This window comes from Streptomyces sp. NPDC038200 (assembly GCF_055600785.1).
Window position 1 is genome coordinate 298,009 of record NZ_JBVJYH010000007.1, and the last position, 57,514, is coordinate 355,522.

A 57,514-nucleotide genomic window follows, 5' to 3' on the forward strand; every position below is an offset into this window, starting at 1 on the left:
GGGGGAGGAGTCCCCCTGCGCTACGGAACGCTGGTGCTTGGGGGAAAAGCCGTCCCCCAAAAAAAGGGGGCGGCGCCCCGCGCCCTCGGCTGGCCCACCGCCGCGTTTCCTTCGTGCTACAGGCCGACCTTGCTGCTGCAGCCCATGGTGGAGCCCATGTCGGTGGCCTGCGCTCCCGCGTTGCCCTCGCCGTTCAGCAGGTTGCCGCCCAGGCCGTTGATGAGGCCGACCTCGCCGAGGATGTCGGCGTTGGTGTCGTGCGACGTACAGTTGCTGCTCTGCTTGATGTTGAACTCGTCGCCACGCTTGCCCCAGCCGTGGTCGGCGTGGGCACTGCCGGCGCCCAGCAGCCCGACACTCCCGAGTGCGGCGACGAGGACGGCGGCGGTGCGAAGCTTGTGCATGTCATCTCCGGTGGAACGAGTGTGGACGCGACCCGTGAGAGATCGGCGTTCGTACAGTCACCAAGACTGATACGAAAATGTCCGAAAGGGTCAACGACGCGCCGAATGTGGTTAATTCTCGCCGCTTCGGCGGTCTGTTGGCGCGGCGCACGAGTCCCGGCGCATGCGAAAGGTCCCGGCGCCCTGCCCGAAGGCTGGTGCCGGGACCCTGTGTCGTCCGGCGCCCCGCGCCGACCGAGACCTTAGAGGGCGCTGTTGTTGCAGCCCATCGTCGAGCCGATGTCGGTGGCCTGGGCGCCCGGGTTGCCCTCGCCGTTCAGCCCGTTGCCCAGCAGGCCGTTGAGCAGGCCGACCTCGCCGAGGACGTCCAGGTTCAGGTCGTGCGACTTGCAGTGCGAGCTCTGCGTGATGTTGAACTTGTCGCCGCCCTTGCCGCCTTCGCCGGCGTGGGCCGTGCCGGCGACGAGTCCGATGGAGCCGATGGCGGCGACCAGGACGGCAACGTTGCGAAGCTTGCGCATGTCATCTCCGTGGAGTGGGTGGGTGCGATCTGGGGCAGATCGACTTTTTACAGTTACCGGAGACTAATACGAAATACCCCAAAACGGGCAGCGGCGCGCCGGTTTCGCGATCACGAGGCAGAAGTACCCGAAAGCCGTAATGCGGACGGACGGGCCGGTCGGACGCGTTCACCAAGGGGCCGTGTTCGCCCCGGAGTTCGGCCGTCGGGCGGCGCTACTGCGCGCTGGCGAGGGAGTTGGCCTGGCTGTTGGCCTGGGTGCAGTCGACGCCCCGGGTCTCGGAGGCGGCGAGCAGGGCCACCGGGACATTCGCGGCGAGCAGGTTCTGCGGGCTGCACTCCTGGTACGGACGGAACAGGTTGGCCTGGCCCACCGGGGCGCCCTGTCCCGACTGGGTCTGCGGGGCCTGCGGGGCCTGCGGGGCCTGCGGGGCCTGCGGGGTGATCCGAGGGCTGATCTGCGGGTTCAGCTGGGGGTTGACCTGCGGGGCGACCTCGGTCCCCCGCGCGGGGGCCGCCTGCGGGGCCGGCGAGCCGTAGGTCTGCGCGGTCGCCTGCGCGTGGGCGGCCGAGGCTGCCTGGGCGTCCGGCTGCGACGCGGGCGGCGGCGTGGACCCGTATCCGATCGGCGCCGCGGAGCTCGGGCCGGCACCGACTGCGGACAGACCACCTGCTGCTGCGACGATGAGCGCGACCTGCTGAAGCTTGCGCATGGAATCCTCGGCCCTTCATTGACCTGTGCACGGAACCTGGTTGAAATGCTGATGCGGCAGCGCAGTTGCTGCTTTTCCTGTCTGCTTAGCGCGGCTGCGATGGACCATCGCTCTTGCCCCGAGGGGAACGAAGTCGGCGCGGACTCGGATACGGCCATGGAGACTTGGTCACCCATTTGACGCAAGGGGGGCATCGGCCCGGCCGCAACACCCTTGACGGCAGCGGCAAATGGGTGACGGGCTTCAGCGCGCCGTGACCGCGTCGAGGAATCCTCGTTCCACGGGGAAAGGGCAGCGACCGTGGACCTGAAGAGGGGTGAGGGAATTCGCTGCCGGTTCCGATGCGAAGTCCGCGTGCAACTCGAGACGACCGCTGCCCAGGGCGCGGTGCGAGTGTCGCACGACCGCACGCGACCGCGCTGAATGCACTGGATCCCCATTCTCAGGTATCGAAGGGCCGAAGGGTTTCATGCGTAAGCTTCACAAGGCCGCGCTCGTCGTAGCGGCGGCCAGTGGTCTGACCGGCATCAGCGCCGGCGCCAGCCATGCCGATACTCCCGTCGGATACGGCAGCGCTCCTCCGGCGTCGGCCCCCGATCAGCCGGCTGCCCAGCCCGCGGCCCCGGCTCCGGCCTATCAGCCTGCCGCTCCGGCTCCGGCCTACCAGCCCGCGTATCAGCCCGCGGCGCCGGCTCCCGCCTACCAGCCGGTCGCCCAGGCCGCCCCGCCGCAACAGACCGGTTACGCCTCGGCCACGGCCTCCTCCCAGGGGACGGCACAGGCGGCTTCCTACCCGCAGCAGATGCAGGCCGCGCCTGTCCAGCAGATGCAGGCCGCACCCGTACAGCCGGTGCAGGCCGCGCCCGCCCAGCAGCCGCAGGTCGTACCGCAGGTCATGCCGCAGGTCATGCCGCAGGTGACCCCGCAGGTAGCCGTCCCCCAGGCCTTCGGTCCGGAGACCCCGTACCATGTCGCCCCCCAGGTGAACCCGCAGGTCAACCCCCAGGTGAACCCGCTCGTGAACCCGGTGCTGGGTTCGCCGAGCGTGCCGCAGCTGTCGCCCGTCGGCCTCGGACAGGTCGCGGCGCCCCCGCTCGGTCAACTGGGGCTGCCCCGACTCGGCTGACGGACGCACCACCGTCGTCCGCGCCCCCGCTCGATCTGTCGCAGATCTCATCCGCTCGACCAACGGAGAACCAATGCGCAAGTTCCACAAGGCAGTCCTCGTGGGTGCCCTCCTCGGCAGTGTCGGCACCCTCGGCGGCAACACCGCCTTCGCCCACGGTGAGCCGGGCCACGACCTGGACATCACGCAGGGCGTCGAGTGTCGCTCGCACGACATGAACATCGAGGTGCTCGGCAGCGTCGGCGCCCTCACCGGCCTGGCGGGCAACCTGCTGAACGGCGAGGGCAACCCGGGTGCGCAGCAGAGCCACCTCGGTTCGGACATGGGCTGCAACAACCAGGCGCTCTGACCCCGCCACCACCCGCCCCGCACCGCCCTTGCCCTCTTCTCCCCGGGAGGGCGAGGGCGGTGGTCGTATCTCGGCCCTCACCGGTCGGGGAACGCCACGGCCCCCAGGAGAGTCTTCCCTGACTCCTGGGGGCCGGATCGTGAGGTGGACACGGATATGCGGTGGATATCTGACATGTGATCAACACACTTTCCTGTGAGGCGATCACGTTCGCCGTCCCGGACGTGGGCCGGACACGGACAGGTCTGCACGGCCCCACCGGGGCTTCCTCGGTGGGGCCATGGGGCAGCGTCAGCGAGTGCGGCCCGGGCGGCAGCGGCGGTACAGGATCGCGCCCATCGCGACGAGCGCGGCGCCACCGATCGCGGCGGGAGCCGTGACGTCCGCACCGGTGCGGGCCAGCGCGGTCGCCGGGCGCGGGTGGGACCGGGAGGCCGGAGCCCTCGGGGCGCGCGGCCCGGGAGTCGCGGTGGTGTCCTCGTCGGGGCCGTTGACCGACTCGTTGCCGACGGCCGGGTTGCCCACACCGACCACGTTCACGCTGTTCCCGGAGACGTTCAGCGGCAGGTCGACCGGCAGCTGGACGTCGTTGCCCGAGAGCACACCGGGCGAGTTCGAGGTACGGCCGTGCGCGGACGCGCCGCCGCTCTTCCCCGCGCCGTGCGCCTTCGCCGTACCCCTGTTCGCGCAGGAGTTGCCGGCCGCCGGGTTGAGCAGCCCCACCACGTTCGCCGTGTTGCCGCACACGTTCACCGGCGCGTGCACCGGAACCTGGACGTTGTTGCCGGAGACGACCCCGGGCGAGCCGGCCGCCGTGCCGTGCGCGTCGGCCCCGTCGGCCGCGAAGGCTGCGGACACCGGAAGCGCCACGGCCATCGCGCCGGACGCGGCGGTGACGGCGATCATACGGTTTCGAGTAGCCCGTCTCATGGGTTCCCTGCCTTCCTGACATCTCGCGGGCACTCACCCGCACCTCATAAAACGCAGGGGAACCATCAGGGGTTATGGCGTAGCCCATTTCCACATGCAGGAAGCCGGGCCGCTCGACGATCCGGCCGGCTCCGCGTGCGGGAAACCGGGCCGCTCACGGTCCGGTCGGCTCCGGAGCGGGAGCGCCGCCCGCGCGCAGTTCGGGTGTCGTCGTGGCCACTCCCGCCACCGCCAGCACGCAGAGCCCCCCGCCGGTGATCAGCGCGGTCGCGCCGGAGGTCCAGCCGGCGAGCAGGCCGCCACGCACATTGCCGAGGCTCGGCCCCGCCTGGCCGACGATCTGCTCGGCCGCCGTGACCCGGCCGAGCAGCGCGTCCGGGGTACGGACCTGCACGAGCGTCGAGCGGGACATCACCGCCGTGGCGTCCGCCGCCCCGGCCAGCACCAGCAGGACGAGACCGAGCCAGGCGCTGGTGGAGAGGCCGAAGAGGACCAGGGCCGCGCCCCAGGTCGCGGACGCGCACAGCATCACCGCGCCCGGCCGGCCGAGCCGGGTCACCGAGCCGGACAGCCCGGCCGCCGTGATCCCGCCCACCGCCAGCGCCGACAGGAACAGTCCGAGGGTGCGCGGGTCGCCGCCGAACCGCTCGGTGTTGACCAGCGGGAACAGACTCACCGGGAACGACAGCACGGTGGCGGCGAGATCGGTGATCAGCGCGCCCCGCACCACCCGGTGCCCGGCCAGGAACCGCAGCCCGTCCAGCACCCCGTGCAGCCCCGCCCGCGACGGCTCCCCCTCGGGCGGCAGCGCGGGCAGCCCGAAGGCGCCGTAGAAGGCGAAACCGAAGCTGAGGGCGTCCAGCAGGTAGCAGACGCCGATGCCGAACCAGCCCAGCAGCACTCCGGCCAGCGCGGGGCCGAGCAGCATCATCGACTGGCCGGTGACCTGTTGCAGCGCCAGCCCGGCGGCCACCTGGTCCTTGGGCAGCAGCCGTGGCAGGAACACCCCGGCGGCCGGGGCGCCGAGCGCGCCGAAGGCCGACTGCACGGCGACGAGGAGCAGCACCACGACCACCGGCACATGCCCGGTGAAGCCCTGCACCGCGAGCAGCAGGGAGCAGGCCGCCTGGCCGACGGTGGCCACCAGGAAGACCCGCCGCCGGTCGGCGCGGTCCGCCCATGCCCCGGCGAACAGCCCGAACACCACCAGCGGCAGCGCCTGCGCGAGCCCGACCGCGCCGGTCCAGGCGGTGCTGCGGGTCATGTCCCACACCTGGTACATGACCGTCACCATGGTCATGAACCCGCCGAGCACGGACACGGTCCGCCCGATCAGCAGCCGCCGGAAGACGGGTGAGGCACGCAGCGGTCGTACGTCGACGAGTGAGCGGGCGAGGCTCATGAGCGGAAGCGGGCGCGCGGCCCCGGCTGCTGAATCACCGAGGGAGGGTAACCGCCGGTCCGGGCCCCCGCCAGCGAATTTGCCCGCCGGACCGGGCCGGGCAGCGTTCCCGGCAGCCGCCGGCCCGGTTGAGCCGCGTCTCTCGGCAGCCCCCGGCCCCGGCTGAGCCCGTTCCTCGGCAGCCCCCGGCCCCGGCTGAGCCCGTTCCTCGGCAGTCGCCCGGCCCGGCTAGGCCGCGTCCCCCAGCAGCCGCATCAGGTGGTCGCGGCCCGCGCCCAGCAGCTCCGGCAGCGGGGCGGCCCCCGCGTACCAGCGCTTCTCGTACTCCCAGCACAGCCAGCCCTCCCAGCCGTGCCGGCACAGGACGTCCACGCACTCGGTGAGCGGCAGCACCCCGGCACCGAGCGGCAGCGGGGTGGTGTCCTCGGCGGAGACGATGTCCTTGACCTGGACGTAGCCCAGGTGCGGGGCGAGGGCGGCGTAGGTGTCCGACGGCTGCTCGCCGCCCAGCCAGGTGTGCATCACGTCCCACACCGCGCCCACCTGCCGGTGCCCGACCGGGCCGAGGATCCGGATCGCGTCGGCGCCGGTGCGGTGCGAGTCGTGGGTCTCCAGCAGGATCCGGACGCCGAGCGCGGAGGCGTCCTCGGCGGCCGTGCCGAGCCGCCGGGCCGCGATCGCGTCCGACTCCTCGCGCGGCCGGTCCGGGTCGCCGCCGGGGAAGACCCGGACGAAGGGCGCGCCCAGATCGTGGGCCAGCCGGAGGAGGTCCCTGATCTCCGCCAGCACGGGTGCGTCCTCGCCCGGGGCGGCGACGCGCGCGTATCCGGCGACACACAGCAGCTCGACCCCGGCGCCCCGGAACAGGGCCGCGGTCTCGGCGCGTTCGGCGGGGGGCAGGCCGGGGTGCACCGGTTCCTCGGGGTGGGCGCGCAGCTCGACGCCGTGATATCCGTGCGCGGTAGCGAGGGCCAGGACGTCCGGGACGGACAGGCCGGGGACACCGAGAGTGGAAAACGCCAGCTTCATGGGCACGGACCCTACCCCCTGCTCGTCACTCGTCCGGGGCGCGCAGCGCGAGCCGCCGGTCCCGGCCGCCCGGATCGGCGCCGAAGGAGCGGTGGGGCTGCCCGGCGGCCCGCGGTGCCCTCGCGCACCCGGCGCGCAGGCGCACCGCCGCACCCGCGCCCGAAGTCAGCCCCGGGGAACCCCGGGGGACCACCCGCACCCGCGCCCGAAGTCAGCCCCGGGGAACCCCGGGGGACCACCCGCACCCGCGCCCGAAGTCAGCCCCGGGGAACCCCGGAGGACCCCCGCACCATCAGCTCCCCTCGCATCGAGGCGATCCCCCCGGGCGGTGGTTCCTCGCGGCCCATCGCGATGCGCCCGGCCCGCGCGCCCGCCTCCGCCAGCGGCAGCCGGACCGTCGTCAGGGAGGGCACCGCGTCGATGCTGAACGGCAGGTCGTCGAAGCCGGCCACCGAGACGTCCTCGGGGATGCGCAGCCCGGACTCCCGCAGCGCGGCGCACGCCCCCAGCGCGACCGAGTCGTTCGCGGCCACGATCGCCGTCAGGGAGGGATCGCGGCGCAGCAGCTCCAGCGTGGCCTCGTGACCGGACCGGCGGTCGTAGCGGCCGTGCACGGTCCGGCGCGGGTCGTCCTCGATGCCTGCCGCGGTGAGGGCGGCGCGGTGGCCCTCCAGGCGGTGCCGGGTGGTCGTGCGCTCCTCGGGGCCGGCGATGTAGCCGAGCCGGCGGTGGCCGAGGCCGGTCAAGTGGTCGGTGAGCGCGCGGGCGCCGCCCCGGTTGTCGAAGGTCAGCGCGATGGCCTCGGTGTCCGGCGCCGGCGGGCGCCCGCACAGCACCACCCGGGTCCCGGCGTCCGCCAGCTTCCGCAGCTTCGCCGCGACCGCCGCCGCGTGCGAGGCGTCCTCGACGGCCCCGCCGGTCAGCACGACGGCCGCGGCCCGCTGCCGCTGGAGCAGGGTGAGATACGTCAGCTCGCGCTCGGGGCTGCCGCCGGTGTTGCAGACGACCGCCAGGCGTTCCCCGCCCGCGCGTCCGCCCGGCCCTCCGATCTCGGCCTGGATCGCGCTCGCCATGATCCCGAAGAACGGGTCGGCGATGTCGTTGACGAGGATGCCGACCAGGTCGGAGGTGGCCGCGGCGAGCGCGCTGGCGGGGCCGTTGAGGACGTAGTCCAGCTCGTCCACGGCCCGCAGCACCCGCTCGCGCGTGGAGGCGGCGACCGGGTAGTTGCCGTTCAGCACGCGCGACACCGTCGCGGGGGAGACCTGGGCGCGGGCCGCCACGTCCGCCAGGGTCACCGTCATCTCGTCGTCCTCCGGTCGCGCATCTCGTCGTACGTCTTCGCAGACAGTTCGTACGCCCTCGTAGACAGCCGGGCATGCGACCTGGTTCCGACAGACCTTAAGGCCACGACCTCGAGTTGTTCGCCCCCTCGAACGACTCGAAGCGGACACGGTCTTGTACAGACCCCGCCCAGAGGCTAGCTTCTCCGGATAGAAAGCGCTTGCTGCGCGATCGGCGCTGTTACCGAACGGGGCGCGCGGCGCCCACGAAGGGGACTGACGTGACACGCAAGACGGTGCGTATCGCCATGAACGGCGTCACCGGACGCATGGGCTACCGCCAGCACCTCGTCCGGTCGATCCTCGCCCTGCGCGACCAGGGCGGCCTCGACCTCGGCGACGGCACCGTGCTCTGGCCCGAGCCGATCCTCCTCGGCCGCCGCGAGCACGCCCTGCGGGAGATCGCCGAGCGGCACGGCCTCGACCACTTCTCCACCGACGTGGACGCCGTCCTCGCCGACCCCGCCGTCGACATCTACTTCGACTCCCAGGTCACCGCCGCCCGCGAGGAGGCCCTCACCAAGGCGATCGCGGCCGGCAAGCACGTCTACACCGAGAAGCCCACCGCCACCGGCCTCGACGGCGCCCTCGCCCTCGCCCGCCTCGCCCACGACAAGGGCGTCAAGCACGGCGTCGTCCAGGACAAGATCTTCCTGCCGGGCCTGCTGAAGCTGAAGCGCCTGATCGACGGCGGCTTCTTCGGCCGCGTCCTGTCCGTCCGCGGCGAGTTCGGCTACTGGGTCTTCGAGGGCGACTGGCAGCCCGCCCAGCGCCCCTCCTGGAACTACCGCGCCGAGGACGGCGGCGGCATCGTCGTCGACATGTTCCCGCACTGGGAGTACGTGCTCCACGAGCTGTTCGGCCGGGTGACCTCCGTGCAGGCCCTGGCCACCACCCACATCCCGCAGCGCTGGGACGAACAGGGCAAGCCCTACGACGCCACCGCCGACGACGCCGCCTACGGCGTCTTCGAGCTGGAGGGCGGCGTCGTCGCGCAGATCAACTCCTCGTGGGCCGTGCGCGTCCACCGCGACGAGCTGGTGGAGTTCCAGGTCGACGGCACCGAGGGCTCCGCCGTGGCCGGCCTGCGCGGATGCCGTGCGCAGCACCGCGGCGCCACCCCCAAGCCCGTGTGGAACCCGGACGTCCCCGCCACCGAGGCCTTCCGCGACCAGTGGCAGGAGGTCCCCGACAACGACGAGTTCGACAACGGCTTCAAGGCCCAGTGGGAACTGTTCCTCAAACACGTCCACGCCGACACCCCGTACCACTGGGACCTGCTGGCCGGCGCCCGCGGTGTACAACTCGCCGAACTGGGCCTGAGGTCCTCCGCCGAGGGCCGCCGCATCGACGTACCGGAGATCTCCCTGTGACCCTCCACCTCCCCGGCGCGGACGGCACCCTGCGCCGCTACGAACCACGCGCCGAACCCCTGGCGGTCTCCCCGGGCACCCCCTTCACCTCCCGTACGGTCTTCTCCGCGGCCCACGTCGTCGCCGACCCGTACGCCGACGTCTCGCCCGACGCGCCCGCCGCCGTCGACTGGGACGCCACCCTCGCCTTCCGCCGCCACCTGTGGTCCCACGGCCTGGGCGTCGCCGAGGCGATGGACACCGCCCAGCGGGGCATGGGCCTGGAGTGGGCGGGCGCGGCCGAACTGATCCGGCGCAGCGCGGCGGAGGCCCGCGCCGTGGGCGGCCGGATCGCCTGCGGGGCCGGCACCGACCAGCTCACCCGCGGCACGCTCGCCGACATCCGCGCGGCCTACGAGGAACAGCTCGCCGTGGTCGAGGAAGCGGGCGCCCGGGCCGTCCTCATGGCGTCCAGGGCCCTGGCCGCCACCGCCGGCGGCCCCGAGGACTACCTGGAGGTCTACGGCCACCTGCTGCGCCAGGCCGCCGAACCGGTGATCCTGCACTGGCTGGGCCCGATGTTCGACCCCGCGCTGGAGGGCTACTGGGGCTCGGCCGACCTGGACGCGGCCACCGGCACCTTCCTGGAGGTCATCGCCGCGCACCCCGACAAGGTCGACGGCGTCAAGATCTCCCTGCTGGACGCGCGGCGCGAGATCGACCTGAGGCGGCGGCTCCCGCGGGGCGTCCGCTGCTACACCGGGGACGACTTCCACTACCCCGAGCTGATCGCGGGCGACGAGCAGGGCTTCAGCCACGCCCTGCTCGGCGTCTTCGACCCGCTCGGCCCGCTGGCGGCGGAGGCGGTACGGGTCCTGGACACGGGCGACGTCCAGGGCTTCCGGAAACTCCTCGACCCCACCGTGGAGCTGTCCCGCCACCTCTTCCAGCCCCCCACCCGCTTCTACAAGACGGGAGTCGTCCTCCTCGCCTGGCTCGCGGGCCACCAGTCCCACTTCACCATGGTCGGCGGCCTCCAGTCGGCCCGCTCCCTCCCGCACTTCGCCCGCGCCTACGAACTCGCCGACTCCCTCGGCCTGTTCCCCGACCCCGGACTGGCCGAGGAACGGATGAAGAACCTGCTGAGCCTGTACGGGGTGGACCGGTGAGCACGGACCTCGCGCGGTTCTCCGTCAACCAGATGACGGTCAGGCAGCTGTCGCTCCCCGAACTCGTCGACGCCTGCGGCCGGTCGGGCGTCGGCAACGTCGGCCTGTGGCGGGAACCGGTCCGGGCGTACGGCGTGGAGGCGACCGCCGAGCTGGTCCGCGACGCCGGCCTGACGGTCACCACCCTGTGCCGGGGCGGCTTCCTCACGGCGACCGACCCCGCCGAGCGGGCCGAGGCGCTGGGCGACAACCACGCGGCCGTCGACGAGGCCGCCGCGCTCGGCACGGACACCCTGGTCCTGGTCTCCGGCGGCCTCCCCGCGGGCAGCAAGGACCTGCACGGCGCCCGAGAACGCGTCGCGGACGCCCTGGCCGTCCTCGCCCCCTACGCCGCCGAACGCGGCGTCCGGCTCGCCATCGAGCCCCTGCACCCCATGTACGCCGCCGACCGCTGCGTGGTCTCCACCCTCGCCCAGGCCCTGGACCTCGCCGAACGCTTCCCCGCGCACCAGGTGGGGGTGGCCGTGGACACGTACCACGTCTGGTGGGACGATCGGGCCCCCGCCCAGATCGCCCGCGCGGGCACGGCGGGCCGTATCCACACCTTCCAGCTCGCCGACTGGACCACCCCCCTGCCCGAGGGCGTCCTCAACGGCCGTGGCCAGCTCGGGGACGGCGCGATCGACATGCGGGAGTGGACGGGGTACGTGGCGGCGGCCGGCTACAACGGACCCATCGAGGTGGAGCTGTTCAACGAGCGGCTGTGGGCCCGGGACGGACGGGAGGTGCTGGCGGAGACGGCGGAGCGTTTCGTGGAGCACGTGGTCCGTCAGGGGGAGATCCGGGAAGCGGGTGCAACCATTCCGCCGCCTCCGGTGTCGTAACTGTCGTCGGAACCACGGGGGACCCCGGGGGGGATTCGGGTTCCGGCAGGGGAGGGGAGAACCGAGGGGGCGTCCCCGGCCGTCGGGCCGGGGACGCCCCCTCGAAACGTCACGGCACCCCACGGCGCCCGGGCCCCGTCGTCGGACCCCCGGCAGCCGGGCGGGCGGCGGGAGTCCGAGGACCGGACCTAGAAGAACACCCCGCAGCGCAGCAGGACGTTCGCGTACGGGCGGGCCTCGCCGGTGCGGACGATCAGCCGGGCGTCCGCCGACAGTTCCTTCAGCCGCTCGTGCGGGACCACGGCCAGCTCCGGGAAGCGGCCCTCCAGCAGGGCCGCCGCCGCCGGGTTGGCCGCCCGTGTCTCCGCCGCCGCCGTGGCGCCCTCCACCACCAGCTCGGCCAGCAGACCGTCCAGCACCTCCGCGAACGACGGGACACCGGCCCGGAACGCGAGGTCCACCACGCGCGGCCCCGTCGGGATCGGCATGCCCGCGTCGCAGACCAGCACCCCGTCCCCGTGCCCCAGCTCCGCCAGCGCGCCGGCCAGATGACGGTTGAGGATCCCCGCCTTCTTCACCGCGACTCCCCTCGCCCGCCGGCCTCGGCCGGGGCCTCCGGCACCGGGCCGGAGGACCGGGAGCCGCCTCCCGGCACCGCACCGCACAGGGCGTCGACCTCTGTGGCCGTCGGGTACGACTCCTGCGCGCCCCGCTTCGTCACGGCCGCCGCGCCGACCCCGGCCGCGTAGGCCGCCGCCTCGGCGAGCGTGGCCCCCGCGCCCAGCCGCCAGGCCAGCGCGGCGGTGAACGCGTCCCCCGCGCCCGTGGTGTCCACCGCGTCCACCGTCACCGACGGCACCCGGGCCACACCCGAGCCGTCACACACCAGCGCCCCCTCCGCGCCCAGCGTCACCACCACCGAGCGCGGGCCCCTGGCCAGCAGCAGCCGCGCCCAGTCCGCGGGATCCCCGCTCACACAGGCGTCCCCGAGGATCACCCGGGCCTCGTGCTCGTTCACGATCAGCGGATCACAGGCCGCCAGCACCTCCGCGGGCAGCTCGCGCGGCGGAGAGGGGTTCAGCACGAAACGGCCGTCCGGCGCCAGGTTCCGCACCACCTCCACGACCGTCTCCAGCGGGATCTCCAGCTGCGCCGACACCACGCGGGCGGCATGGAAGAGGCTCGTGGCCGCCCGGACGTCCGCGGGCAGCAGACGGAAGTTGGCGCCCGGCGACACCACGATGCTGTTGTCGCCGGACGGGTCGACGGTGATCAGCGCGACGCCCGTCGGGGCGCCGCCCACCAGCACACCCACCGTGTCGACCCCGGCCGCGCGCAGGGAGTCGAGCAGCAGCCGGCCGTGACCGTCGTCGCCGACCCGCGCCAGCAGCGCCGTCGCGGCACCGAGCCGGGCGGCGGCGACCGCCTGGTTGGCGCCCTTGCCGCCCGGGTGCACGGCCAGGTCGCCGCCGAGCACCGTCTCGCCGGCGGCCGGCCGCCGCTCGACGCCGATCACCAGGTCGGCGTTGGCCGATCCCACGACCAGGAGGTCGTAGTCGTACATCAGTTGACTCCCCTGAGAGAGGACGCCGGGCGGGCCGCCCCGGAAACGCTCCGGAAGGCCGCCCGCCCGCTTCGTCCGTGTCAGCCGCTGAAGCCGGCCACGTTGTCCTTCGTGACCACCTTCACCGGCACCTTCACCGTCGGCTCCACCTTCTCGCCCTTGACCGCCCTGAGAGCGTTGTCCACGGCGATCCGGCCCAACTGCGTGGGCTGCTGGGCGACCGACGCGTACAGCGTGCCGTCCTTGACCGCGGTCAGCCCGTCCGGGGTGCCGTCGAAGCCGACGACCTGCACGGACCTGCCGGCCTTCGAACCCAGCGCCTTGATCGCGCCGAGGGCCATCTCGTCGTTGGCGGCGATGACGCCCTGCACGTCGGGGTGGGCCTGGAGCAGGTTCGACATCACGTCGAGGCCCTTGGTGCGGTCGAAGTCGGCGGGCTGCTGGGCCAGCACCTGGATGCCCGGGTAGGCCTTGAGACCCCGGGCGAACCCGGCCGCCCGCTCCCGGGCCGCCGACGTACCCGCCTGGCCCTGCAGAATGATGATCTTCCCCTTGCCGCCCAGCTTCTCGGCGACGGTCTTCGCGGCCAGCTCGCCGCCGGCGACGTTGTCGGAGGCCACCAGGGCGTCCACGGACGCCTTGTTGACGCCCCGGTCGACGGCGATGACCGGGATCCTCGCCTTGTCGGCGGCCTTGACGGAGTTGCTCGCCGCGTCCGAGTCCACCGGGTTGACGATGATCGCCCCGAGGCCGGAACTGGTGAAGTTCTGCAGCTGGTTCGCCTGCTGGGAGGCGTCGTTCTGGGCGTCGGTGACGGTCAGGTCCAAGCCCAGCTTCTCCGCCTCGGCCTGGGCGCCCTTGCGGATCTGCACGAAGAAGGGGTTGTTGAGCGTGGACAGCGACAGCCCCATCCTCGGGTTCGCGGACGCCGGGGAGCCGCTGTGCAGGAAGGAGGTGGCGCCGACGACGGCCACGGTGACCACGGCCGCGAGGGCGTACGTCACCGCCTGCCTGCCCTTGGCACCCCCGCCGCCGGTGGTCACCGGGGTCGCCCCGGCCTTGCGGCGCACGGTGTCCAGCAGCACCGCCAGCGCGATCACGACACCGATGACGACCTGCTGCCAGAAGGCGGACACGTTCAGCAGGTTGAGGCCGTTCCTGAGCACCGCCAGGATGAGCGCGCCGATCAGGGTGCCGGACGCCTTGCCGGTGCCGCCCGCCAGCGAGGCGCCGCCGATGACGACGGCGGCGATCGCGTCCAGCTCGTAGCCGTCGGCGGCCTGCGGCTGCGCCGAGGACAGCCGGGAGGCCAGCACGATGCCCGCGACGGCGGCGAACAGACCGGACAGGGCGTAGATGGCGAGCTTCTGCTTCCGTACCCGCAGACCGGACAGCCGCGCGGCCTCCTCGTTGCCGCCGATCGCGTACATGGACCGGCCGATGTACGTCCGCCCGAGCACGAACGCGGCGATCAGCCCCATCACCACCATGACCAGCACCGGCACCGGCAGCCAGCCGCCGAGGGTGTCCCCGAGGTGGGAGACCGAGTCGGGGAAGGCGATGGGGGAGCCCTGCGAGATCACCAGGGCGAGACCGCGGCCCACCGACAGCATGGCCAGCGTCGCGATGAACGGCGGCAGCTTGCCGTAGGCGATGAGGAAACCGTTCACCAGTCCGGCCGCGATGCCGGTGGCCACGGCGATGACGACCGCCAGGGCGACCGGCACCCCGTGCTGTGTGGCGCTCCACGCCAGCATGGTCGCCGACAGCGCGGCCACCGAGCCCACGGACAGGTCGATGCCCGCCGAGACGATCACGAAGGTCACACCGAAGGCGAGGATCGCCGTCACGGCCGCCTGGACACCGATGTTGAGCAGGTTGTCCGTGGTCAGGAAGTCCCCGGACAGCGCCGACAGGGCGATGACGAGGACGATCAGCGCGGTGAGGGCGCCGTTGTCGAGGAGCAGCCGGCGCAAGGCCCCGGGGGCGCCACTCGCGCCCGTCGTGCTCTTGAGCGTGTCAGTGGCCACGGGGGGCCTCCTTCTCGGTGGTGGGGGTGCTGACGGCCAGGGACATCACCGCGTCCTGCGTGGCCTCGCCCGCGGACAGTTCACCGGCGATCCGGCCCTGGGCCATGACCAGAACCCGGTCGCTCATGCCGAGCACCTCCGGCAGATCGCTGGAGATCATCAGCACGGCGGCCCCGGCGGCGGTCAGTTCGTTGATCAGCTGGTAGATCTCGACCTTGGCGCCGACGTCGATACCGCGCGTCGGCTCGTCCAGGATCAGGACCTTGGTGTCGGCCAGCAGCCACTTGCCGATGACGACCTTCTGCTGGTTGCCGCCGGACAGGGTCCGCACGTGCTGCCCGAGGCCCGCCATGCGCACCCCCAGCTGCCCCGCCATCCGCTCGGCCGCCGCGTGCTGCGCCTTGCGGTCCACGACACCGGCCCGGGTCGCCGACCGCAGCGTCACCAGCCCGAGGTTCTCCGCCACGGAGGCGTCCAGCACCAGCCCCTGGCCCTTGCGGTCCTCGGGGACGAGCCCGATCCCGGCCGCCATGGCGGCGTTCACGTCGTGCCGCCTGAGCCGGTCACCGGAGACCCGCACGGCCCCGTCGTCGTAGGGGTCCGCGCCGAACACGGCCCGCACGACCTCGGTCCGCCCGGCCCCCACGAGCCCCGCGATCCCGACGACCTCACCGGCGTGCACGTCGAAGCTGACGTCGTGGAAGACGCCGTCACGGGTGAGCCCTTCCACGGACAGCAGCGCGGCGCCCTTCTCGGGCCGTTCCCGCGGGTACTGCTGCTCGATGGACCGCCCCACCATGAGCCGCACGAGTTCGTCCTCGGGCGTGGTGGCGGGCACCTGACCGACGCTGCGGCCGTCCCGGATGACGGTGACCCGGTCCCCCAGGGCGGCGATCTCCTCCAGATGGTGGGTGATGAAGACGACGCCCACGCCGTCCGCGCGCAGCGACCGCACGATGGCGAAGAGCTTCTCCACCTCCTCCGAGGTGAGCACGGCGGTCGGCTCGTCCATGATGAGCACGCGCGCGTCCAGGCTGAGCGCCTTGGCGATCTCGACCATCTGGAGCCGTGCGATGCCGAGTTCCCGCACCCGCGCGCGGGGCGACACGTGTACGCCCACCCGCGCGAGCAGGACCTCCGCGTCGGCCTCCATCCGCTTCCGGTCGATCATCCCGAAGCGCCGCGGCTGCCGTCCCAGGAAGATGTTCTCCGCGACCGTCAGATCGGGTACCAGGTTGAACTCCTGGTAGATGGTGGCGATCCCGAGCCGCTCGGCGTCCTGGGCGCCGTGGATGCGCACCTCGCGACCGCCGGCCAGGATGCGCCCGGCGTCGGGCGTGTAGGCACCGGAGAGCATCTTGATGAGCGTGCTCTTGCCGGCGCCGTTCTCACCGAGCAGCACGTGGACCTCGCCCCGGCGCAGATCGAAGTCGACGCCGTCGAGCGCGACCACGCCGGGGAAGGTCTTGCGTATGCCCTCGATGCGCAGCAACTCGTCCGGGTTGCTCACGACGTGCTCCTTTGCACTGGGGAGAGGGACGGTGTGGGGGTGGCGGGCTCGCCGCACGAGCGGCGCACGACGAGCCGGGCGGGCAGGGTGACGGAGGTGGGGGTCCGGCCCTCGATCCGGTCGACCAGCGCGCGCACGGCGGCCCGCCCCAGCTCACCGGTCGGCTGGGCGATCGCGGTGACCGGCGGGTCCGTGTGCACGAACCAGGGGATGTCGTCGAACGCGGCGAGTGCGAGATCGTCGGGCACGCGCAGCCCGCGCGCGCGTACGGCGTCGAGGGCGCCGAGCGCCATCAGGTTGTCGGCGGCGAAGACGACCTCGGGCGGCTCCGGCAGATCCAGGAACCCCTCGGTGACCCGCCGCCCGCTCTCCGCCTGGAAGTCGCCCTGGCCTATGTAGGCGTCGGGCAGCGGGAGGCCGTACTCGGCCAGCGCGGCCCGGAAGGCCTCGACGCGCTCGCTGCCGGTGGTGGTGGCCGCGGGCCCGGCGATGATCGCGAGCCGGCGGTGCCCCAGCCCGTACAGGTGCGCCACGAGATCCCGTACGGCCGCCCGCCCGTCGGCCCGCACGACGGGCACGTCCACGGCCGGGATCCACCGGTCGACGAACACCATGGGGGTGCCCGCGCGCACGGCGTCCAGCATGAGAGGCGAGCCGCCGTCGGTGGGCGACACGAGCAGCCCGTCGATCCGCCGGTCCAGCAGGTTCCGCACGTGGTGGTCCTGGAGGTCCGGCCGCTCGTCGGCGTTACCGATGATCACGCTGTAGCCGAGCGCCCGTGCCTCCTCCTCGACGGAGCGGGCCAGCTCGGTGAAGTAGGGATTCAGCACATCGCTGATGACCAGGCCGAGGGTGTGGGTCTGGTCGGTCCGCAGGGACCGGGCGACGGCGTTCGGCCGGTACCCGAGGTCGGCCACGGCGGCCAGCACGCGCGTGCGTGCGTCGGCGCTGACGGACGGGTGCTCGTTCAGCACCCGCGACACGGTGGCCACGGACACCCCGGCCGCCGCGGCGACGTCCTTGATGCTCGCCATTGCCGGCTCCACCTCCTCGTGGAACTCGTGGAATCGATTACACGACTCGCTGCAGAAAGGATTGGAATCGATTACACGGACTTCGGCAAGCCCCTGACCGCATCCCGAAACCGGATCGTGACCGGCGACGAAAGGATCTAGGCTGCCTCTCGCGGCGCGGGTGGCATGCTCGCGCCAATCAACGGGAGGAGTACCAGAGATGCGCGCACGCCGGATCCTCGGAGCGTCCATGGCCGCCGCCGCCCTGGCCGGAACCACGCTCGTCGCGAGCACCCCCGCCGTCGCCGCGACCGACGCGGCAGCGGCGAGCTGCACGGCCAAGGCGCTGGAGACGGTGATCATCCGCGACCGGACGAGCACCGGCGGCACGGCCCTCGCCCAGCTGAACAAGGGCGAGACCGCGTCCTCGCCGTGCGAGATGTACTACGGCGGTTCGTACACCGCGTGCGGCATCACCAGCACGCGGTGGGTCAAGGTCACCAAGAGCGGCGTGACCGGGTACGTGGTGGGCACCTGCGTGCTCCAGCCGGCCTGACCCACCCCGACGGCCGGGCGGCGGCACCGGTCACGACGGCCGGCGCCCCGCCCGATCTGATCCGCCCGATCTGATCCGCCCGATCTGATCCGCCCGATCCGGCACGTGGATCCGGCCCGGCGCGGACCCCGGGGCCGGAGGTGGGGGGCAGGGACACGGCACTCCATCTCCAGGCCCGAGCCGGCTGCCGGGGCCTGTACGACCCGCCCCCCATGGCCGCGAGTCCCTCACGATCTCCGTCCGGCCCAGCACGGCACACCGTAAGGGGAACCACTGACATCACGGCCGGAGGCGGCGGCAGCGGCCGTGAGGTGAGGTCCGGTCGAGCAGGGGTACCGGCCGGCCGGGAGCCGAGGTCACGAGGACAGGGCGGCCCGCTCGGATTCGGCCAGCAGTACGCAGAACTCGTTGCCTTCCGGGTCGGCGAGAACCACCCAGCCCCAGCCGTCGGACGTGCGGCGGTCGGCGACCAGGGAGGCGCCCAGCCCCAGCAGCCGCTCGACCTCCGCATCCCTCGAGGTGTCCGGCCGCAGGCACAGATGGAGCCTGTTCTTGCCCGACTTGGGCTCCGGTACCTGGTTGAAGTGCAGGGCCGGCCCGCCGGGCAGCATGATCTCGGTCTCCTCGCTCCCCGGCTCGTCCTCGGGATCCAGCGGTTGCCCCGTCACCGCGCTCCAGAACCCCGCCAGTCGGTAGGCGTCCGCGCAGTCGATGGCCACGTTCGTCAACACTGAGAGCATGCGGGCGATCCTGTCCGAGCACCGTCCCGCCCGCCACCGGAATTCGGCGGCGGGCGGAGGCCGGGAGTGGCGGTGCCGCACGGGCTCGTGGAGGAATGGCAGATCCCCCGGCGATCCGCTGCCGACGCAGGGGGACGTGGAACGGATCCGCGGATCGCGGATCCGTCGGTCGCCGATCCGATCCGGTGCCGGTCCCGTCGGCCCGGGTGGCGTCAGGATCGCCCTCACCCCTGGGTCGGCGAGGTGCGGCCCAGCGGCAGGAGGTACTGGATCGGCTCGTCGAGGTCGTCCAGGCCCAGGAGTTCGTGGGCCAGGTCGTCGTGGAGGCCGCCCAGGGGGAGGGTCGACAGGCCGAACGCCGAGGCGGTGAGCAGGAGCGTCTGCGTGAGGTGCCCGGCCTCCAGCAGGCCCAGCCGCAGCGCCCGCAGTCCGTAGCGGCGGCGCAGCAGACCGAGGTCGAGGTGGACCGCCAGCACCGCGGGCACCTCGTCGACGCCCACCGCGTCCGGGTCGTCCGCCGGCCGGGAGAGGTACGAGGACAGTGCCTTCAGCTCGGCGACGGTCGGCGCCGGGCCGATCGGCAGCAGCGCGCGGCGCTCCGGCACGCAGTGGTACGTGCCCGCGGCCAGCCCCGCGACGTCCAGCGCCACCAGACGAACACGCACGCTGTAGAGGGCGCCGGCGCTCGGGTACGGGCGGTGCCGGAGGGTGCGTACGGTGCCGTCGGCGAGCGGCTGCCGCGTCGCGTGGCTCTCGGCGTACGCGGACCACAGCACCCCGCCCAGGGTCCCCGCGTCCAGCGGCCCGTACAGCGGCCCGCGCACGGAGCTGCGCCGCCGCAGCGCCTCGGTGAGCGACAGGTCCGGCAAGGGGGCCGCGGGCAGGGGGAGTTCGGCGGCCAGTCGCGTGGCCGCGGGGGCCGGTGGCGGGGGCAGGTCGCGCAGTGCGGTGTCCTCGGGCCGCCCGACCTGGAACTTGCTGCGCTCCAGATACCGGTAGTCGGCCGCGCGGTGCCCGGCGGGGAAGAACCCCGGGTCGTCCTCGGTCTCCAGCAGCGTGCGGGCCGCGAGGCGGCAGACGGCCCGCTCCTCGTCGGGGGTGACCCCGATCCGGTTGAACAGCATGTGCAGCTGGGAGGCCCACACCCAGGGCACCCGGCGAGCGGCCTGCTCCGCGGGTACGGCCTCGCGCAGGCGGGCGTCCGCCGCGCCGACCCGGTGTGCCCACTCCGTCAGCCAGGGCGCGGCGGTGCCCGCGTCGAGGGCCGCGCGCAGGGTTCGGGCGCGCCGGACCAGCCCCGGCCGCTGGAGGGCGAACACCGAGTTCACGCGGGAGTGGACGGCGGCCCCGGGCAGCGGCTCCACCTCGGTGATCCAGCGCCAGGAGGCGGCGTGCCGGCGCAGCCAGCCCGCGGCCCGGAGTTCGTCGAGGCCGAGCGCGTGGGCGGTGGCGTGGGCGAGGTCGAGGGCGAGCGGGAGCCGGGCGGCGCGCTCCGGGGTGGCGCGCAGGGCCTCGACGGCCGCGCGGGTGGAGTGGGCGAACACCTCCTCGGCGAGGGGCAGTGCGGCGGGGCCGCCGTACCGCTCGGTCTCGGGCACGTACGGCACCTCGCGCACCTCGCCGTGCCGGGACGGCCAGGGGCCGGTGAACTCGGCGGGCCGCGCGGACGCCACATCCGCCAGCTGGGCCGCCAGTTCCGCTGTCGCGTCGGCGGGCAGCGGGCCCCGGAAGCGGATCCGCAGGTGGGGGCCGCCCTCGCCGTAGCGGATGAAGAACCAGGCGGCGTCCGGGGCGTCGGTCAGGCCGTCCATCAGCGGGGCGAGCGAGTCGGTGACGAAGGCGTCCGTCCCCGCGCCGCCGGTGTGCAGGTGGAGGTGGAGGCTGTGCCAGAGGTGTCCGGGGTGTCCGGAGCCCTCGGGCAGGGTCCCGGAGGCGGCCGGGCGGGGGCGGGGGCGGGCGGTCGTCATCGCGTCCTCACGGGAAGGGGTGGGGGTCGAGGGGCAGTTCGTCGCGGCGCTGGGGACGGGCGGTGCGACCCAGCCGGTGGGGCACCTCCAGCAGCCGGTCCAGTCCCGCGGTACGGCGGTTGACGTGCCCGAAGGTCATCGGGAGCGTGCCCGGGACGATCACCTTGGCGCAGTGCAGCCCCAGCCGGTCCCGTACACCCGGCTCGTCCTGTGTGACCGCGACGACCTCCAGGCCCTCGGCGGCCAGCCGCTCCACGGTCCGCTCCAGCAGCGGCGTCAGGTCGGCCACGGGCTCGGGCGCCCCCGGCCACCGCTCGTGCCAGGGGGCCTCCGCGGTGTCCGTGCAGAGGAACTCCAGCCGGGGCTGCGCCTCCGGCAGGGTGTTGAGGCCGACGTGGTCGTCCAGGTCCAGCACCAGCTCGGGGCGGTCCAGCATCGGGCGCAGCCGCTCCGGGTCCCGGAGGCCGCCCGGGGCCGAACGGCGGGCGGCCTCCTGGACATTGGTGACCACCTCGGCCACCGCCGAGCGGATCGCCACCCGGGGGTCGTGGTGGGCGCCGGCGGCCAGGAAGGCGCGGGGCGCGTCGGGATGCGCGCCCTCGTAACGGCAGAGCGAGATCACCGCCGGGACGCCCAGGTCGTTGGTGGCGTCCAGCAGGGTCAGGCGGTAGCGCAGCAGCGCGGCACGGTCGGCCAGGGCGGCGACCTCGGGGTCGTCGTCGGGGACGGCGACCCGGGGCAGCGGGGTGCGCGCGTACCAGGCCATCAGGAAGGCGTCGCGCTCGGCGACCTCGAACAGGCCGTACAGCGCGGCCTCCTGGGGGCTGTTGCCCAGCCCGCAGCCGTTCGAGGACTCGTACACCACCCGCGGCCGGTCCGGTCCCGACACGTCCCAGTACGCCACGTGCTCGGGTACCGCCAGCGCGCGGCGCTCGGTGAGGGACCAGCCGTACACCCAGTCGAGGACGAGGTCCGGGGAGTACGGGACGGTCCGGCGGGCGGGGTGGCCGTCCAGCTCCGGATCCGGCAGACCGAGCCGGACGGGGTCGAGCACGGCGAGCCCGCCCGCGGCGACGAGGTCGGCGTACGAGGCGCGGAGCACGGTACGGCGGCCGGTGGGCCGCATCCCGGCGAACCGCTCCACGCTCTCGAAGAGGGCGACGCGTTCGCTGGACCGGAAGTCGCCGGCCCGGCCGTAACCGCCGTCGTCGAGGGAACGGCCGTCCGTCACCCAGGCGGTGGTCAGCGCGAACGCGGAGTCCTCGGTACGGAAGAGCCGGCGCACCGGCCCGAACCGTTCGTCGTACAGCTCGGCCCGCAACTGCGCGGGCGTGGTGCGGCCGTTGGGGCCGCGCAGCACCGACGGGTCGGGCAGCGGCCGGGGCTCGGCCGGCAACCGGGCACCGTCGGCCGAGTCGTCCGGCAACGGCCGGCAGACCGGGCAGCCACCGACCGGCCGGATGCGGTGGGTGGACCAGGTGTACCGGTCGCCCTGGAGAATGTGGACGACGGCCCGGTCGTCGTCGGCGGGGGCCGGGGCGAGGACCGGGAGGGGGGCGGGGACGGGGCGATGGCGGCCGGGGGTGGGGGGCTTCGGTTCGTGCGGGTCGGGGGTGGGGGGCTTCGCGTGCGGATCGGGGATGGGTGGCTTCGGTTCGTGCGGGCCGGTCGTCAGCAGGTCCGCTGCGAGCCGGAGCGCCGCCTCGGTCAGCGGCGGGGTTCCGGTGCCGCCGAGCGCCAGCCGGGGGCTCTGCCACGGCACCCGGCCGCCCGCGGTGGCCAGCCGCTGGTACTCCGCGCAGCCGACGCAGGCCCGCGCCCCCGGGTGGAGTACGGGCCCGATCACGGTCAGTGCCCCGTCCTCGCGTACCGGCACGAACCGCACCGGATGGGCCAGGGCGTGCCGACTGAGCCGCTCGGCCAGTCCGAGGTCCCACGCGGTCAGCCGTACGACGGCGGCGCCCTCGACGGTCGCGAGCGCCGCGGCCGGATCGAGCACGGGCACGGGCACGGGGCCGGAGACGGGTGCGGGGCCGGAGACGGTTAGGGGTACGGGGCCGGAGGGGCCCGAGCCGGTGACGGGCACGGGGGCGGAGACGGAAGGGGTGTGTGGGTCGGCGGTGTTCATCGGGGGCCTCCCGGTCCCGTGAGGACCGTGAATCCGGATGCGCGCAGGGCGTCGGCGAGCGGGTGGTGGCCGGTGCTCCGCCAGGGCGTGGGGCGCAGGCCGGTCAGTCGGTGCAGGGCTGCGCGCAGGGCCGGTTCCCGTGCGGCGATCCCGGCCAGCCAGGTGTCGGTCCAGCCCTCGTCCGCCCAGCCGACCGGTTCGACACCGGCCGCGGCGAGCGGGGCCGCGGCGCCGCTGAGCGTGGTGTGCCGCGCCCGGTCCGGCGCGTGCTCCGCCGCCATCGCGCGGGTGACCGCGTCAAGCGTGGCGAGGGCCACGGCGTCGGCCACGGTGGCCTCGACGGCGTGGCTCACCGTGGCCGGGGCGCCGCCGGTGGAGAGCGCGGTCGCCCGGACCCGGACGACGGCTGAATGAACGGCACCTGAGGCGAGTCGGCCTACCGACAGATCGGCCGACCGGCCCATGCGCTCGGTCAGCACCGTCCACCAGTGGCGGGCCTGGGGGTGCGTGCGCCGGACGTCGTCCTCGCCGCCCCCGGCTGGGGCAGCGGCAGCGACCGGATCCGCTCCCGACGCGGAGGAGACGGGTTCCGGAGCGATACGGGCGAGGACGGCTCGGCGCAGTGCCCGGCTGTGGGCATGGTCGGGGCTCGCTCCGACGACCGGGATCGACGGACCGTCGGCGAGGGCGAGTTCGGCGGCGCGGCAGGCCGCTTCCAGCCGGGCCAGGTCCGCCCGCACCGCGCCGGCGACCAGCAGGCCCGCCGGGGTCCGGCAGGAGGCGAGCGACGCGGGGAGCTGCGGCAGATCCCCGGGCAGCGGCGCGTCGAGCACCCCGAGCCGCGGGTCACCCAGGGCCGTGACCCGCCGCAGGGCTTCCGCGAGGTCCGGCGCGGGTGGTGCGTCCGGGCCCCGGCGGGCGGCGCGCGGGGCGGCGACCCACGGGTGGTACGTCGCCCGGGGCGGCTCGGCCCGGGCGATCAGCACGGCAGGATGCCCGGCCGTGGCCGTGGCCGTGCCGGAGGCGTCCTCCTGGGCGGCGGGGTCGGGCAGCCCGGCGACGGCCGCGAGCAGCCGCCCGGCCGCGGCTCCGGCGAGCAGCGCGACATGGGTGAGGGACGGTGTCGTGGCAACGGCAGCAGGGTGGGACGGCGCCCCGGCACCGGCAACCGCCGTACCGGGCGCCGCCGACCGCGACCGCGCGGTGCCGGGACCCCCAGGTGCCCATGACGGTGTGCCGGAGCCGGAGCCGGAGCCGGAGCCGGAGCCGGAGTCGGAGCCGAGGCGGGTGCGGGTTTCGGTACCGGTGCCGAGGTGGGTGTGGGTTCCGGTGTCGAGACGGGTGGCGGTGCTGGTGTCGAGATCTGTGCCGGTATCGATATCGGTGTCGAGGTCGGTGGCGGTGTCGAGGCGGGCGGCGATGGCGGTGGCGTCGGTGCGGGCGCCGTCCGGGGGACCGGGCTCGGTGACGAAGCCGCCGTCGGCGTCGCAGGACACGGCCAGCGCCACGGCTCCGGTCGGCGCGTCGGCCGTGACCACGGCGTGCCCGGCGGGCAGCCGGTCGTCGGTGGTGACCCGCGGGCTCGCTCCCGCGTGGTGCAGCGCCTGTACGAGGCTTGCGGCGAGCGGACCGCCGGGATCCCGTGTGGCGACGACCGGTCGCGCGGCCCGGATCGCTTCGACCGCCTCCGCCGGGTGGGCGGCCGACGAACCCGGCCAGGGCGGGAGTTCGGCGCCGTCCGGATGCTCGACCACCAGGTCGTGCTCACGCAGCCGTGCCGTGAGCGTCTCCAGCGCGGCTTCCACCCGTGGGCCGCCCCGCTCACCCACGTCGGCCCGCCCCGGGACATCGGTCCCCTGCTCGGCATCGGTCCGCGCCCCCGTGCCGCCCTGTCCGTCACGGTCCGCCCGCGTCCCGGTGCGGGCCCGCGTGTCACCGTCCTCCCGCACCCCGGTACCGGTATCGGTATCGGCCTCGCCGTCTCCTCGTGCCGCGCGGTCGGGAGTGAGCCGGGCCGAGAGCAGCTGCCACAGGGCCGGCAGTGCACGGCTGCCCTCCAGCGTGACGCCGGCGCTGCGGCCGCGCAGATGCAGACCCATACGCAGCGGCGTGACGGCTACGCCGGGCCGCAGCCGGAGCCGCGACTCGGGCAGTGACTCGGGCCGCTCCTCCGGCTGTGATTCGGCTCGCCCCTCCGGCCGCGCCGCGGGCGCGACGGGGCTTTCGGATGCCGGCGGGCTGGGCTCCCCGCCCGGTGAAGGCTCCGGGGGCGTGTCCGACGCGGTGGTGTCCGACGCGGTGGTGTCCGACGTGGTGGTGTCGGGCGTGGTGGTGGCGGACGCGGTGGTCATGACGAGCCCTCCACCGCCGCGATCACCTCGTCGATGCGCCCCTGCCACGTGTGCCCGGTGAGTTCCGGCACCGTGCGCACGACCAGGTGCGCGGCGAGGTACCGCTCCACCGGCCGTACGTCGCAGATCGCGAACAGCCGGTAGAGCGCGTTCGTACAGGCCCGGTAGATCAGGTAGTCGGGCCGGCTCCACATCGTCCCGTGCGGGTCCGAGCGGCGCAGCCGGCGGTGGAACTCGCTGTAGCGGGTGCGAAGGTCCTGGTTCCAGCGCTCGGCCACCGTCCGGTCGCCGAGCACCGCCGCCCGGTCCCGGTATTCGAGGGGGTCCCCGGCGAAGTCCGCGCCCGCCGCTGACCGCTCCTCCGCGATGCGCCACGCCTCGGCGGACCAGTCGGCCCAGGCGCGTTCCCAGCCGGCCGCCCCGCCGTCCGTGATCCGTCCCACCAGGGCGGTGACGGCGGGCCCGGTGGCCTGCCAGCGGCGTTCGAAGGCCGCCCGCAGCCTGCCGTCCGGGTCCTCGTACACCAGGAAGTCCTCAAGGTGCGAGACGAACGAGTAGTGGCCGCCGATCAGCCCCTCCGGGTGCGCCGCGGCGTGCGCGGCCAGCGCCGTGACCGCGAGCCGCACGCGGGCGGCGGACGCGTCCCCGTGCCGGCCCAGGAACGCGCACCCGGTGTCGAGCGCCGGCAGGCCCAGCGCCAGCAGGTCGTCGCGGAGCCGGACCCCGTCGGGCCCGATCAGGGCGCGCAGGGACGACTGGTCCACCGGCTCGACACGGACCGTGCCGTCCGGTACGAGCGGGCCGTACGGCGGGGGGATCAGCTCGGCGCGGCCGGCCGCCTCGGCCCGGGCGAGGAGTTCCTCCTCGGTGGCGCGGTCGGCGCAGGGGTGGCCGACGGCCCAGGTCCGCAGGGCGGCGGCGGTGTGCTCGGCCGCCGCGGCCGCCCGGTCGGGTGCGCCGCGCAGCCGGAGCCGCACGTGCGGGCCGTACCGCCAGTGGCGTTCGACGTGCGCGGTCAGGCCGTCGGCGGCGGCCTGCCGGGCCAGCGGCAGCACCGCCTCGCGCAGCAGCGGGGCCTTGTCCTCGCGGTAGTCGTACAGGACGACGTCGAGGGCCGCGACCGAGCCGGGCGCGGCCGGGTCCAGGGGTACGGGTGCGGGGCCGGCCGGGGCGTTCATCGGGTGCCTCCTCGGCGGGGTACGGGCGGGGCGGCGGGCGGGGGCGCGTTCCGGTCCGTCGTACGGTGGCGCGCCGGGCGGTACGTCTCGACGACGGACTCGACGGCATGGGCGGGCCGGTCCCGGCCGCCGAAAGCGGGCAGGGCCTCCTCCAGCACGACGCCCTGGGGATGGCGTGCCAGCCAGCTGCCCAGGCAGCGCAGGTGCAGGGCGTTGCCCAGGTCGAGCGCCTGCGGCTTGGGCGCCCGCAGCCGCGCGACGAAGTCGTCGACCGCGCGTCCGGCCGGGGGCCGCGGAACGGGGTGCAGGAAGAGTTGCTCCGGGAGGTCGAGCAGGGCCCGCCAGCGGGCCACCGCGGCGGCCGGCACCTCCCCTTCCGCCGCGGCGAGGTCGGCGCGCAGCGTGTCGAGCACGCCCCGACCGAGGTGCCAGCGGCGCCGGGCCAGGACCAGGTGGCGGTGGCGCAGCCGCGGCGTACGGAGGACGTGGCCGCCCGGCGCCGCCATGGTGTGCCGGGGCAGCAGGGGGCGGAAGTCCACCACGCCCGCGGGATGGTCGGAGAGGAACGGCCCGAGCCGCCCCGGCAGCATGATCGGGGCGAGGAAGCCCAGGTAGAGCACGTCCAAGGGCTCGCCGGTCGCCCGTACGCGGAACCGCAGCCCGTCGCCGTCCGTGTCGTGGACGAGATCGAGGTCGGCCTCGGCGAGAGCGGTGCGGCCGCGGTCGGGCCCGATCTCCTCGGCGAGCAGCAGCGGGTGGAGGTTGGCGTTGAACCCGCCCACCGGCCGGACCTGCGCCGCCCGCGCGCCCGCGCCGAGGCCGCGCCGGACGCGCTCGCCGACGGCGGCCGAGGCGCTCGCGGGCAGGGCGTCGAGGAAGCGGCTGGTGAACCGGCCCCAGCCGCCGTAGACGTGGTTGACGCACAACAGCGCTTCCTCGTGGGCGCGTTGGGCGAAGCAGGAGTAGCTGAGCGGTCGGGCGGCCGTCCAGGCGGGCAGGCGGTCGGCGAGGGCGCGGACGGGACCGGCCGGCAGGACGACCTCGGGGGCCGGGTCTCCGGCCGGACCCGCCGCCTCCCGGGCCAGTGCGGTGAACTCCTCCCGCAGACGCGCGAGTCCGACCAGTCCCGCCGGCAGTTCGGGGTCGTCGGACCGGAGGCCCACGAGGCGGCCGGACTCCTCCCAGGCGGCGGCGGTGTCGGCACCGAAGTCCCACGGGTCGCGGCAGACGCCGCCCACCCCGTACCGGGCGACGAAGCGGTCCCGGGCCACCCGGCTCATCACGTGCCCCAGGTCGAACAGCTCCGCCAGAGCGGTGAGTTCGGTGAGCGCGACGTGGTCGGCGGGGGCCGAGGGATCGTATCCGGCGAGGGCGAACGGGTCGCATCCGGCCGGAGTGAACGGCCCGTGTCCGGCGGGGGCGAACGGGTCGTGTTCGGCCGGGGTGAACGGCCCGTGTCCGGCCGGGGTGAACGGCTCGTGTCCGGTGGGGGTGAACGGGGCGTGTCCGGTGGGCGGGTCCTCCCGCGGCGGTGCCGTGGGCCGTGCGCCCGCGCCCGCGCCCGTGCCCGGTGCGGACGGCGGGCGGCGCGGGGACAGGGGTACGGGAGCGACGGCGTCCTCGGTGAGGGCCGTCAGCGGGGCCGCGTCCGGCGGGACGGCTCGGCCGGTGTCGGCGAGCAGCCCGTGCCAGCGGTCGGCCAGCTCGGCGAGCAGGGCGGGGCGCTCGGCGGCGGGAGTGTCCGCGAAGCGCCGTGTGTCGTGGGCGAGTCGGGTGATCCGGTCCGCCAGGGCGGTGTCCGCGGGCCACTGGCGCAGCCAGTCGGCGAGCGCGCGCAGCGGGGCGGGGTGCTGCGGATCGACGGGCTCCGCGGGGACGAGGAGTCCGGAGTCGGCGAGCCGGTCCACGAAGCCCGTGACGGCGGGGTCGTCCGGTGCCCGGCGCAGGTCGGCGGCGAGCCGGGCGGTCAGCGCGCCGAGGACGAGCGGGCCGTCGGCGAGGGCGGCGGCCAGCCTGTCCAGTGCCGGGCGGGCGGCCACCTCGACCTCGTCCTCGCGGGTGACCAGGTACCGGCCGCCGGCGAACAGCGGCTCCGCACGCGCGAAGCGGGCCCGCCCGTCGGCCACCGCCGCGGTGCTCGTCATGCGGTGGGGGAGGGTGCGGCGGCGGCGCGGCTCGTCGAGCAGGGCCGCGGTGAGCGCGGCGACGAGGGTGCGGTTCTCCGCGACGACGGAGACCGGCGAAGCGGCGGACTCGGCCTCGGCCTCGGAACCGGACTCGGCCCCGCCCCCGGAACCGGACTCGGCCCCGTACCGGGACTCGTACCCGGCCCCGGACCCGTGCTGGGACCCATTCCCAGCCCCGGCCTCCGCCGCGGAGGCGCCCGTGACCGTCGGGTCGGCGGTCGGCTCGGTCGCCCATCCGACCGCGGTGAACCACGACAGCGGACTGGTCTTCGTGCTGGCCCGCAGGGCGTGCCGCAGGACCGAAGCCTCCTCCTTGCGCGCCCGCCGCCCGGTCTCGCCCCGCCCGGCCCTGTCGACCGCTCGCAGCAGATCGGCACTGGTCAGGGCGATGGCCCGGGTGAAGGCGGGGGAGCGGCAGAGGCCGGCCAGCGCCGCGCGCTCGGCGGTCAGGGCGGGCGGGACGGCGGAGCCCAGTTCGTCGAGCAGCCGGGCGCGCAGTTCGCGCAGGGCGAGCCAGTCGGCGAGCCGCGGAACCCGGTCGGGCAGGGTGCCGAGCCGGCCGAGGAGGGCGGGGCGGGGCTCGCGGCCGTTGTGCAGGGCACGGCGGAGCGGGAGGACCACCCCTCGGTGGAACTCCTCGTCGTGGCCGGCGCGCGCGGCGAAGAGGTCGTCGGACAGGGCGGCCCGCAGGGCGGCGTCCCGGGCGGCCAGTTCGGTGAGCCGGGTGAGCAGGGACCGCAGTTCGGCGGCGGGGGCGGTCTCGGCCGGGTACGGGAGCACGGTCGTACGGACGAGGGCGTACGGCGCGGTCCGGTCGTACGAGCCCGCCGGGTCACCGTGGGCCGCCGGGTCGCCGTGGCCCGCCGGGTCGGCATGGCCGGGCGAGTCGGCATGGCCCGCCGGGTCGGCATGGCCGGGCGGCGGCACGCGCACCGGGGCTGCCTGCGGGGCTGCCTGCGGGGCGGGGTACGGCATGACGGGGCTCCCGGCGTACGACTCGGAGGGCGGGCGGGATCGGCAGAGCGGCTGGAACGCGAACACGGCGACGACACGGACCGGGCGGGTGGAGACCACCGAACCGGGCGGGTGGAGACCACCGAACCGGGTGGAGACCACCGGACCTCACGGCGACCGGGCCCCCTCGGGCAGTAGGGGCCGTCGGGCCTGTCGGGGACGTAGGGGCCGTAGGGCCCGTCCGGACGTCGGCCGCTGCCGGGTGGGGCGCCGGGTCGTGCGGCCGGCCGGGGCCGGGCAGGACCGGACGAGCCGGCCGGCCGCACGGGCGCCGTGCCCACCGGCCTCGCGGGAGGCGAGGCCGAGGACCGGCTAGTAGGGCAGTTCGGGCAGCCTGGGCTGGGCGCACGAGGAGGAGCCGCACGAGCACGAGCTCACTCCGCCGGAAGCACCCGTCTCGGGCAGCGCGACGGTGTCCCGCAGGGCGGTGACGGTCAGCTCGCCGAGGTCGAGGTCCTCGACGGCGAGGAGGTCCTCGCTGTGGTCGGGCATGTGGAGCCTCTCAGGTTCGATGGACGGTGCCCGGAACGGGCCGGGGATCAGAGGGTGGGCGTGTCCACCGTCGGCTGCGCACAGGACGACGAGCCCTGGCAGGAGCAGGAGCCCCAGGAGGCGCCGTTCTCGGGCAGCGCGGCGGTGTCGCGCAGCGAGGTCACGGTCAGGTCGCTGAGGTCCAGGTCCGCGTCCAGGGCGAGGTCCTGGAGGTCCAGGGCGTCCTGCTGGTTCGGCGTACGGGACATGACGAACTCCCTTCGGAGAAGGTGGAGATCGGGACGCGCCGATGGGATGGCGGCGCGGAACATGCCGAAAAGAAGGGCATGTAAGGAAAACCGCCCGAAGCTGGAGAAAGCGCCCGAACGGTCATTCGTCGTGCAGCAGCGAGTCTGGATCCCGGGGGAGTCCGGCAGCAAGGCCGATCCTGAGATTGGCCTGTTGTCTTCATCCCATTTCGGTGTGTCTTGTCAGGCCGCGGCGCGCTGGTGTGGCGGTGATTGGACCGGAACTCGGTGAAGAAGGCGTGGAGTCGTGTGTCCCTTGTGAGGGGGATCTTCCCCGACTGTCCACAGGTTGAGTCAGGGCTCTGTCAAGAGGAGGTCAGGCCTCCGTCGGCCGGGTGCCGGCGCCGCCGGGCGCTCTCGCGCGGGCCCGCCCCGCGGAGGTGACATACCTTGCGCTCGCCAGGGGTGCACAATCGGTCAACTTTCCCACCGGGAAGGACCGGAGCCGTCCGCGTCGGCCGGGTGGCCGCTCCCGTGCGCCCCGGAGCCGGAACACCGCTGTCAGACCCCACCGGTACCGTCGGATCATGGACCGACAGGCGGGGACGCAGACCGGCGAACGGCGGCTTGCCGTGCTCGAAGGCGTGCTGGAGCGGATCACGTACGCCAACGAGGAGAACGGATACACGGTCGCCCGGGTGGACACCGGCAGAGGCGCCGGCGATCTGCTCACCGTGGTCGGCGCGCTGCTCGGTGCCCAGGTGGGGGAGTCCCTGCGGATGGAGGGACGCTGGGGGTCGCATCCGCAGTACGGCAAGCAGTTCCACGTCGAGAACTACACGACGCTCCTGCCGGCCACCGTCCAGGGCATCCGGCGCTATCTGGGATCCGGGCTGGTCAAGGGCATCGGGCCGGTCTTCGCCGACCGCATCACCCAGCACTTCGGGCTGGACACCCTGCGGATCATCGAGGAGGAGCCGAAGCGGCTGGTCGAGGTGCCGGGACTCGGGCCGAAGCGGACCAGGAAGATCGCGGACGCCTGGGAGGAGCAGAAGGCGATCAAGGAGGTCATGCTCTTCCTCCAGACCGTCGAGGTGTCGACCTCGATCGCCGTGCGGATCTACAAGAAGTACGGGGACGAGTCCATCTCCGTGGTGAAGGAGCAGCCGTACCGGCTCGCCGCCGACGTCTGGGGCATCGGCTTCCTCACCGCCGACAAGATCGCCCAGTCCGTCGGCATCCCGCACGACAGCCCCGCGCGCGTGAAGGCCGGACTGCAGTACGCGCTGTCGCAGTCCGCCGACCAGGGGCACTGCTACCTGCCGGAGGAGCGGCTGATCGCCGACGCCGTCAAGCTCCTCCAGGTCGACACGGGGCTGGTCATCGAGTGCCTCGCCGAACTGGGCGGAGTGCCGGAGGAAGGGGCCGATCCGGGGGTCGTACGGGAGAAGGTGCCGGGGCCCGAGGGGGACACGGAGCCCGTCAGTGCCGTCTACCTCGTCCCCTTCCACCGCGCCGAACTGTCCCTGTCCGGCCAGCTGCTGCGGCTCCTGCGGACCGGAGAGGACCGGATGCCGGGGTTCCGGGACGTCGACTGGGGCAAGGCGCTCGGCTGGCTGAAGGCCCGTACCGGCGCCGACCTCGCGCCCGGCCAGGAGGCCGCCGTCAAGCTTGCGCTGACCGAGAAGGTCGCCGTGCTCACCGGCGGGCCGGGCTGCGGCAAGTCGTTCACGGTCCGCTCGATCGTGGAGCTGGCCCGGGCCCGGCGCGCCAAGGTGCTGCTCGCCGCCCCGACCGGGCGGGCCGCCAAGCGGCTGTCGGAGCTGACCGGCGCCGAGGCGTCCACCGTGCACCGGCTGCTGGAGCTGAAGCCCGGCGGGGACGCGGCCTACGACCGGGACCGGCCGCTCGACGCCGACCTGGTGGTGGTGGACGAGGCATCCATGCTGGACCTGCTGCTCGCGAACAAACTGGTGAAGGCCGTACCCCCGGGCGCGCACCTGCTGTTCGTCGGGGACGTGGACCAGCTGCCCAGCGTCGGCGCCGGGGAGGTCCTCCGCGATCTCCTCGCCGACGGCGGTCCCATCCCGGCCGTCCGGCTCACCCAGGTCTTCCGGCAGGCCCAGCAGTCCGGTGTCGTCACCAACGCGCACCGCATCAACGCGGGGCAGCATCCGCTCACCGACGGGCTGAAGGACTTCTTCCTCTTCGTCGAGGACGACACCGAGGCCGCCGGCCGGCTCACCGTCGACGTGGCCGCCCGGCGCATCCCGGCCAAGTTCGGGCTGGACCCGCGCCGGGACGTGCAGGTGCTCGCGCCGATGCACCGGGGACCGGCCGGCGCGGGTGCGCTCAACGGGCTGCTCCAGCAGGCCATCACGCCGGGACGGCCCGATCTGCCGGAGAAGCGGTTCGGGGGGCGGGTCTTCCGGGTCGGCGACAAGGTCACCCAGATTCGCAACAATTACGAGAAAGGGAAGAACGGTGTCTTCAACGGCACCGTGGGCGTCGTCACCTCGCTCGACCCGGTCGACCAGCGCCTGACGGTGCTGACGGACGAGGACGAGGAGGTTCCGTACGAATTCGACGAACTGGACGAACTGGCCCATGCGTACGCGGTGACCATCCATCGCTCGCAGGGAAGCGAGTATCCCGCCGTGGTGATTCCCGTCACCACGGGAGCATGGATGATGCTCCAGCGGAATCTGCTGTACACGGCGGTCACCCGGGCTCGACAGCTGGTCGTCCTGGTCGGTTCGCGCAAGGCGATCGGGCAGGCGGTGCGCACCGTCTCTGCAGGACGGCGCTGTACGGCCCTGGATTTCCGGCTCGGAACGCAAAATGATCGATCAAATGAGTCATGAAGGTCACAGAGGCTTCCAGTCGCCCCCTCCGAGGGGGCAGGATGAGCAGGTTGGCGGCACTGAGTGCCGCCAATAGGCCCAATGGTCGACCCCGAGTGCACTCTCCTGAGCCAAATGGGGGATGGTAGAGACAGTCAGGGCACCTCGAAGATGAGGCACTACGTCGGTGAGGGAAGACGTGAGCGACAACTCTGTAGTACTGCGGTACGGCGACGGCGAGTACACCTACCCGGTGGTCGACAGCACCGTCGGCGACAAGGGCTTCGACATCGGGAAGCTTCGCGCCCAGACCGGTCTGGTGACTCTGGACAGCGGTTACGGCAACACGGCCGCCTACAAATCCGCGGTCACCTACCTCGACGGCGAGGCGGGCATCCTCCGCTACCGCGGCTACCCCATCGAGCAGCTGGCCGAGCGCTCCACCTTCCTCGAGGTGGCGTACCTGCTGATCAACGGCGAACTGCCCACCGTCGACCAGCTGACGACGTTCCAGAACGACATCACGCGGCACACGCTGCTGCACGAGGACGTCAAGAACTTCTACAAGGGCTTCCCGCGCGACGCCCACCCGATGGCCATGCTGTCGTCGGTGGTCTCTGCGCTGTCGACCTTCTACCAGGACAGCCACAACCCGTTCGACGAGCGCCAGCGCGACCTCTCGACGATCCGCCTGCTCGCCAAGCTTCCGACGATCGCGGCGTACGCGTACAAGAAGTCGATCGGTCACCCCTTCGTCTACCCGCGCAACGACCTCGGCTACGTCGAGAACTTCCTGCGCATGACCTTCTCGGTCCCGGCACAGGAGTTCGAGCTGGACCCGGTCGTGGTCTCCGCGCTCGACAAGCTGCTGATCCTGCACGCCGACCACGAGCAGAACTGCTCGACCTCCACGGTCCGCCTGGTCGGCTCCTCGCAGGCGAACATGTTCGCCTCGATCTCGGCCGGCATCAGCGCGCTGTGGGGTCCGCTGCACGGTGGCGCCAACCAGTCCGTGCTGGAGATGCTGGAAGGCATCCAGGCCAACGGTGGCGACGTCGACTCCTTCATCCGCAAGGTGAAGAACAAGGAGGACGGCGTCCGCCTGATGGGCTTCGGCCACCGGGTCTACAAGAGCTTCGACCCGCGCGCCAAGATCATCAAGGCTGCCGCGCACGACGTCCTCTCCGCGCTCGGCAAGTCCGACGAGCTGCTGGACATCGCGCTGAAGCTGGAGGAGCACGCGCTCTCCGACGACTACTTCGTCTCGCGCAACCTCTACCCGAACGTCGACTTCTACACCGGTCTGATCTACCGGGCCATGGGCTTCCCGACCGAGATGTTCACGGTCCTGTTCGCCCTCGGCCGTCTGCCGGGCTGGATCGCCCAGTGGACCGAGATGATCAAGGAGCCGGGCTCCCGCATCGGCCGTCCGCGCCAGATCTACACCGGTGTGGTCGAGCGCGACTTCGTGCCGGTCGAGGAGCGCTGAGCCGGTGAGTGACGGGGCCTGCCCGGTGGGCGGGCCCTGAATCGGCGGCGAACCGAGCCACGGACAAGCGGAAGGCGCCCTGAGACGCCGGTCCCCCCACGGGCCGACGACCAGGGCGCCTTCCCATGTCCCGGTGCGGATTCCCCCCACGGGATCCGGCCGGGCGCTCGGAGAGGACAGCGCCTGAAATCGCTGTCTGTGAGCAGAACGAGCAAAACTCGCCCTGCTCCAGTGATGCGGTGCGATCTGCCGGGACAACGCACGCTGGGAGGGCCGCTCAAAGCTTCCCGGTGTACGTGCCCCGGCAACGCATCTCTGAGGAAGTCCCCCAAGACATCCTCAGATGCCAGTCAGCGCCCCCCAAGACGCTGTTCTGACATTGCCAACTTAGACCTTCGAACCCCTTCGATGGTTACGTTCGCATCACTGTGATCTGCGTCTCTTGCATATGTCCCTTAGGTGCGCAAGAGCCCCGATATGGCAATCAGGACCCAAGCGTAAGGATGATGCGCGAGCCTTGTGAAGAGCTTATGTGAGGCTCGCGCCGGACTCCAGGGGGACCGGGACATCGGTGCGGTCAATTGCGGCCGGGGTCACCGGAAGCTCCGCAGCCGCAGGCTGTTGGTCACCACGAACACCGAGGAGAAGGCCATCGCCGCCCCCGCGATCATCGGGTTGAGGAGACCGGCGGCGGCCAGCGGCAGCGCGGCGACGTTGTAGCCGAAGGCCCACACCAGATTGCCCTTGATGGTGGCGAGCGTCCTGCGGGACAGCCGGATCGCGTCCGCGGCCACGCGCAGGTCCCCGCGCACCAGCGTCAGGTCGCCGGCCTCGATCGCCGCGTCCGTGCCGGTGCCCATGGCCAGGCCCAGGTCGGCGGTGGCGAGCGCGGCGGCGTCGTTCACGCCGTCGCCGACCATGGCCACGGACCGCCCCTCGGCCTGCAGCCGTCGTACGACGTCCACCTTGTCCTCGGGCAGCACCTCGGCGAACACGTCCCCGGGGTCGATGCCGACCGTCTTCGCGACCGCCTCGGCGACCGTGCGGTTGTCCCCGGTGAGCAGCAGCGGCGTGAGTCCCAGCGCGCGCAGTTCGCGGACCGCCTCGGCGCTGGTGTCCTTGACCGCGTCGGCGACGGCGAGGACCCCGCGGGCCCGCCCCTCCCAGCCGGCCACGACGGCCGTACGGCCCTGCTGCTCGGCCTCGCGGGCCGCGCGGGCCAACTCCTGCGGCAGCTCGTCGTAGAGGCGCCCCACGGCCACCTCAAGGCCGTTCACGCGTCCGCGGACGCCGCGCCCGGGGACGTTCTCGAAGTGCTCGACCGCGGGCAGCGTTCCGGCCCGTTCCTCGGCGCCGACGGCGATCGCGCGGGCCACGGGGTGCTCGGAGGCGTGCTCCAGGGCGCCCGCGAGCCGCAGCAGCTCCTTCTCGTCCTCGCCGTCGGCGACGTACACCGCCTGCAGGCTCATCCGGCCGGTGGTGACCGTGCCGGTCTTGTCCAGGACGACCGTGTCCACGCGGCGGGTGGACTCCAGCACCTCGGGGCCCTTGATCAGGATGCCGAGCTGGGCGCCGCGCCCGGTCCCGACCATCAGCGCGGTCGGCGTGGCGAGGCCCAGCGCGCAGGGGCAGGCGATGATCAGCACGGCGACGGCGGCCGTGAACGCGGCGGCCGTGTCGCCGGTGACGCCGAGCCGGACGCCGAAGGTGCCGAGCGCGATGAGGAGGACCACGGGCACGAACACCGCGGAGACCCGGTCGGCGAGCCGCTGCACCTCGGCCTTGCCGTTCTGCGCGTCCTCCACGAGCCTCGCCATCCGGGCGAGCCGGGTGTCCGCGCCGACCCGGCCGGCCTCCACGAGCAGCCGGCCGCCCGCGTTGACCGTGGCGCCGGTGACCCGGTCGCCGGGGCCGACGTCCACCGGCACCGACTCGCCGGTCAGCATCGACGTGTCCACCGCGGAGACGCCCTCCACGACCGTGCCGTCGGTGGCGATCTTCTCGCCGGGCCGGACGACGAAACGGTCGCCGACGGCCAGGGACGACACCGGCACCCGCACCTCGCGGCCGTCCCGTACGACCGCCACGTCCTTGGCGCCCAGCTCCATCAGGGCCCTCAGGGCGGCGCCCGCGCGGCGCTTGGAGCGGGCCTCCAGGTAACGGCCGAGCAGGATCAGCGCGACGACCCCGGCGGCGACCTCCAGGTAGATGGTGGAGGCGCCGTCCATGCGGGAGACGGTGAGGCGGAACTCGTCGCGCATGCCGGGCATGCCCGCGTGGCCGAGGAACAGCGCCCACAGCGACCAGCCGAACGCGGCCAGCGTGCCGACCGAGACGAGGGTGTCCATGGTGGCGGCGCCGTGCCGGAGGTTGGTCCAGGCGGCCCGGTGGAAGGGGGCGCCGCCCCAGACGACGACCGGCGCGGCGAGGGTGAGCGAGAGCCACTGCCAGTTGTCGAACTGGAGCGCCGGGATCATCGCGAGCAGGACGACGGGGGCGGCGAGCAGCGCGGAGACGAGCAGGCGGTGCCGCAGGGCGCCCAGCTCGGGATCCCGTGCGGTCGTCTCCGCCGCGGGCTCGGGCGCGGGTTCCGGCGGCGGGGGTTCCGCGGCGGTGTAGCCCGTCCTCTCCACGGTGGCGATCAGGTCGGCGACCCGGACGCCGTCGGCGTAGGCGACCTTGGCCTTCTCGGTGGCGAAGTTGACGGTGGCGCTGACGCCCGCCATCCGGTTGAGCTTCTTCTCCACCCGGGCGGCGCAGGAGGCGCAGGTCATGCCGCCGATGAGCAGCTCGACCTCGGCGCCGGCGGGGGCCGTGCCCCCCGGCTGGGCAGTGGTGCTGGTCATGTCCGGACTCCAGACATCGGACCGGGCCGTACGGATCCAGTATCAGCTGGTCGGCACGGCCCGGTCGGGGGAAGGAAGGGACGTGCTCAGGCCTTGCCGGCCAGCTCGAAGCCGGCCTCGTCGACGGCGGCGCGCACGGCCTCGTCGTCCAGCGGGGCCTCGGACACGACGGTCACCTCGCCGGTCGACGCGACGGCCTTCACCGAGCTGACGCCCGGGATCCGGGAGATCTCGCCGGAGACGGAGCCTTCGCAGTGGCCACAGCTCATGCCGGTCACCTGGTAGACGGTGGTGACGGAGCCCGGGGTGTCGGTCTGGGCGGTCATGTCGTTACTCCTCGTGGAGGCGTGTGGGACCGGTGGGATCCGCGACGGGGTCCCACGCTTCCTCCACTGTACCCCTAGGGGGTATGGCGTCCCGGTGCGGGCCCGGCGCTTCGGGCGGCGTGGTGCGGGCCGTCTCAGGCGCGGCCGGGCCGGTCGCCCACCAGGGGCTCCAGGTAGCGGATCAGGACGTCCTTGGTCTCCTGGGTGTACGCCGCGCGCTCGGCCCCCTCGTGGGTCAGCACCAGCTCCAGGCCGGCCTTGTAGACGCCGAGGCAGACGCGGGCCGTACGGCTGACATCGGCCGGCGCGGCGTCGGGCATGAGCGAGCCGAGCAGTGCCTCGATGCGGCCGATCACGGTCGTGTGGAGCTGGTCGTGCGCCTCGGCCATCCGGCCCGGGACGTCGGGGCCGTGCAGGAGCGCGAAGAACACCGGGTGGTCGGTGTTGAAGGCCATGAACCGGTCGACGGCCGAGCCGATGGCCTCCTCCAGCGGGGTGGCCGGATCGACGGGCACCAGGGCCTCGCCGTACGCCTCCCGCATCTCGTGCATCAGCCGCTCGCCCAGCTCGATCGCGATCGCTTCCTTGTTCGGGAAGAACTGGTAGAGCGTGCCGGGCGAGACGCCGGCCTCGCGGGCGATGGCGTTGGTGCTGGCGGCGGTGTAGCCGGTGGTGCAGAAGACCTGGGCGGCGGCTGCGAGCAGCTGCGCGATGCGGCGTTCGCCGCGGGCCTGGCGGCGGCGCGGCTGCTGCTCCTTCTCCGTGGTGTCGGACACGCGTGATCCCCAGTTCTCAGGACACGATTGACAAACGCGAGCGTTCGCTCGCATTCTGATGAAACGCGAGCGATCTCTCGTGTTTGTCAGTCTATGGCAATGGCTCATCCATGCTGCCGTGCTCGCGCGCGGTCGCGCTGGTCAGGGTGAAGGGGACACCGCACGATGGCCGAAGTCGACACACCCATGCGCTCGGGGGAGCGGCGCGCGGAGGAGGGGCCGCGGCGGTCGCCGGCGCCCCGGCCGGGCCGCTGGACCCGGTTCGTGACCGCCCGTCCGCGGCTGTCCCTCCTGGTGGCCCTGGTGCTCACCGCGCTCGCCGTGCTGGCCGGCGGCGGGGTCGCGGACCGTCTCGGCAGCGGTGGCTGGGAGGACCCGGCCGCCGAGTCGACGTACGCGACCAAGGCGCTGGAGCGCGAGTTCCCCGCCTCCCAGCCGAACCTGCTGCTCCTGGTCGACGCGGGCCGCGCCTCGGTCGACGACCCGGCGGTGGCCGCAAAGGCCCGCGCCCTGGCCGGGCGGCTGGCGGGGGAGCGGGGCGTGACCGGCGTCGGCTCCTACTGGCAGGCCGACCCCGCCGCCGCCCCCGCCCTGCGTGCCGAGGACGGGCACGAGGCCCTGATCGCCGCCCGCGTCACCGGCGACGAGAGCGCGATGGGCCGGACCCTGGACCGCATATCCCCCCACTACCAGGGCACGCACGGCCCGGTCCGGGTGAGGATCGGCGGCATCGTCGCGGTGCGGCACGAGATGCAGACCATCATCAAGGAGGACCTCACCCGCGCCGAGCTGATCGCCCTGCCGATCACCCTGGTGCTGCTGGTCATGGTCTTCGGCAGCGCGGTGGCGGCCCTGCTCCCGCTGGGCATCGGCGTCGTCGCCATCCTCGGCACGAACGCGGTGCTGCGCGGCCTGACCACCTTCACCGACGTCTCGGTCTTCGCGCTGAACCTCACCACGGCCCTCGGCCTGGGCCTGGCCATCGACTACGCCTTGTTCATCGTCCGCCGCTACCGCGAGGAGCTGTCCGCCGGCGCCGAGCCGCTGACCGCCGTGGGCACGACCCTGCGCACGGCGGGCCGCACGGTGCTCTTCTCCGCCCTGACGGTCGCGGTCTCCCTGGCCGCCATGTTGGTCTTCCCGCAGTACTTCCTGCGGTCCTTCGCCTACGCCGGCATCGCCGTGGTCCTCCTCGCGGCGGCAGCCGCCCTGATCCTGCTCCCGGCCGCACTGGTCCTGCTCGGCCACCGGGTCAACTCCCTGGACCTGCGCCGCCTCGTGCGCCGCGGCCGCGAGCCGAAGCCGGCCGAGGGCACGGCCTGGGCGCGTGCGGCCGGGCTGGTGATGCGCCGCGCCCCGCTCTTCGCCCTCGGCACCACCGCCCTGCTGGTGCTGCTCGGACTGCCCTTCCTGGGAGTGACGTTCGGTACGGCCGACGACCGGCAGCTGCCCTCCACCGCCGCGTCCCATGTGGTGCAGCAGCACATCCGCGAAGGCTTCCCCGGCAGCCCCGGCGGCGGCCTGGAGGTCCTCGCCGAGGGCGGAGCCACCGAGTCCCAGTACGCCGCCTACAAGCAGCGGGTGGCCGAACTGCCCGGAGTGGCCCGCGTCGACGGTCCCCTGGTCAAGGGCGACACCGCCTACTTCACGGTCCAGCCGAGGGGCGAGGCCGTGGACGGCCCCGCCCAGCGGCTGGTCGGCGACCTGCGCTCACTGCGGGCCGGCTTCGACACGAAGGTGACCGGCACGGCCGCCGTCCTCGTGGACACCAAGCACGCCATAGCGGAACGCCTGCCCTGGGCGGCCGTGTTCATCGCCGTGGTCACGCTCCTGCTGGTCTTCCTGCTCACCGGCAGCGTGCTGATACCCCTCCAGGCCGTGGTGCTCAACGCGCTCAGTCTGACGGCGATGTTCGGCGCGGTCGTCTGGGTCTTCCAGGACGGCCACCTGTCGGGCCCGCTCGGCTTCACCAGCCCCGGCTCCATCGAGACCACCCTGCCCGTCCTGATGTTCTGCGTGGCCTTCGGCCTGTCCATGGACTACGGCGTGTTCCTGCTCTCCCGCATCAAGGAGGAGTACGACCGCACGGGCGACCACGACGAGGCGGTGCGGCACGGACTCCAGCGCACGGGCGGGCTGATCACCGCGGCGGCGGTCATCCTCGCCGTGGTGATGGTCGCCATCGGCACCTCCCGGGTGACCAACACCAAGATGCTGGGCCTCGGCATCGCGCTCGCGGTGCTGATGGACGCGATGGTGGTCCGCAGCCTCCTGGTCCCGGCCATCATGCGCCTCACCGGCCGCGCCACCTGGTGGGCCCCGGCACCCCTGCGGCGCCTCCACCGGCGGTTCGGTCTGAGCGAGGGCGGGCCCGGTACGCCCCATGAGGCCGCGGGCCGCGGCGCGGTCGGGCACGACGAGCCGGTGCCGGCGGCGCGGCCGGGCGACGGCCGGAGCGTCTAGCCTTCGCGCAGGTCCCCGAGAGGAGTGCGCATGCGTGCCGTGGTGTTCGCGGAGTACGGGAAGCCGGCCGAGGTGAGGGAGGTGCCCGACCCGGAGCCCGCCGAGCACGGCGTGGTCGTCCGCGTCCAGGCCACCGGTCTCTGCCGCAGCGACTGGCACGGCTGGATGGGCCACGACCCCGACATCACGCTGCCGCACGTGCCGGGGCACGAACTCGCCGGCGTGGTCGCGTCGGTGGGGTCCCGGGTGACCGGGTGGCGGCCCGGCGACCGGGTCACCGTGCCCTTCGTCTGCGCCTGCGGCAGCTGCCCGTCCTGCGCGGCCGGCGACCAGCAGGTGTGCGAACGGCAGACCCAGCCCGGCTTCCACCACTGGGGCTCCTTCGCCGAGTACGTCGCGCTCGACCACGCCGACGTCAATCTCGTCGCGCTCCCGGACGACATGACGTACGCCACCGCCGCCGCCCTCGGCTGCCGCTTCGCCACCGCCTTCCGTGCCGTGGTGCAGCAGGGCCGGGTGGCGCCCGGTGAGTGGGTCGCGGTGCACGGCTGCGGCGGGGTCGGCCTGTCGGCGGTGATGATCGCGGCGGCCTCGGGGGCCCGGGTGGTCGCGGTCGACGTCTCACCCCGAGCGCTCGACCTCGCGCGCGGGTTCGGTGCGGTGCACACGGTGGACGCGGCCCGGGTGACCGACACCGCGGAGGCCGTCGTCGCCCTGACCGGCGGCGGCGCCCACCTCTCGCTGGACGCCCTCGGATCCCCCGTCACCTGTGCGGGCTCGGTCGGCTCCCTGCGCCGCCGCGGCCGGCACGTCCAGGTCGGTCTGCTGCCCTCGGCCGACGGCACCACCCCGGTGCCGATGGCCCGCGTGATCGCCCTGGAGCTGGAACTCCTGGGCAGTCACGGCATGGCCGCCCACGCCTACCCCGGCATGCTCGAACTGGTCCGCTCCGGCGTGCTGCGTCCCGACCTCCTGGTCACCCGGACGATCCCGCTCGACGCGGCCCCGGCGGCACTCGCGGCGATGGACGCGGCCCCGGCGGCGGGCGTGACGGTCGTCGAACCCTGGAGCTGACGGGGTCCGGCAGCCCCCCGTGCCCCGCCGCGTGCGGCGGACGGGGCACGGCACGGACGCGAGGGGAAGGACGGGAAGGGCCGGGGTCAGTCGTCTCCTCGGGCACGGTTGCGGGGGCGGGAGGCGACCCAGGCGCGGACGGTTTCGGCGTACCAGTAGGGCTTGCCGCCCTCGACGTGGTCGGGGGGAGGCAGCAGCCCGTGCTTGCGATAGGACCGTACGGTGTCCGGCTGCACCCGGATGTGCGCCGCGATCTCCTTGTAGGACCAGAGCCGTCGGTCGGTCATGAGTTGCACCTCCCTGCGCGCACCGCGGAGGCGACCGGAACGGCCGCCGGGGGGACCGGGCGCTGCGCTGGCGATCACCAAGCCTGTGCCCGGTGAACGACGCAGAGTGACCAATGGTGGGGGCCTGTCGTCCGGGTGTGACCGAGAGGCCGCGTACACGCGACACGTGTGACACGAGCGAGGCTTTTGTGACGGATCGGTCACAGGGGGCAACCATGTGAGGGGCGGTTCCCGTGGCCTCCGGATGGCGGCGCGCCCGGACCGCGCGGTCGGCGGCGCGTACCGGCGGGAGTCCGGCGTCCGAGCGGGCCGCGCCCCGCCTCCACGGGAACTGGTCCGAATGTCTGGACAAAACATTGACAGGGTTCGGCGTGCGGGACTAGAAAGCCGGGGAGAGCCATGACGAAGGGAAGCCGATGGCCTACGACCTGATCACCATGGGGCGGATCGGAGTGGACCTCTACCCGCTGCAGACCGGTGTCCCGCTGGCCCGGGTGTCGTCGTTCGGCAAGTTCCTCGGCGGGTCGGCGACGAACGTCGCGGTCGCCGCGGCCCGGCTCGGCCGGCACACCGCCGTGATCACCCGCACCGGCGACGACCCGTTCGGCGCCTATCTGCACGAGGCGCTGCGCGGCTTCGGCGTCGACGACCGCTGGGTCACCCCCGTCCCCGGGCTGCCGACCCCGGTCACCTTCTGCGAGGTCTTCCCGCCGGACGACTTCCCGCTCTACTTCTACCGGCAGCCCAAGGCCCCCGACCTGGAGATCCACGCCCACGAGCTGGACCTCGACGCCATCCGCCGGGCCCGCGTCTTCTGGGTCACCGGCACCGGCCTGAGCGAGGAGCCGAGCCGCACGGCGACCCTCGCGGCCCTCGCCCGGCGGGACAGGGCGGGGACCACGGTCTTCGACCTGGACTGGCGCCCCATGTTCTGGAGCGATCCGGACCGGGCCCGCCCCTTCTACGCCGAGGCCCTGCGCCACACCACGGTCGCCGTCGGCAACCTGGACGAGGTCGAGGTCGCCACCGGGGTGCGCGAGCCGCATGCCGCCGCCCGCGCCCTGCTGGACGCCGGGGTCGAGCTGGCCGTCGTCAAGCAGGGCCCCAAGGGAGTCCTCGCCGTCCACCGCGACGGTGAGTCCGTCGAAGTCCCGCCGCTGCCCGTCACCGTCCTCAACGGGCTGGGCGCCGGGGACGCCTTCGGCGGCTCCCTCTGCCACGGCCTGCTGGCCGGCTGGGACCTGGAGACGGTCATGCGGCACGCCAACGCGGCCGGCGCCATCGTCGCCTCCCGCCTGGAGTGCTCCTCCGCGATGCCGACCCCGGCCGAGGTGGCCGCCGCGCTCGACGCCGGAGCGGTGCTGTGAGGGCCGGCCGCGTCGCCGGGACGCACCCGCACGGCGGCGACGGCACCCGGCGGTCCCGCGTGGACACCGCCGAGCTGGTCCGGATCCGCACCCACCACCCCGAGGCGATCGCCGAGGCCGCCACCCGCCGGGCCCGCAGACCCCTGCTCAAGGAGAACGGCCGGCTGATGATCGTCGCCGCCGACCACCCGGCCCGCGGCGCGCTCGGCGTCGGCGACCGCAAACTCGCCATGGCCAACCGCGCCGACCTGCTCGAACGCCTCTGTCTCGCGCTGTCCCGGCCCGGCGTCGACGGCGTCCTCGCCACCGCCGACATCCTGGACGACCTGCTCCTCCTCGGCGCCCTGGACCACAAGGTCGTCATGGGGTCGATGAACCGCGGCGGCCTCCAGGGCGCGAGCTTCGAACTGGACGACCGGTTCACCGGCCACCGCCCCGAGGACATCGAGCGGCTCGGCTTCGACGCGGGCAAACTGCTGCTGCGCGTCGACTACACCGACCCGGGCTCCCTCACCACCCTGGAGTCCACCGCACGCGCCATCGACGCCATGGCCGCGCGCAGACTGCCGGTGTTCGTGGAGCCGTTCATCAGCCTCCGCACCCCCGAGGGCAGGCTGACGAACGACCTGTCCGCCGAAGCGGTCATCCGGTCCATCGCCATCGCCTCCGGCCTCGGCGGCTCCTCCGCCTACACCTGGCTGAAGGTGCCGGTCACCGAGAACCCCGACGACATGGCCCGGGTCATGGAGACCTCCACGCTCCCCGCCGTGCTGCTCGGCGGGGACATCGGTGACTCGCCCGGGGACCAGGAGGCCGCCTACGAGAAGTGGCGCGGCGCGCTCCGACTCCCCACCGTGCGCGGCCTGGTGGTCGGCCGCTCGCTGCTGTACCCGGCGGACGGCGATGTGGCCGCCGCCGTGGACACCGCCGTAGGACTGCTGTGAGGGCCGCATGACCAGCACCGATCTGCATCTTCCCAAGGGCACCACCGCGAACCCCCAGTACGCCGTCGACATCGATCCCAAGTTGGCCGGCTGGACACACAGCAGCCTGCGTGTCGTCGAGTTGGCGCCCGGTGGCAGCCATACGTTCACCACGGGCGACAGTGAATGGATCGTGCTTCCGCTGGAAGGCGGATGTACCGTACAAATTGAGGGAAACGAGTTCCAACTCCTGGGCCGGGAGAGCGTGTTCGCGGACGTCTCGGACTTCGCGTACGCCCCCCGGGATTCCCGGGTCCAGATCGCCTCCGGCGCGGGAGGCCGCTTCGCCCTGGCAGGAGCGAAGTGCGAGCGACGACTCCCCGCCCGCTACGGCCCCGCGCCGGAGGTTCCCGTCGAGGTGCGCGGCAGCGGTACCTGCGCCCGCCGGGTGCGCAACTTCGCCTCGGCCGACTCCTTCGACTGCGACACGCTGATCGCCGTCGAGGTGATCACCCCGGGCGGCAACTGGTCCTCGTACCCGCCGCACAAGCACGACGAGCACCGGCCGGGCGAGGAGTCCGAGCTGGAGGAGATCTACTACTTCGAGATCGCGGGTTCCGGCGGGCTCGGCTACCAGCGGGTGTTCCCCTCGCGCGAGGGCGGTGCCGACGTGCTCGCCGAGGTCCGCTCCGGCGACGCCGTCCTCGTCCCGGACGGCTGGCACGGACCGTCCATCGCCCAGCCCGGGCATGACATGTACTACCTGAACGTCATGGCGGGCCCCGGCGAGACCCGGGAGTGGCGGATCTGCTTCCACCCCGACCACACCGCGACCACAGGGGGATACCGATGACGATCCGGCTGACCGTCGCCCAGGCGCTCGTCCGCTTCCTCGCCGCGCAGTACACCGAGCGGGACGGCGAGCGGCAGCGGCTGATCGGCGCCACCTGGGGCATCTTCGGGCACGGCAACGTCGCCGGGATCGGCCAGGCGCTGATCGAGTACCAGGACGTGATGCCGTATCACCAGGGCCGCAACGAGCAGTCCATGGTGCACGCGGCGGTCGGCTACGCCCGCCAGGCGAACCGCCTGTCCACGCACGCGGTGACGACGTCGATCGGGCCCGGCGCGACCAACCTCGTCACCGGCGCCGCCCTGGCCACCATCAACCACCTCCCGGTCCTCCTCCTCCCCGGCGACGTCTTCGCCACCCGCCCCGCCGACCCGGTCCTCCAGCAGCTGGAGGTGCCGTACGCGGGAGATGCGTCGGTCAACGACACCCTGCGTCCGGTGTCGAAGTACTTCGACCGGATCACCCGGCCGGAGGCCCTGATGCCGAGCGCGCTCCAGGCCGTGCGGGTCCTCACCGACCCGGTGGAGACCGGCGCGGTCACGCTCGCCCTGCCGCAGGACGTCCAGGCGGAGGCGTTCGAGTGGCCGGAGGAGTTCTTCGCCGAGCGGGTGTGGACCGTGCGGCGGCCGGGCGCGGACCCGACCGAGCTGGCCGAGGCGGTCCGTGCGGTCCGTGCGGCGCGCCGGCCCCTGGTCATCGCCGGCGGCGGTGTCCACCACAGCCGCGCCGAGGCGGCGCTCGCGGAGTTCGCCGCGGCGACCCGCATCCCCGTCGCCTCCACCCAGGCCGGCAAGGGCTCGCTCCGCCACGACCACCCGCAGGACGTCGGCGGGGTCGGCCACACCGGCACCGCGACAGCCGACGGGCTGGCCCGCACCGCGGACCTGGTGATCGGCGTCGGCACCCGCTACACCGACTTCACCACCGCCTCCGGCACCCTCTTCGAGAACCCGGACGTCCGCTTCCTGAACCTCACCATCGCGCCCTTCGACGGCCACAAGCTCGCCGGGCTCCCGCTGATCGCGGACGCCCGCAGCGGACTCGGCGAGCTGACCGAGGCCCTGGTCATGCACGGGCACACCGTCGCCGACGGGTACGTCACCGAGTACACCGAGGACAAGGAGCGCTGGGAGCAGCGCGTCGACGCCTGCTTCGAGGCCGGGGACCCCGCTGCGCGGCCGACCCAGCCGCAGGTCATCGGGGCTCTGGACGCCCTGGTGGACGAGTCGGACATCATCGTCAACGCGGCCGGCTCGCTCCCCGGCGACCTGCACAAGCTGTGGCGGGCGCGGTCGTACGACCAGTACCACCTGGAGTACGGCTACTCCTGCATGGGCTACGAGATCCCGGCCGCCCTCGGTGTGAAGCTCGCCGCGCCCGAGCGGCCCGTGTGGGCGCTGGTCGGTGACGGCACCTATCTGATGATGCCGACGGAGATCGTGACCGCCGTGCAGGAGGGCATCGCGATCAAGGTCCTGCTGGTGCAGAACCACGGGTACGCGTCCATCGGCGGGCTCTCGGAGTCGGTGGGCGGCGAGCGGTTCGGCACGGCCTACCGGTTCCCGACGGCGGAGGGCACGTACACGGGTGCCCCGCTGCCCGTCGACCTCGCCGCCAACGCGGCCAGCCTGGGCATGCGGGTGCTGCGCGCGAAGAGCGTGGGCGACCTGCGCGCGGCGCTCGCCGAGGCGCGGGCCGCCGACACTCCCACATGTGTCTACGTGGAGACCGAAACGTCCGACACTGTGTCGGGCGCGCCTCCGGCGCAGGCCTGGTGGGATGTTCCTGTGGCCGAGACCGCGACCCGACCGTCGGCGGTCAAGGCACGTGAGCTGTACGAACGGCACGTCTCGACCCGACGCCGCCATCTGTAAGAAGGAGTCTCTGGGCATGACGAAGATCGTCAACCACTGGATCGGCGGCAAGACCGCCGAAGGCGCGTCGGGCACGTACGGGCCGGTCACGGACCCGGCGACCGGCGCGGTCACCACGAAGGTCGCGTTCGCGTCGGTCGAGGAGGTGGACGCGGCCGTCGCGGCGGCCAAGGACGCCTTCGCCACCTGGGGGCAGTCCTCGCTGGCCCAGCGGACCTCGATCCTGTTCAAGTTCCGTGCGCTGCTCGACGCCAACCGGGACGCCATCGCGGAGCTGATCACCGCCGAGCACGGCAAGGTGCACTCCGACGCGCTCGGCGAGGTCGCGCGCGGCCTGGAGATCGTGGACCTCGCCTGCGGTATCAACGTGCAGCTCAAGGGCGAGCTGTCCACGCAGGTCGCCCACCGGGTCGACGTGGCCGCGATCCGCCAGCCGCTCGGTGTCGTCGCCGGCATCACGCCGTTCAACTTCCCGGCGATGGTCCCGATGTGGATGTTCCCGATCGCCATCGCGACCGGCAACACCTTCGTGCTGAAGCCGTCCGAGAAGGACCCGTCGGCCGCGGTCAAGATCGCCGAGCTGCTGTCCGAGGCCGGTCTGCCCGACGGCGTCTTCAACGTCGTCCACGGCGACAAGGTGGCCGTCGACCGCCTGCTGGAGCACCCGGACGTCAAGGCGGTCTCCTTCGTCGGCTCGACCCCGATCGCCCGCTACATCCACACCACCGCCTCCGCCAACGGCAAGCGCGTCCAGGCCCTGGGCGGCGCCAAGAACCACATGCTGGTCCTGCCGGACGCCGACCTGGACGCGGCGGCCGACGCGGCCGTCTCCGCCGCCTACGGCTCCGCGGGCGAGCGCTGCATGGCCATCTCGGCCGTCGTGGCCGTGGGCGCCATCGGGGACACGCTGGTGGAGAAGATCCGCGAGCGTGCCGAGAAGATCAAGATCGGTCCGGGCAACGACCCGACGTCCGAGATGGGTCCGCTGATCACCGCCGCCCACCGCGACAAGGTGGCCGGCTACGTCTCCGGTGCCGCCGCGGAGGGCGCCGAGGTCGTGCTCGACGGCACCGGCTACACGGTCGAGGGCTTCGAGGACGGCCACTGGATCGGCATCTCGCTCCTGGACAAGGTGCCGACCAGCGCGAAGGCGTACCAGGACGAGATCTTCGGCCCGGTGCTGTGCGTGCTGCGCGTCGACACCTACGAGGAGGGCGTGGCGCTCATCAACGCCTCGCCGTTCGGCAACGGCACCGCGATCTTCACCCGGGACGGCGGCGCGGCCCGCCGCTTCCAGCTGGAGATCGAGGCCGGCATGGTCGGTGTGAACGTGCCGATCCCGGTGCCGGTGGGCTACCACTCCTTCGGTGGCTGGAAGGACTCGCTCTTCGGCGACCACCACATCTACGGCAACGACGGCACGCACTTCTACACCCGCGGCAAGGTCGTCACCACCCGCTGGCCCGACCCGGCGGACGCCCCGGCGGGCGTGGACCTGGGCTTCCCGCGCAACCACTGACAGCCGGACGGCACGGTGCCCCGTCCTCCCGCGATGGGAGGACGGGGTACCGGTGCGTTCAGCCCTGCTGCTTCTGCTGCTTCTTGATCACTTCGGTGAGGTCGGCGGTCCGCGAGGCGGGCGGGGCCTCGACGGCGACCGTCTTGCCGAACTTCTCGAAGTCCATGCTGATGGTCATGACGCCGAGCTTCTCCTTGAGCCGCACCGGCAGGTCGTCGGGACCGACCCACACGTCCATGACGATGGCCTTCGTACCGGTGGCCTCGCCCATGGGGCTGCCCTCGCCGTAGACGTCCTTGAACTTGCCCATGTGCGCGCTGTCGATCACGCCGCGGTAGTGCGTGGTGCGCCGTCCGTTCACGGTCTGCGTGCCGAGGTCCTGGACGTCCTTGGCGTACTTCAGGCTCTTCATGGAGGCGGAGGGGCTGCCGTTGTCCCCGCTGAGGGCCTGGGCGCCCTTCTTCCCGAACACCGCCGAACCGTCGACCTTGATCCAGTCCTTGCCCTGGTACGGGCCGGAGGTGAAGGGGTCGACGTCGTAGTAGTAGACGCCGTCCACGAACAGGACGTGCGTCGTGGGGGAGTGGCTGACGGCCTGCATGTTCGCGGCCTTGGTGTCCATCTCCACGTCGAAGGCGTATCCGTCGCCCCAGGAGTACGTGCCCGTCATGGCGATGGGGCCGCTGGTGCCGGTGTCGGTCGTCATCCGCACCTCGGCCGACCCCACTGCCTGCGTCCGGTCCGTCGCCCGGGCCAGTGCCGCCATCGCCGTGGTGTTGGCCTTGTCGACCGCCTTGACGGCCGTCTTGGCGCTCTCGGTGCCGCAGCCGGAAGCCGCGACCAGCGCCGCCGTCGTGAACGCCACCCAGGCGGCGGTGTGCCGCATCGTCATGTCCCCACCCCAAAGCTGTGTGCCTGCTGTGCGGGCGCACTCTATCGGCCACCACTGACATGAACGCGACTGGATTACCCGTCCGGATAGCGGACGGCTGACATTTTTTTGAAACACGGGCTGCGGTTCCCGTTCAGTGTGGACGAAACGGGTGGCGAAGGGGTTACGGGGAGATGACCTTCGAAAGCAAGGTCACACTCGGGATGGGCTTGACGGATGCCTCTATAGGGCGTCACGGCCTGGGAAAGTGATGTGCCACGTGCGCTCCCGCAGGTACGGATTCCGAAGGTAATCGGCCATTGACGCGGTGGTTTTCGTCGGGGTTCTATGCAGCGCCGGGAGCGGACGAGACGAACGTACGACGATCCGCCGGAGGCGATAGCGCTCCCGACCCCCACCCTCAGTCGCACGAGTCGATCGGAACCGCCGTATGACCGACACGCTCCAGAAGTCCGTGGCCGACACCGCAGCGGCCCCCGCGCCGGGGCTGAAGAGGTCCATCGGTGTCGTCGGCGGCACCCTGCTGACGCTGTCGTGCGTCACGCCCGCCTCCACGCTCTTCGTGGTCGTCCCCGACCTGTTCGGTTCCCTCGGCACCGCCACCGCCCTGACGATCGCCATCGGCTCCCTCCTCTGTATCGCCGTCGCGTTCTGCTACTCCGAGCTGGGCACCCTCATCCCCAGCGCGGGCGGCGAGTACGCCATGGTGTCGACGATGGCCGGGCGGCTCGCGGGCTGGCTCGTCTTCGTACTCTCCCTGCTGGTCGTGATGATCGTCCCGCCGGTGATCGCGATGGGCACGGCGGACTACCTCGCCCCCATCGTCCACCTCGACCCCTCCATGACCGGCGCCGGCGTCATGCTCCTCGCCACCCTCGCCGGCCTGCTCGACCTGCGCGCCAACGCCTGGATCACCGGCATCTTCCTGGTCCTGGAGGTCGTCGCCGCAGGCGTCGTCGCCCTGCTCGGCTTCTCGCACAGCCACCGCGGCGTGGGCAGCCTGGTCTCCCTGCAGGTGGCCGGGGAACACGGCCACACGGACACCGTGACGGCCATACTGGTCGTCTCCGGGCTCGCGATCGCCCTCTTCGTCACCCAGGGCTTCTCGACCGCCGTCTACCTCTCCGAGGAACTGGAGAACCCGCGCCGCAACGTCGCCCGCACGGTCCTCGCCACCCTCGCCATCTCCACCGTGGTCATCCTGGTGCCGGTCACCGCCATCACCATGGGCGCCTCCGACCTCGAGGAGCTGACCGGCGGCGACATCAGCTCCATGGTCACCGCCTGGTCCAACTCCGCGGTCGGCACCTTCGTCAGCCTCTGCGTGGCCCTCGCGATCATCAACGCGGGCATCGTCATGGTCATCCAGAACTCCCGCGTCCTGTTCGCCTCCGCCCGCGACAAGGCATGGCCCGGCCCGGTCAACACCGTCTTCGCCAAGCTCGGCCGCTTCGGCTCCCCCTGGGTGGCCACCCTCGCGGTCGGCGTCCCCGGCGCGGTGCTCTGCTTCGTCAACCTGGACACCCTGTACGGCGTCACCGGCGTCTCGGTGACCGCCATGTACCTGCTGGTCGCGGTCGCCGCCCTGCTCGCCCGCCGCGGCTCCCACAAGCACGTCCCGGCCTGGCGAATGCCGCTGTGGCCCGCGATGCCGGTCCTGCTCATCGCCGTCCTGGCGTACATCCTGACCCAGCAGGAGACGAGCTACCTGCTGTGGACCGGCGGCATCACCGCCGTCGCCACCCTCTACTGGGCCCTGTACCTGCGCCCCCGCCGCGACACCCGCTGGCTGGTGTCGATCCCGGAGGACGCGCAGCTCCCGGAGCACCCGGTGGCCGACCCGGCCCAGGGCATCCCGGCGCAGGGCATGCCGGTGCACGGCATCCCGGCCCAGGGCGGCCCGGCCCCCGCCCCGGTCGCCGGCGAGGCCCAGGCGTGATCCGCCGGGGGTGAACTCCCCCGTCACCCCCGGCCCCCGTTCACCCCCGCCGCTCCGGGGACACCGTCGGCGCATCAGGAACGTGTGTCCACGGCACCCGCGGGGGCATGCGGAAGGTTGTGCCGGGTCAGCACTCGTCGGCGAGGGGGCCGGCTTGCGCAGCCGGCCGGCCCGGTGGTCCTCGTGGGCGAGTGCGAGGTTGTCCTGGGCCGATAGGCGCCGTGGGCGGTGTGTCGACGAGGGCGGGAGGCTCCGATCTTGTTCGAGGGCTTTGAGACCAGGCGGGTTCAGGTCGATGACGCATCGATCCGCGTTCGCTTCGGCGGGGAAGGGCCGCCGGTGGTGCTGCTGCACGGCCACCCCCGGACATCCGCGACCTGGCATCGCGTCGCCCCGCTCCTCGTCCGGCAGGGTTTCACCGTGGTCTGTCCCGACCTCCGGGGGTACGGCCGGTCCACCGGCCCGGCGCCTACCGCGGACCACGCCGGGTACTCCAAGCGGGCCGTCGCCGGTGACGTCGTCGAGGTGATGCGCTCCCTCGGCCATGCCCGGTTCGCGCTCGCCGGGCACGACCGCGGAGGCAGCGTCGCGCTGCGTCTCGCACTCGATCACCCCGACGCGGTCTCGCGGGTGGCACTGATCGACTGTCTGCCCCTCACCGAGCACCTGTCCCGCATCACGGTCGACTTCGCCACGCAGTGGTGGCACTGGTTCTTCTTCGCCCAGCCGGATGTTCCCGAGCGGGTCATCAATGTCGATCCGGACGGCTGGTACCACGGTGATCCCCGGAGCATGGGGCAGGAGAACTACGACGAGTGGCGCGCGGCCACGCGAAACCCCGACGTGGTGCGGGCGATGCTGGAGGACTACCGGGCCGGCCTCACCATCGACCGGCGGCACGAGGAGGACGACCGCGCCGCCGGGACACAGATCCAGTGCCCGGCACTGATCCTGTGGTCGCTCCGGGACGACCTCCAGGACCTGTACGGGGACCCGGTGAAGATCTGGCGGCAGTGGGCACCGGACGTACGCGGCCACGGCATCGACTCCGGGCACCACGTGGCCGAAGAGGCTCCACAAGCGCTCGCGTCCTCCCTTGCGGGCTTCTTCGCCGGACGGCCTGAGTAAGAGACCTCCGGGCCGCCTCCCGCAGAACGACGCGGGGGACGCGCGGCGGCGCCGCGTACCGCGCTCGGTGTACGCCGGGCCCGGCCCGTACTCCCCGAGGAGGGGCGGCCGTTCAGCCCGGGGTCTGCAGCGGTTGTCGGCGGCGGCCCGTACCGTTGACGCATGGATCTTCGACCTCTACGGCCGCGGGCGTGGGCGCGCGGGCCGCGCCGGCTGGCCGCCGTCGTGGCCGCCGTCGCGGTGCTCGCCGGCGCCGGGACGTGGACGGCGGCCGTCGCCTCCGACGACACCCGGCCCGTGCGCGCCGGCGAGCGGGTCCTGACGGTCGACGGGGTGCGCCTGGACACCTCGTACTTCGCCCCGGACGACGGCGCCCGCCACCCCGCCGTGCTGCTCGCGCACGGCTTCGGCGGCAGCAAGGACGACATGCGCGCCCAGGCCGAGGACCTCGCCCGGGACGGATACGCGGTCCTGACCTGGTCCGCGCGCGGCTTCGGCCGGTCCACCGGGAAGATCGGCCTCAACGCCCCCGAGGGTGAGGTCGCCGACGTCTCCCGGCTCATCGACTGGCTGGCCGAGCAGCCCGAGGTGCGGCTCGACAAGCCCGGCGACCCGCGCGTGGGCGTGGCCGGCGGGTCCTACGGCGGCGCGGTCTCCCTGCTCGCCGCCGGACACGACCGCCGGGTCGACGCCATCGCCCCGGCGATCACCTACTGGAACCTCGCGGACGCCCTCTTCCCGAACGGCGTGTTCAAGAAACTGTGGGCCGGCGTCTTCGTCAACACCGGCGGCGGCTGCCCAGCGTTCCAGCCCGCCCTGTGCCGGATGTACGACCGGGTCGCCGAGTCCGGCACCCCGGACGAGACCGCACGGAAGCTGCTGGAGGAACGCTCGCCGTCCGCCGTCGGCGACCGCATCAAGGTCCCCACCCTGCTGGTGCAGGGACAGACCGACTCGCTGTTCACCCTCGACCAGGCCGACGCCGCCGCGCGGGCGATCCGCGCGGGCGGCGCCCCGGTCGCCGTGGACTGGGTCGCCGGCGGGCACGACGGGGGCGACATGGAGACGGAGCGCGTCCAGGCACGCGTGCGCGCCTGGTTCGACCGCTACCTGAAGGGCGACAAGGACACCGACACCGGCCCGGCCTTCCGGATCACCCGCACCGGGGGCATCGACTCCACCGACGGCACCGCCCAACTGCGCGGCGCGAGCGCCGCCGCCTACCCGGGCCTGCACGACCACCGGCGCACCGTCGCCCTCACCGGCGGCACCCAGCGCGTCGCCAACCCGGCCGGCGCCAGCCCGCCCGGGGTCTCCGCGCTGCCCGGCCTCGGCGGCTCCGGCGGCCTCGCCCAGCTGTCCGCGCTCGGCGTCGGCGTCTCCCTGGACTTCCCCGGCCAGTACGCGAAGTTCGACTCCGCGCCGCTCACCAGCGACCTGCGGATCACCGGCGCCCCGACCGCCACCGTGCACCTCACCTCCACCCGGGACGACGCCGTCCTGTTCGGCAAGGTCTACGACGTCGGCCCCGACGGCACCCGGCAGGTCCTGCCCGCCCGGCTGGTCGCGCCCTTCCGGGTGACCGGCGCCGGGGCGGGCAAGGACGTCACCGTCACCCTCCCGGCGATCGACCACGAGGTACGGAAGGGCCACCGGCTCCGTCTGGTCCTCGCCTCCACCGACCTCGGCTACGCCTCACCGGCCGCCCCGGCCGGCTACACCGTCTCCCTGAAGGGAGACCTGAGCGTGCCGACGGCCCCCGCGGTCATCACCGCCGCCGCGCCCCTGCCCGCCTGGGTGTGGTGGCTGCCCGCGGCCGGCGCGGTCACCGCCCTCGCCCTGCTGCTCACCGCCCGCCGCCGGACGTCCGCCCCCGCACCCGACCCGGAGCTGGCCGACGTCCCCCTCGTGATCAGGGACCTGAGCAAGCGGTACGCGAAGTCCACCGACCGGTACGCCGTGCGCGAGCTGTCCTTCCGCGTCGAGAAGGGGCAGGTCCTCGGCCTGCTCGGACCGAACGGCGCGGGCAAGACCACCACGCTGCGCATGCTGATGGGCCTGATCCGGCCGGACGACGGCGAGATCCGCGTCTTCGGCCACGCGATCCGGCCCGGCGCCCCGGTGCTCTCCCGGGTCGGCGCGTTCGTGGAGGGCGCGGGCTTCCTGCCCCACCTGTCCGGCCGCGAGAACCTGGAGCTGTACTGGCGGGCCACCGGCCGCCCGCCCGAGGACGCCCGCCTGGACGAGGCGCTGGAGATCGCCGGCCTCGGTGACGCCCTCGCCCGCGCGGTGCGCACCTACTCCCAGGGCATGCGCCAGCGCCTGGCCATCGCCCAGGCCATGCTCGGCCTGCCCGACCTGCTCATCCTGGACGAGCCCACCAACGGCCTGGACCCGCCCCAGATCCGCGAGATGCGCGAGGTGATGATCCGCTACGCGGCCGGCGGCCGCACGGTGATCGTCTCCAGCCATCTCCTCGCCGAGGTGGAGCAGTCCTGCACCCACCTGGTGGTGATGGACCGCGGCCGGCTCGTACAGGCCGGCCCGGTCCGGGAGATCGTCGGCTCCGGCGACACCCTGCTGGTCGGCACCGGCACACCCGTGGAGGAGCCGGTGGTGGAGAAGGTGGACGCGCTGCCCGGCGTCGCCTCCGCCCTGCGCACCGACGACGGGCTGCTGATCCGGCTCGAACCCGGCGGCACGGCCGAACGCCTGGTCGTGGAGCTGGTGCGGCTGGAGGTGCCGGTCGCCTCCGTCGGCCCCCACCGCCGGCTGGAAGACGCCTTCCTCACCCTGATCGGAGGTTCCGCATGAGCACGCTCACCGAGGTCGCCTCCGGCTATCAGGCGGGGCGCACCCTGCCGCTGCGCGTCGAGCTGGTCCGCCAGCTCAAGCGGCGCCGCACGCTGGTCATGGGCGCGATCCTGGCCGTGCTCCCGTTCGTGCTGCTGATCGCCTTCGCGGTCGGCGGCGAGCCGGGCGGCCGGAACAACCAGGTCACCCTGATGGACACGGCCACCGCCTCCGGCGCCAACTTCGCCGCCGTGAACCTCTTCGTGTCGGCCGGTTTCCTGCTGGTGATCCCGGTCGCCCTGTTCTGCGGGGACACGGTCGCCTCGGAGGCCGGCTGGTCCTCGCTGCGCTATCTGCTCGCCGCGCCCGTGCCCCGGGCCCGGCTGCTGTGGTCCAAGCTCGTCGTGGCGCTCGGGCTGAGCCTCGCCGCCATGGTGCTGCTGCCGCTGGTGGCGCTCGCCGCCGGCACGGCCGCCTACGGCTGGGGCCCGCTGGAGATCCCCACCGGCGGCGCGCTGGACACCGGTACGGCGGCCCAGCGGCTCCTGGTGGCGGTGGCGTACATCTTCGTGTCCCAACTGGTCACCGCGGGGCTGGCGTTCTGGCTGTCCACCAGGACGGACGCCCCGCTCGGCGCGGTCGGCGGCGCGGTCGGCCTGACCATCGTCGGCAACGTCCTGGACGCCGTCACCGCCCTCGGGCACTGGCGGGACTTCCTCCCCGCGCACTGGCAGTTCGCCTGGGCCGACGCCGTCCAGCCGCAACCCGAGTGGTCCGGCATGATCCAGGGCACCGCGCTCTCCCTCGCCTACGCCCTGGTGCTGTTCGCCCTCGCCTTCCGGGGTTTCGCCCGCAAGGACGTCGTGTCCTAGCCCGAGCCCCGCGCGACCCATTGACGTTTCCTTACTTCCGAGTAAGTTGACCGGGCGGCACGGGCCGTGGGCCGTACCCCGCCACCGGGAGCCGTCATGGGCGTACGCAGGGATCTGAAACGGGCACGGCAGCGCACCGATCTCGCGGACCGCGCCGCGGTGGAGATCGTCCGGGATGCCACGGGCGCCGTCCGCGAGGTGCGGGCCGCGCCCCTGGCGCCCCCGCTCACCGCCGGCTCCCTCGCCGACCTGCCGTTCACGCACGCGGTCGAGACCCCGGACGCGGTGCTGCTGCGCCGGCGTGAGCAGGGCGCCTGGCGGCCGGTCACGGCAGCGGTCTTCGCCGCCGAGGTGGCCGCCGTCGCCAAGGGGCTGATCGCCGCGGGACTCGAACCGGGCGGCCGGGTCGCCGTGATGTCCCGCACGCGCTACGAGTGGACCGTCCTGGACTTCGCCGTCTGGGCGGCCGGCGGCCAGTCCGTACCGGTCTATCCGACCTCCTCCGCCCAACAGGTGGAGTGGATCGTCCGCGACTCCGGCGCCCGGTTCGTCGTCACCGAGACCGCCGCGCACGCGGCCACGGTCATCACCGGCACCGCCGGGCACGCGCGCCCTCCGCGGCTCTGGCAGCTGGACGCGAACGCCCTCGCCGACCTCGCCACCCTCGGCCGCGACCTCGCCGACGACGCACTCGCCGAGCGGCGCGGAGCGCTGACCCCCGACACCATCGCCACCCTCTGCTACACCTCCGGCACCACCGGCCGCCCCAAGGGCTGCGTCCTCACCCACGCCAACCTGCACGCCGAGGCCGCCAACACCGTCGAGCTGCTGCACCCCGTCTTCCAGGCCGTCACCGGCCGGGTCGCGTCCACCCTGCTCTTCCTGCCGCTCGCCCACATCCTCGGCCGCACCCTGCAGCTCGCCTGTCTGCTGGCCCGCATCGAGACCGGCCACTTCCCGAGCGTCAGGCCCGACGAGCTGCGGCCCGCGCTGCGGGAGTTCCGGCCCACCTTCCTGGTGGGGGTGCCGTACCTCTTCGAGAAGATCCACGACACCGGTCGGGCCACCGCCGA

At 73.3% G+C, this 57,514-nt stretch carries 45 protein-coding genes (1 of these 45 cut by a window edge); 20 read left to right on the plus strand and 25 right to left on the minus strand.

The features are described from left to right. Window positions 1-116 precede the first annotated feature (116 nt). The 3 genes from ACZ7KF_RS17905 to ACZ7KF_RS17915 form a co-directional block, all read right to left on the minus strand. Entirely contained in the window at window positions 117-404 is a 288-nt protein-coding gene (locus ACZ7KF_RS17905) for a hypothetical protein (protein ID WP_471075214.1), read from the minus strand. Between the two features lie 242 nt (window positions 405-646). Then, complete coding sequence (locus ACZ7KF_RS17910; protein ID WP_471075216.1) at window positions 647-925, minus strand: hypothetical protein; 279 nt, start codon at window positions 923-925, stop codon at window positions 647-649. 214 nt (window positions 926-1,139) lie between these two features. Continuing rightward, entirely contained in the window at window positions 1,140-1,637 is a 498-nt protein-coding gene (locus tag ACZ7KF_RS17915; protein WP_471075219.1) for a hypothetical protein, read from the minus strand. A gap of 469 nt (window positions 1,638-2,106) precedes the next feature. Between ACZ7KF_RS17915 and ACZ7KF_RS17920 the strand changes: the two genes are divergently transcribed. Then, a complete protein-coding gene (locus ACZ7KF_RS17920) occupies window positions 2,107-2,763 on the plus strand; it encodes a hypothetical protein (protein ID WP_471075222.1) in 657 nt (218 codons plus the stop codon). A gap of 73 nt (window positions 2,764-2,836) precedes the next feature. Next, on the plus strand, window positions 2,837-3,112 hold the full coding sequence (locus ACZ7KF_RS17925; RefSeq protein WP_471075226.1) for a hypothetical protein: 276 nt from the start codon (window positions 2,837-2,839) through the stop codon (window positions 3,110-3,112). 291 nt (window positions 3,113-3,403) lie between these two features. Here the strand turns inward: ACZ7KF_RS17925 and ACZ7KF_RS17930 are convergent, their stop codons facing one another. The 4 genes from ACZ7KF_RS17930 to ACZ7KF_RS17945 form a co-directional block, all read right to left on the minus strand. Beyond that, the gene (locus ACZ7KF_RS17930; RefSeq protein ID WP_471075228.1) at window positions 3,404-4,018 is read right to left on the minus strand and encodes a chaplin; all 615 of its coding nucleotides are present in this window, start codon (window positions 4,016-4,018) and stop codon (window positions 3,404-3,406) included. 178 nt (window positions 4,019-4,196) lie between these two features. Continuing rightward, window positions 4,197-5,444: an MFS transporter gene (locus ACZ7KF_RS17935; protein ID WP_471075231.1), complete on the minus strand. Its 1,248-nt coding sequence runs from the start codon at window positions 5,442-5,444 to the stop codon at window positions 4,197-4,199. Between the two features lie 228 nt (window positions 5,445-5,672). Further along, entirely contained in the window at window positions 5,673-6,473 is an 801-nt protein-coding gene (locus tag ACZ7KF_RS17940; RefSeq protein WP_471075234.1) for a sugar phosphate isomerase/epimerase family protein, read from the minus strand. Window positions 6,474-6,730: 257 nt separating this feature from the next. Next, window positions 6,731-7,777, minus strand: a complete 1,047-nt coding sequence (locus ACZ7KF_RS17945) for a LacI family DNA-binding transcriptional regulator (RefSeq protein ID WP_471075237.1) — start codon at window positions 7,775-7,777, stop codon at window positions 6,731-6,733. Window positions 7,778-8,037: 260 nt separating this feature from the next. On the opposite strand from ACZ7KF_RS17945, the gene ACZ7KF_RS17950 reads away from it, so the two are divergent. From ACZ7KF_RS17950 to ACZ7KF_RS17960, 3 genes are read left to right on the plus strand one after another with little or no spacing between them, the layout of a single operon-like run. Further along, window positions 8,038-9,189 carry a Gfo/Idh/MocA family protein gene (locus ACZ7KF_RS17950; RefSeq protein WP_471075240.1) on the plus strand — a complete coding sequence of 384 codons (1,152 nt, stop codon included), beginning with the start codon at window positions 8,038-8,040 and terminating at the stop codon, window positions 9,187-9,189. Further along, window positions 9,186-10,337, plus strand: coding sequence for a dihydrodipicolinate synthase family protein (locus tag ACZ7KF_RS17955; RefSeq protein WP_471075243.1), 1,152 nt, complete (start codon window positions 9,186-9,188; stop codon window positions 10,335-10,337). The genes ACZ7KF_RS17950 and ACZ7KF_RS17955 overlap by 4 nt, the downstream gene beginning before the upstream one ends. Beyond that, window positions 10,334-11,221 carry a sugar phosphate isomerase/epimerase family protein gene (locus tag ACZ7KF_RS17960; RefSeq protein WP_471075246.1) on the plus strand — a complete coding sequence of 296 codons (888 nt, stop codon included), beginning with the start codon at window positions 10,334-10,336 and terminating at the stop codon, window positions 11,219-11,221. The genes ACZ7KF_RS17955 and ACZ7KF_RS17960 overlap by 4 nt, the downstream gene beginning before the upstream one ends. A 188-nt stretch (window positions 11,222-11,409) precedes the next feature. On the opposite strand, the gene rbsD is transcribed toward ACZ7KF_RS17960, so the two are convergent. The 5 genes from rbsD to ACZ7KF_RS17985 form a co-directional block, all read right to left on the minus strand. Further along, window positions 11,410-11,799: a D-ribose pyranase gene (rbsD, locus tag ACZ7KF_RS17965; RefSeq protein WP_471075249.1), complete on the minus strand. Its 390-nt coding sequence runs from the start codon at window positions 11,797-11,799 to the stop codon at window positions 11,410-11,412. After that, window positions 11,796-12,785, minus strand: a complete 990-nt coding sequence (locus tag ACZ7KF_RS17970; RefSeq protein ID WP_471075253.1) for a ribokinase — start codon at window positions 12,783-12,785, stop codon at window positions 11,796-11,798. The genes rbsD and ACZ7KF_RS17970 overlap by 4 nt, the downstream gene beginning before the upstream one ends. A gap of 80 nt (window positions 12,786-12,865) precedes the next feature. Continuing rightward, window positions 12,866-14,815 carry an ABC transporter permease/substrate-binding protein gene (locus ACZ7KF_RS17975; RefSeq protein ID WP_471075256.1) on the minus strand — a complete coding sequence of 650 codons (1,950 nt, stop codon included), beginning with the start codon at window positions 14,813-14,815 and terminating at the stop codon, window positions 12,866-12,868. Continuing rightward, window positions 14,805-16,325 carry a sugar ABC transporter ATP-binding protein gene (locus ACZ7KF_RS17980; protein ID WP_471075259.1) on the minus strand — a complete coding sequence of 507 codons (1,521 nt, stop codon included), beginning with the start codon at window positions 16,323-16,325 and terminating at the stop codon, window positions 14,805-14,807. The genes ACZ7KF_RS17975 and ACZ7KF_RS17980 overlap by 11 nt, the downstream gene beginning before the upstream one ends. Then, window positions 16,322-17,359, minus strand: a complete 1,038-nt coding sequence (locus tag ACZ7KF_RS17985) for a LacI family DNA-binding transcriptional regulator (RefSeq protein WP_471075262.1) — start codon at window positions 17,357-17,359, stop codon at window positions 16,322-16,324. The genes ACZ7KF_RS17980 and ACZ7KF_RS17985 overlap by 4 nt, the downstream gene beginning before the upstream one ends. A gap of 199 nt (window positions 17,360-17,558) precedes the next feature. Between ACZ7KF_RS17985 and ACZ7KF_RS17990 the strand changes: the two genes are divergently transcribed. After that, window positions 17,559-17,894, plus strand: coding sequence for a hypothetical protein (locus tag ACZ7KF_RS17990; RefSeq protein WP_471075265.1), 336 nt, complete (start codon window positions 17,559-17,561; stop codon window positions 17,892-17,894). 356 nt (window positions 17,895-18,250) lie between these two features. Here the strand turns inward: ACZ7KF_RS17990 and ACZ7KF_RS17995 are convergent, their stop codons facing one another. The 8 genes from ACZ7KF_RS17995 to ACZ7KF_RS18030 form a co-directional block, all read right to left on the minus strand. Further along, window positions 18,251-18,634: a VOC family protein gene (locus ACZ7KF_RS17995; RefSeq protein ID WP_471075267.1), complete on the minus strand. Its 384-nt coding sequence runs from the start codon at window positions 18,632-18,634 to the stop codon at window positions 18,251-18,253. Window positions 18,635-18,858: 224 nt separating this feature from the next. Then, complete coding sequence (locus tag ACZ7KF_RS18000) at window positions 18,859-20,601, minus strand: thiopeptide-type bacteriocin biosynthesis protein (RefSeq protein ID WP_471075270.1); 1,743 nt, start codon at window positions 20,599-20,601, stop codon at window positions 18,859-18,861. 7 nt (window positions 20,602-20,608) lie between these two features. Continuing rightward, complete coding sequence (locus ACZ7KF_RS18005) at window positions 20,609-22,729, minus strand: TOMM precursor leader peptide-binding protein (RefSeq protein WP_471075273.1); 2,121 nt, start codon at window positions 22,727-22,729, stop codon at window positions 20,609-20,611. Beyond that, window positions 22,726-25,080 (minus strand): DNA polymerase III subunit gamma/tau domain-containing protein, encoded by a 2,355-nt coding sequence (locus ACZ7KF_RS18010; protein ID WP_471075275.1) that lies wholly within the window; start codon window positions 25,078-25,080, stop codon window positions 22,726-22,728. The genes ACZ7KF_RS18005 and ACZ7KF_RS18010 overlap by 4 nt, the downstream gene beginning before the upstream one ends. Next, window positions 25,077-26,258, minus strand: coding sequence for a hypothetical protein (locus ACZ7KF_RS18015; RefSeq protein WP_471075278.1), 1,182 nt, complete (start codon window positions 26,256-26,258; stop codon window positions 25,077-25,079). Before ACZ7KF_RS18015 ends, ACZ7KF_RS18010 begins: the two co-directional genes overlap by 4 nt. Then, on the minus strand, window positions 26,255-29,419 hold the full coding sequence (locus tag ACZ7KF_RS18020) for a lantibiotic dehydratase (RefSeq protein ID WP_471075281.1): 3,165 nt from the start codon (window positions 29,417-29,419) through the stop codon (window positions 26,255-26,257). The genes ACZ7KF_RS18015 and ACZ7KF_RS18020 overlap by 4 nt, the downstream gene beginning before the upstream one ends. Before the next feature lie 351 nt (window positions 29,420-29,770). Then, complete coding sequence (locus ACZ7KF_RS18025) at window positions 29,771-29,950, minus strand: thiazolylpeptide-type bacteriocin (protein ID WP_471075285.1); 180 nt, start codon at window positions 29,948-29,950, stop codon at window positions 29,771-29,773. Between the two features lie 47 nt (window positions 29,951-29,997). Further along, a complete protein-coding gene (locus ACZ7KF_RS18030; RefSeq protein WP_471075288.1) occupies window positions 29,998-30,198 on the minus strand; it encodes a thiazolylpeptide-type bacteriocin in 201 nt (66 codons plus the stop codon). 566 nt (window positions 30,199-30,764) lie between these two features. Here ACZ7KF_RS18030 and recD2 point away from each other — a divergent pair. Both recD2 and ACZ7KF_RS18040 read left to right on the plus strand, forming a co-directional pair. Continuing rightward, window positions 30,765-33,041 carry an SF1B family DNA helicase RecD2 gene (gene recD2, locus ACZ7KF_RS18035; protein WP_471075291.1) on the plus strand — a complete coding sequence of 759 codons (2,277 nt, stop codon included), beginning with the start codon at window positions 30,765-30,767 and terminating at the stop codon, window positions 33,039-33,041. 178 nt (window positions 33,042-33,219) lie between these two features. After that, window positions 33,220-34,509: a citrate synthase gene (locus tag ACZ7KF_RS18040; RefSeq protein WP_471075294.1), complete on the plus strand. Its 1,290-nt coding sequence runs from the start codon at window positions 33,220-33,222 to the stop codon at window positions 34,507-34,509. A 593-nt stretch (window positions 34,510-35,102) separates the two neighbouring features. Here ACZ7KF_RS18040 and ACZ7KF_RS18045 read toward each other — a convergent pair. The 3 genes from ACZ7KF_RS18045 to ACZ7KF_RS18055 all read right to left on the minus strand — a co-directional run bounded on the left by ACZ7KF_RS18045 (window position 35,103) and on the right by ACZ7KF_RS18055 (window position 38,457). After that, window positions 35,103-37,355 (minus strand): heavy metal translocating P-type ATPase, encoded by a 2,253-nt coding sequence (locus tag ACZ7KF_RS18045; protein ID WP_471075297.1) that lies wholly within the window; start codon window positions 37,353-37,355, stop codon window positions 35,103-35,105. 86 nt (window positions 37,356-37,441) lie between these two features. After that, the gene (locus ACZ7KF_RS18050; protein WP_225828673.1) at window positions 37,442-37,681 is read right to left on the minus strand and encodes a heavy-metal-associated domain-containing protein; all 240 of its coding nucleotides are present in this window, start codon (window positions 37,679-37,681) and stop codon (window positions 37,442-37,444) included. A 134-nt stretch (window positions 37,682-37,815) separates the two neighbouring features. Next, window positions 37,816-38,457 (minus strand): TetR/AcrR family transcriptional regulator, encoded by a 642-nt coding sequence (locus ACZ7KF_RS18055; RefSeq protein WP_471075300.1) that lies wholly within the window; start codon window positions 38,455-38,457, stop codon window positions 37,816-37,818. Between the two features lie 186 nt (window positions 38,458-38,643). Between ACZ7KF_RS18055 and ACZ7KF_RS18060 the strand changes: the two genes are divergently transcribed. Continuing rightward, entirely contained in the window at window positions 38,644-40,920 is a 2,277-nt protein-coding gene (locus tag ACZ7KF_RS18060; RefSeq protein WP_471075468.1) for an MMPL family transporter, read from the plus strand. Window positions 40,921-40,950: 30 nt separating this feature from the next. Then, window positions 40,951-41,994: a zinc-dependent alcohol dehydrogenase family protein gene (locus ACZ7KF_RS18065; RefSeq protein ID WP_471075303.1), complete on the plus strand. Its 1,044-nt coding sequence runs from the start codon at window positions 40,951-40,953 to the stop codon at window positions 41,992-41,994. Window positions 41,995-42,080: 86 nt separating this feature from the next. Here ACZ7KF_RS18065 and ACZ7KF_RS18070 read toward each other — a convergent pair whose 3' ends face one another. Continuing rightward, window positions 42,081-42,281, minus strand: a complete 201-nt coding sequence (locus ACZ7KF_RS18070; protein ID WP_471075306.1) for a helix-turn-helix transcriptional regulator — start codon at window positions 42,279-42,281, stop codon at window positions 42,081-42,083. A 416-nt stretch (window positions 42,282-42,697) separates the two neighbouring features. Between ACZ7KF_RS18070 and iolC the strand changes: the two genes are divergently transcribed. From iolC to mmsA, 5 genes are read left to right on the plus strand one after another with little or no spacing between them, the layout of a single operon-like run. Beyond that, the gene (gene iolC, locus ACZ7KF_RS18075; protein ID WP_471075308.1) at window positions 42,698-43,648 is read left to right on the plus strand and encodes a 5-dehydro-2-deoxygluconokinase; all 951 of its coding nucleotides are present in this window, start codon (window positions 42,698-42,700) and stop codon (window positions 43,646-43,648) included. A gap of 59 nt (window positions 43,649-43,707) precedes the next feature. Beyond that, entirely contained in the window at window positions 43,708-44,592 is an 885-nt protein-coding gene (locus ACZ7KF_RS18080) for a Cgl0159 family (beta/alpha)8-fold protein (protein WP_471075471.1), read from the plus strand. Window positions 44,593-44,599: 7 nt separating this feature from the next. Then, the gene (gene iolB / locus ACZ7KF_RS18085) at window positions 44,600-45,424 is read left to right on the plus strand and encodes a 5-deoxy-glucuronate isomerase (protein WP_471075310.1); all 825 of its coding nucleotides are present in this window, start codon (window positions 44,600-44,602) and stop codon (window positions 45,422-45,424) included. Next, entirely contained in the window at window positions 45,421-47,298 is a 1,878-nt protein-coding gene (gene iolD, locus ACZ7KF_RS18090) for a 3D-(3,5/4)-trihydroxycyclohexane-1,2-dione acylhydrolase (decyclizing) (protein ID WP_471075314.1), read from the plus strand. Before iolB ends, iolD begins: the two co-directional genes overlap by 4 nt. Before the next feature lie 16 nt (window positions 47,299-47,314). Then, the gene (gene mmsA / locus ACZ7KF_RS18095; protein WP_471075317.1) at window positions 47,315-48,817 is read left to right on the plus strand and encodes a CoA-acylating methylmalonate-semialdehyde dehydrogenase; all 1,503 of its coding nucleotides are present in this window, start codon (window positions 47,315-47,317) and stop codon (window positions 48,815-48,817) included. 58 nt (window positions 48,818-48,875) lie between these two features. Here mmsA and ACZ7KF_RS18100 read toward each other — a convergent pair whose 3' ends face one another. Beyond that, window positions 48,876-49,709: an SCO4651 family lipoprotein gene (locus ACZ7KF_RS18100; protein ID WP_471075320.1), complete on the minus strand. Its 834-nt coding sequence runs from the start codon at window positions 49,707-49,709 to the stop codon at window positions 48,876-48,878. 430 nt (window positions 49,710-50,139) lie between these two features. On the opposite strand from ACZ7KF_RS18100, the gene ACZ7KF_RS18105 reads away from it, so the two are divergent. From ACZ7KF_RS18105 to ACZ7KF_RS18125, 5 genes are all read left to right on the plus strand, one after another. Then, window positions 50,140-51,648 (plus strand): APC family permease, encoded by a 1,509-nt coding sequence (locus ACZ7KF_RS18105; RefSeq protein ID WP_471075323.1) that lies wholly within the window; start codon window positions 50,140-50,142, stop codon window positions 51,646-51,648. A gap of 258 nt (window positions 51,649-51,906) precedes the next feature. Then, a complete protein-coding gene (locus ACZ7KF_RS18110) occupies window positions 51,907-52,776 on the plus strand; it encodes an alpha/beta fold hydrolase (RefSeq protein ID WP_471075326.1) in 870 nt (289 codons plus the stop codon). A 162-nt stretch (window positions 52,777-52,938) separates the two neighbouring features. Then, window positions 52,939-55,590, plus strand: a complete 2,652-nt coding sequence (locus tag ACZ7KF_RS18115) for a CocE/NonD family hydrolase (protein ID WP_471075329.1) — start codon at window positions 52,939-52,941, stop codon at window positions 55,588-55,590. Further along, window positions 55,587-56,441, plus strand: coding sequence for an ABC transporter permease (locus tag ACZ7KF_RS18120; protein ID WP_471075332.1), 855 nt, complete (start codon window positions 55,587-55,589; stop codon window positions 56,439-56,441). Before ACZ7KF_RS18115 ends, ACZ7KF_RS18120 begins: the two co-directional genes overlap by 4 nt. Window positions 56,442-56,537: 96 nt before the next feature. Further along, window positions 56,538-57,514: the 5' portion of an AMP-dependent synthetase/ligase gene (locus tag ACZ7KF_RS18125; protein ID WP_471075334.1), read on the plus strand. The gene runs 949 nt beyond the window's last position; only the first 977 of its 1,926 coding nucleotides appear in the window; it begins with the start codon at window positions 56,538-56,540; its stop codon lies beyond the right edge, outside the window.

What these genes read in the sequence shown, in the direction of transcription:
- ACZ7KF_RS17905 (WP_471075214.1), bottom strand. Translation starts at nt 404, where the DNA reads ATGCACAAGCTTCGCACCGCCGCCGTCCTCGTCGCCGCACTCGGGAGT.
- ACZ7KF_RS17910 (WP_471075216.1), bottom strand. Translation starts at nt 925, where the DNA reads ATGCGCAAGCTTCGCAACGTTGCCGTCCTGGTCGCCGCCATCGGCTCC.
- ACZ7KF_RS17915 (WP_471075219.1), bottom strand. Translation starts at nt 1,637, where the DNA reads ATGCGCAAGCTTCAGCAGGTCGCGCTCATCGTCGCAGCAGCAGGTGGT.
- ACZ7KF_RS17920 (WP_471075222.1), top strand. Translation starts at nt 2,107, where the DNA reads ATGCGTAAGCTTCACAAGGCCGCGCTCGTCGTAGCGGCGGCCAGTGGT.
- ACZ7KF_RS17925 (WP_471075226.1), top strand. Translation starts at nt 2,837, where the DNA reads ATGCGCAAGTTCCACAAGGCAGTCCTCGTGGGTGCCCTCCTCGGCAGT.
- ACZ7KF_RS17930 (WP_471075228.1), bottom strand. Translation starts at nt 4,018, where the DNA reads ATGATCGCCGTCACCGCCGCGTCCGGCGCGATGGCCGTGGCGCTTCCG.
- ACZ7KF_RS17935 (WP_471075231.1), bottom strand. Translation starts at nt 5,444, where the DNA reads ATGAGCCTCGCCCGCTCACTCGTCGACGTACGACCGCTGCGTGCCTCA.
- ACZ7KF_RS17940 (WP_471075234.1), bottom strand. Translation starts at nt 6,473, where the DNA reads ATGAAGCTGGCGTTTTCCACTCTCGGTGTCCCCGGCCTGTCCGTCCCG.
- ACZ7KF_RS17945 (WP_471075237.1), bottom strand. Translation starts at nt 7,777, where the DNA reads ATGACGGTGACCCTGGCGGACGTGGCGGCCCGCGCCCAGGTCTCCCCC.
- ACZ7KF_RS17970 (WP_471075253.1), bottom strand. Translation starts at nt 12,785, where the DNA reads ATGTACGACTACGACCTCCTGGTCGTGGGATCGGCCAACGCCGACCTG.
- ACZ7KF_RS17985 (WP_471075262.1), bottom strand. Translation starts at nt 17,359, where the DNA reads ATGGCGAGCATCAAGGACGTCGCCGCGGCGGCCGGGGTGTCCGTGGCC.
- ACZ7KF_RS17990 (WP_471075265.1), top strand. Translation starts at nt 17,559, where the DNA reads ATGCGCGCACGCCGGATCCTCGGAGCGTCCATGGCCGCCGCCGCCCTG.
- ACZ7KF_RS17995 (WP_471075267.1), bottom strand. Translation starts at nt 18,634, where the DNA reads ATGCTCTCAGTGTTGACGAACGTGGCCATCGACTGCGCGGACGCCTAC.
- ACZ7KF_RS18000 (WP_471075270.1), bottom strand. Translation starts at nt 20,601, where the DNA reads ATGACGACCGCCCGCCCCCGCCCCCGCCCGGCCGCCTCCGGGACCCTG.
- ACZ7KF_RS18005 (WP_471075273.1), bottom strand. Translation starts at nt 22,729, where the DNA reads ATGAACACCGCCGACCCACACACCCCTTCCGTCTCCGCCCCCGTGCCC.
- ACZ7KF_RS18010 (WP_471075275.1), bottom strand. Translation starts at nt 25,080, where the DNA reads ATGACCACCGCGTCCGCCACCACCACGCCCGACACCACCACGTCGGAC.
- ACZ7KF_RS18015 (WP_471075278.1), bottom strand. Translation starts at nt 26,258, where the DNA reads ATGAACGCCCCGGCCGGCCCCGCACCCGTACCCCTGGACCCGGCCGCG.
- ACZ7KF_RS18020 (WP_471075281.1), bottom strand. Translation starts at nt 29,419, where the DNA reads ATGCCGTACCCCGCCCCGCAGGCAGCCCCGCAGGCAGCCCCGGTGCGC.
- ACZ7KF_RS18025 (WP_471075285.1), bottom strand. Translation starts at nt 29,950, where the DNA reads ATGCCCGACCACAGCGAGGACCTCCTCGCCGTCGAGGACCTCGACCTC.
- ACZ7KF_RS18030 (WP_471075288.1), bottom strand. Translation starts at nt 30,198, where the DNA reads ATGTCCCGTACGCCGAACCAGCAGGACGCCCTGGACCTCCAGGACCTC.
- recD2 (WP_471075291.1), top strand. Translation starts at nt 30,765, where the DNA reads ATGGACCGACAGGCGGGGACGCAGACCGGCGAACGGCGGCTTGCCGTG.
- ACZ7KF_RS18045 (WP_471075297.1), bottom strand. Translation starts at nt 37,355, where the DNA reads ATGACCAGCACCACTGCCCAGCCGGGGGGCACGGCCCCCGCCGGCGCC.
- ACZ7KF_RS18050 (WP_225828673.1), bottom strand. Translation starts at nt 37,681, where the DNA reads ATGACCGCCCAGACCGACACCCCGGGCTCCGTCACCACCGTCTACCAG.
- ACZ7KF_RS18060 (WP_471075468.1), top strand. Translation starts at nt 38,644, where the DNA reads ATGCGCTCGGGGGAGCGGCGCGCGGAGGAGGGGCCGCGGCGGTCGCCG.
- ACZ7KF_RS18065 (WP_471075303.1), top strand. Translation starts at nt 40,951, where the DNA reads ATGCGTGCCGTGGTGTTCGCGGAGTACGGGAAGCCGGCCGAGGTGAGG.
- ACZ7KF_RS18070 (WP_471075306.1), bottom strand. Translation starts at nt 42,281, where the DNA reads ATGACCGACCGACGGCTCTGGTCCTACAAGGAGATCGCGGCGCACATC.
- iolC (WP_471075308.1), top strand. Translation starts at nt 42,698, where the DNA reads ATGGCCTACGACCTGATCACCATGGGGCGGATCGGAGTGGACCTCTAC.
- iolB (WP_471075310.1), top strand. Translation starts at nt 44,600, where the DNA reads ATGACCAGCACCGATCTGCATCTTCCCAAGGGCACCACCGCGAACCCC.
- iolD (WP_471075314.1), top strand. Translation starts at nt 45,421, where the DNA reads ATGACGATCCGGCTGACCGTCGCCCAGGCGCTCGTCCGCTTCCTCGCC.
- mmsA (WP_471075317.1), top strand. Translation starts at nt 47,315, where the DNA reads ATGACGAAGATCGTCAACCACTGGATCGGCGGCAAGACCGCCGAAGGC.
- ACZ7KF_RS18100 (WP_471075320.1), bottom strand. Translation starts at nt 49,709, where the DNA reads ATGACGATGCGGCACACCGCCGCCTGGGTGGCGTTCACGACGGCGGCG.
- ACZ7KF_RS18105 (WP_471075323.1), top strand. Translation starts at nt 50,140, where the DNA reads ATGACCGACACGCTCCAGAAGTCCGTGGCCGACACCGCAGCGGCCCCC.
- ACZ7KF_RS18115 (WP_471075329.1), top strand. Translation starts at nt 52,939, where the DNA reads ATGGATCTTCGACCTCTACGGCCGCGGGCGTGGGCGCGCGGGCCGCGC.
- ACZ7KF_RS18120 (WP_471075332.1), top strand. Translation starts at nt 55,587, where the DNA reads ATGAGCACGCTCACCGAGGTCGCCTCCGGCTATCAGGCGGGGCGCACC.